55 protein-coding genes (1 of these 55 running past the window's edge) are annotated in these 57671 nt (G+C 45.1%); 30 read left to right on the plus strand and 25 right to left on the minus strand.

From position 1 onward, the window contains the following. Positions 1 to 169 precede the first annotated feature (169 nt). From R8O10_RS19435 to tldD, 15 genes are all read left to right on the plus strand, one after another. A complete protein-coding gene (locus R8O10_RS19435) occupies positions 170 to 637 on the plus strand; it encodes a type II secretion system protein (RefSeq protein ID WP_318191659.1) in 468 nt (155 codons plus the stop codon). Between the two features lie 71 nt (positions 638 to 708). Then, positions 709 to 942: a type II secretion system protein gene (locus R8O10_RS19440; RefSeq protein ID WP_318191660.1), complete on the plus strand. Its 234-nt coding sequence runs from the start codon at positions 709 to 711 to the stop codon at positions 940 to 942. 115 nt (positions 943 to 1057) lie between these two features. Further along, entirely contained in the window at positions 1058 to 1606 is a 549-nt protein-coding gene (locus R8O10_RS19445) for a type II secretion system protein (RefSeq protein ID WP_258654915.1), read from the plus strand. After that, positions 1603 to 2184, plus strand: a complete 582-nt coding sequence (locus R8O10_RS19450; RefSeq protein ID WP_025767603.1) for a type II secretion system protein — start codon at positions 1603 to 1605, stop codon at positions 2182 to 2184. Before R8O10_RS19445 ends, R8O10_RS19450 begins: the two co-directional genes overlap by 4 nt. Next, positions 2184 to 2897 carry a PilW family protein gene (locus tag R8O10_RS19455; RefSeq protein ID WP_154205003.1) on the plus strand — a complete coding sequence of 238 codons (714 nt, stop codon included), beginning with the start codon at positions 2184 to 2186 and terminating at the stop codon, positions 2895 to 2897. Before R8O10_RS19450 ends, R8O10_RS19455 begins: the two co-directional genes overlap by 1 nt. Continuing rightward, positions 2887 to 3321 carry a hypothetical protein gene (locus R8O10_RS19460; RefSeq protein ID WP_025767605.1) on the plus strand — a complete coding sequence of 145 codons (435 nt, stop codon included), beginning with the start codon at positions 2887 to 2889 and terminating at the stop codon, positions 3319 to 3321. The genes R8O10_RS19455 and R8O10_RS19460 overlap by 11 nt, the downstream gene beginning before the upstream one ends. Positions 3322 to 3325: 4 nt before the next feature. Next, positions 3326 to 7468 (plus strand): DUF6701 domain-containing protein, encoded by a 4143-nt coding sequence (locus tag R8O10_RS19465; RefSeq protein ID WP_199266799.1) that lies wholly within the window; start codon positions 3326 to 3328, stop codon positions 7466 to 7468. A 151-nt stretch (positions 7469 to 7619) separates the two neighbouring features. Then, positions 7620 to 8663 (plus strand): rod shape-determining protein, encoded by a 1044-nt coding sequence (locus R8O10_RS19470; protein ID WP_005381144.1) that lies wholly within the window; start codon positions 7620 to 7622, stop codon positions 8661 to 8663. A 150-nt stretch (positions 8664 to 8813) separates the two neighbouring features. After that, positions 8814 to 9710 carry a rod shape-determining protein MreC gene (gene mreC, locus R8O10_RS19475; RefSeq protein WP_005381142.1) on the plus strand — a complete coding sequence of 299 codons (897 nt, stop codon included), beginning with the start codon at positions 8814 to 8816 and terminating at the stop codon, positions 9708 to 9710. Continuing rightward, the gene (mreD, locus tag R8O10_RS19480) at positions 9700 to 10188 is read left to right on the plus strand and encodes a rod shape-determining protein MreD (RefSeq protein ID WP_005381141.1); all 489 of its coding nucleotides are present in this window, start codon (positions 9700 to 9702) and stop codon (positions 10186 to 10188) included. The genes mreC and mreD overlap by 11 nt, the downstream gene beginning before the upstream one ends. A 4-nt stretch (positions 10189 to 10192) precedes the next feature. Next, entirely contained in the window at positions 10193 to 10762 is a 570-nt protein-coding gene (locus tag R8O10_RS19485) for a Maf family protein (RefSeq protein ID WP_005381139.1), read from the plus strand. An 18-nt stretch (positions 10763 to 10780) separates the two neighbouring features. After that, positions 10781 to 12250 carry a ribonuclease G gene (rng, locus tag R8O10_RS19490; protein ID WP_005381138.1) on the plus strand — a complete coding sequence of 490 codons (1470 nt, stop codon included), beginning with the start codon at positions 10781 to 10783 and terminating at the stop codon, positions 12248 to 12250. Positions 12251 to 12262: 12 nt separating this feature from the next. Beyond that, the gene (locus tag R8O10_RS19495) at positions 12263 to 16144 is read left to right on the plus strand and encodes a YhdP family protein (RefSeq protein ID WP_154205006.1); all 3882 of its coding nucleotides are present in this window, start codon (positions 12263 to 12265) and stop codon (positions 16142 to 16144) included. Positions 16145 to 16177: 33 nt separating this feature from the next. Further along, positions 16178 to 16999: a carbon-nitrogen hydrolase family protein gene (locus R8O10_RS19500; RefSeq protein WP_158156919.1), complete on the plus strand. Its 822-nt coding sequence runs from the start codon at positions 16178 to 16180 to the stop codon at positions 16997 to 16999. Between the two features lie 11 nt (positions 17000 to 17010). Beyond that, complete coding sequence (tldD, locus tag R8O10_RS19505; RefSeq protein WP_151514346.1) at positions 17011 to 18456, plus strand: metalloprotease TldD; 1446 nt, start codon at positions 17011 to 17013, stop codon at positions 18454 to 18456. 66 nt (positions 18457 to 18522) lie between these two features. Here the strand turns inward: tldD and R8O10_RS19510 are convergent, their stop codons facing one another. Further along, complete coding sequence (locus R8O10_RS19510; protein WP_005381133.1) at positions 18523 to 19899, minus strand: PhoH family protein; 1377 nt, start codon at positions 19897 to 19899, stop codon at positions 18523 to 18525. A 561-nt stretch (positions 19900 to 20460) separates the two neighbouring features. Between R8O10_RS19510 and rapA the strand changes: the two genes are divergently transcribed. After that, a complete protein-coding gene (gene rapA / locus R8O10_RS19515) occupies positions 20461 to 23370 on the plus strand; it encodes an RNA polymerase-associated protein RapA (RefSeq protein WP_005381132.1) in 2910 nt (969 codons plus the stop codon). Positions 23371 to 23478: 108 nt separating this feature from the next. Here rapA and R8O10_RS19520 read toward each other — a convergent pair whose 3' ends face one another. Further along, complete coding sequence (locus R8O10_RS19520; protein WP_318191661.1) at positions 23479 to 24744, minus strand: divalent metal cation transporter; 1266 nt, start codon at positions 24742 to 24744, stop codon at positions 23479 to 23481. A 341-nt stretch (positions 24745 to 25085) separates the two neighbouring features. On the opposite strand from R8O10_RS19520, the gene R8O10_RS19525 reads away from it, so the two are divergent. After that, entirely contained in the window at positions 25086 to 25838 is a 753-nt protein-coding gene (locus R8O10_RS19525) for a pseudouridine synthase (RefSeq protein WP_005388428.1), read from the plus strand. A gap of 103 nt (positions 25839 to 25941) precedes the next feature. Then, positions 25942 to 26904 carry a D-2-hydroxyacid dehydrogenase gene (locus R8O10_RS19530; RefSeq protein WP_149191737.1) on the plus strand — a complete coding sequence of 321 codons (963 nt, stop codon included), beginning with the start codon at positions 25942 to 25944 and terminating at the stop codon, positions 26902 to 26904. Between the two features lie 89 nt (positions 26905 to 26993). Here the strand turns inward: R8O10_RS19530 and yjgA are convergent, their stop codons facing one another. Next, the gene (yjgA, locus tag R8O10_RS19535) at positions 26994 to 27521 is read right to left on the minus strand and encodes a ribosome biogenesis factor YjgA (protein WP_005381124.1); all 528 of its coding nucleotides are present in this window, start codon (positions 27519 to 27521) and stop codon (positions 26994 to 26996) included. A 110-nt stretch (positions 27522 to 27631) separates the two neighbouring features. Between yjgA and pmbA the strand changes: the two genes are divergently transcribed. Continuing rightward, the gene (pmbA, locus tag R8O10_RS19540; protein ID WP_017821304.1) at positions 27632 to 28975 is read left to right on the plus strand and encodes a metalloprotease PmbA; all 1344 of its coding nucleotides are present in this window, start codon (positions 27632 to 27634) and stop codon (positions 28973 to 28975) included. 64 nt (positions 28976 to 29039) lie between these two features. Here pmbA and mgtE read toward each other — a convergent pair whose 3' ends face one another. From mgtE to R8O10_RS19595, 11 genes are all read right to left on the minus strand, one after another. Beyond that, positions 29040 to 30398 carry a magnesium transporter gene (gene mgtE / locus R8O10_RS19545; RefSeq protein ID WP_318191662.1) on the minus strand — a complete coding sequence of 453 codons (1359 nt, stop codon included), beginning with the start codon at positions 30396 to 30398 and terminating at the stop codon, positions 29040 to 29042. Positions 30399 to 30547: 149 nt separating this feature from the next. Then, entirely contained in the window at positions 30548 to 30823 is a 276-nt protein-coding gene (locus R8O10_RS19550) for an HPr family phosphocarrier protein (RefSeq protein ID WP_005381120.1), read from the minus strand. 2 nt (positions 30824 to 30825) lie between these two features. Then, the gene (gene rapZ / locus R8O10_RS19555; RefSeq protein WP_054577138.1) at positions 30826 to 31689 is read right to left on the minus strand and encodes an RNase adapter RapZ; all 864 of its coding nucleotides are present in this window, start codon (positions 31687 to 31689) and stop codon (positions 30826 to 30828) included. 14 nt (positions 31690 to 31703) lie between these two features. Further along, on the minus strand, positions 31704 to 32150 hold the full coding sequence (gene ptsN, locus R8O10_RS19560; protein ID WP_005381116.1) for a PTS IIA-like nitrogen regulatory protein PtsN: 447 nt from the start codon (positions 32148 to 32150) through the stop codon (positions 31704 to 31706). 2 nt (positions 32151 to 32152) lie between these two features. Beyond that, positions 32153 to 32440 carry a ribosome hibernation promoting factor gene (hpf, locus tag R8O10_RS19565; RefSeq protein ID WP_005381114.1) on the minus strand — a complete coding sequence of 96 codons (288 nt, stop codon included), beginning with the start codon at positions 32438 to 32440 and terminating at the stop codon, positions 32153 to 32155. Positions 32441 to 32464: 24 nt separating this feature from the next. Then, a complete protein-coding gene (locus tag R8O10_RS19570) occupies positions 32465 to 33934 on the minus strand; it encodes an RNA polymerase factor sigma-54 (RefSeq protein WP_005381112.1) in 1470 nt (489 codons plus the stop codon). Positions 33935 to 33984: 50 nt separating this feature from the next. Next, the gene (lptB, locus tag R8O10_RS19575; RefSeq protein WP_005381111.1) at positions 33985 to 34710 is read right to left on the minus strand and encodes an LPS export ABC transporter ATP-binding protein; all 726 of its coding nucleotides are present in this window, start codon (positions 34708 to 34710) and stop codon (positions 33985 to 33987) included. Between the two features lies 1 nt (position 34711). After that, positions 34712 to 35206: a lipopolysaccharide transport periplasmic protein LptA gene (gene lptA / locus R8O10_RS19580; protein ID WP_005381109.1), complete on the minus strand. Its 495-nt coding sequence runs from the start codon at positions 35204 to 35206 to the stop codon at positions 34712 to 34714. Beyond that, complete coding sequence (lptC, locus tag R8O10_RS19585) at positions 35187 to 35750, minus strand: LPS export ABC transporter periplasmic protein LptC (RefSeq protein WP_005381106.1); 564 nt, start codon at positions 35748 to 35750, stop codon at positions 35187 to 35189. The genes lptA and lptC overlap by 20 nt, the downstream gene beginning before the upstream one ends. Positions 35751 to 35836: 86 nt before the next feature. Further along, on the minus strand, positions 35837 to 36808 hold the full coding sequence (gene kdsD, locus R8O10_RS19590) for an arabinose-5-phosphate isomerase KdsD (RefSeq protein WP_005381104.1): 972 nt from the start codon (positions 36806 to 36808) through the stop codon (positions 35837 to 35839). A gap of 29 nt (positions 36809 to 36837) precedes the next feature. Next, a complete protein-coding gene (locus R8O10_RS19595) occupies positions 36838 to 37803 on the minus strand; it encodes a calcium/sodium antiporter (RefSeq protein WP_005381102.1) in 966 nt (321 codons plus the stop codon). Positions 37804 to 38177: 374 nt separating this feature from the next. Here R8O10_RS19595 and mlaF point away from each other — a divergent pair, with 374 nt between their 5' ends. From mlaF to R8O10_RS19635, 8 genes are all read left to right on the plus strand, one after another. Further along, the gene (gene mlaF / locus R8O10_RS19600) at positions 38178 to 38981 is read left to right on the plus strand and encodes a phospholipid ABC transporter ATP-binding protein MlaF (RefSeq protein WP_005388422.1); all 804 of its coding nucleotides are present in this window, start codon (positions 38178 to 38180) and stop codon (positions 38979 to 38981) included. Then, a complete protein-coding gene (mlaE, locus tag R8O10_RS19605) occupies positions 38971 to 39762 on the plus strand; it encodes a lipid asymmetry maintenance ABC transporter permease subunit MlaE (RefSeq protein WP_005381100.1) in 792 nt (263 codons plus the stop codon). The genes mlaF and mlaE overlap by 11 nt, the downstream gene beginning before the upstream one ends. A gap of 2 nt (positions 39763 to 39764) precedes the next feature. Next, positions 39765 to 40253 (plus strand): outer membrane lipid asymmetry maintenance protein MlaD, encoded by a 489-nt coding sequence (gene mlaD, locus R8O10_RS19610; RefSeq protein ID WP_005381099.1) that lies wholly within the window; start codon positions 39765 to 39767, stop codon positions 40251 to 40253. A gap of 2 nt (positions 40254 to 40255) precedes the next feature. Continuing rightward, positions 40256 to 40894 carry a phospholipid-binding protein MlaC gene (gene mlaC / locus R8O10_RS19615; protein ID WP_017821301.1) on the plus strand — a complete coding sequence of 213 codons (639 nt, stop codon included), beginning with the start codon at positions 40256 to 40258 and terminating at the stop codon, positions 40892 to 40894. Then, positions 40894 to 41214: a lipid asymmetry maintenance protein MlaB gene (locus tag R8O10_RS19620; protein ID WP_005381093.1), complete on the plus strand. Its 321-nt coding sequence runs from the start codon at positions 40894 to 40896 to the stop codon at positions 41212 to 41214. Before mlaC ends, R8O10_RS19620 begins: the two co-directional genes overlap by 1 nt. A 3-nt stretch (positions 41215 to 41217) precedes the next feature. Continuing rightward, on the plus strand, positions 41218 to 41472 hold the full coding sequence (ibaG, locus tag R8O10_RS19625) for a BolA family iron metabolism protein IbaG (protein WP_005381092.1): 255 nt from the start codon (positions 41218 to 41220) through the stop codon (positions 41470 to 41472). Between the two features lie 9 nt (positions 41473 to 41481). Then, the gene (gene murA, locus R8O10_RS19630) at positions 41482 to 42738 is read left to right on the plus strand and encodes a UDP-N-acetylglucosamine 1-carboxyvinyltransferase (RefSeq protein ID WP_005388419.1); all 1257 of its coding nucleotides are present in this window, start codon (positions 41482 to 41484) and stop codon (positions 42736 to 42738) included. Positions 42739 to 42893: 155 nt separating this feature from the next. Next, on the plus strand, positions 42894 to 43619 hold the full coding sequence (locus tag R8O10_RS19635; RefSeq protein WP_005381088.1) for a 1-acylglycerol-3-phosphate O-acyltransferase: 726 nt from the start codon (positions 42894 to 42896) through the stop codon (positions 43617 to 43619). Positions 43620 to 43704: 85 nt separating this feature from the next. On the opposite strand, the gene R8O10_RS19640 is transcribed toward R8O10_RS19635, so the two are convergent. From R8O10_RS19640 to arcA, 6 genes are all read right to left on the minus strand, one after another. Then, on the minus strand, positions 43705 to 44094 hold the full coding sequence (locus R8O10_RS19640) for a RidA family protein (protein ID WP_005381087.1): 390 nt from the start codon (positions 44092 to 44094) through the stop codon (positions 43705 to 43707). A gap of 130 nt (positions 44095 to 44224) precedes the next feature. After that, positions 44225 to 44686, minus strand: coding sequence for an aspartate carbamoyltransferase regulatory subunit (gene pyrI, locus R8O10_RS19645; protein ID WP_005381086.1), 462 nt, complete (start codon positions 44684 to 44686; stop codon positions 44225 to 44227). A 15-nt stretch (positions 44687 to 44701) separates the two neighbouring features. Next, entirely contained in the window at positions 44702 to 45631 is a 930-nt protein-coding gene (gene pyrB / locus R8O10_RS19650; RefSeq protein WP_318191670.1) for an aspartate carbamoyltransferase, read from the minus strand. A gap of 86 nt (positions 45632 to 45717) precedes the next feature. Next, complete coding sequence (locus R8O10_RS19655) at positions 45718 to 45813, minus strand: hypothetical protein (RefSeq protein ID WP_005381084.1); 96 nt, start codon at positions 45811 to 45813, stop codon at positions 45718 to 45720. A 99-nt stretch (positions 45814 to 45912) separates the two neighbouring features. Next, positions 45913 to 46917, minus strand: a complete 1005-nt coding sequence (locus R8O10_RS19660) for an ornithine carbamoyltransferase (RefSeq protein ID WP_318191663.1) — start codon at positions 46915 to 46917, stop codon at positions 45913 to 45915. 156 nt (positions 46918 to 47073) lie between these two features. Continuing rightward, positions 47074 to 48294 (minus strand): arginine deiminase, encoded by a 1221-nt coding sequence (gene arcA, locus R8O10_RS19665; protein WP_005381082.1) that lies wholly within the window; start codon positions 48292 to 48294, stop codon positions 47074 to 47076. Between the two features lie 583 nt (positions 48295 to 48877). Between arcA and rraB the strand changes: the two genes are divergently transcribed. Further along, complete coding sequence (rraB, locus tag R8O10_RS19670; RefSeq protein WP_005381081.1) at positions 48878 to 49291, plus strand: ribonuclease E inhibitor RraB; 414 nt, start codon at positions 48878 to 48880, stop codon at positions 49289 to 49291. A 154-nt stretch (positions 49292 to 49445) separates the two neighbouring features. Beyond that, positions 49446 to 50246: a glycosyl hydrolase 2 galactose-binding domain-containing protein gene (locus R8O10_RS19675; RefSeq protein ID WP_033906208.1), complete on the plus strand. Its 801-nt coding sequence runs from the start codon at positions 49446 to 49448 to the stop codon at positions 50244 to 50246. 19 nt (positions 50247 to 50265) lie between these two features. On the opposite strand, the gene R8O10_RS19680 is transcribed toward R8O10_RS19675, so the two are convergent. From R8O10_RS19680 to pepA, 5 genes are all read right to left on the minus strand, one after another. Then, a complete protein-coding gene (locus tag R8O10_RS19680; protein ID WP_318191664.1) occupies positions 50266 to 51171 on the minus strand; it encodes a bifunctional helix-turn-helix transcriptional regulator/GNAT family N-acetyltransferase in 906 nt (301 codons plus the stop codon). 115 nt (positions 51172 to 51286) lie between these two features. Then, positions 51287 to 51691, minus strand: a complete 405-nt coding sequence (locus tag R8O10_RS19685; RefSeq protein ID WP_005381078.1) for a DUF2061 domain-containing protein — start codon at positions 51689 to 51691, stop codon at positions 51287 to 51289. 203 nt (positions 51692 to 51894) lie between these two features. Then, positions 51895 to 54753, minus strand: a complete 2859-nt coding sequence (locus tag R8O10_RS19690) for a valine--tRNA ligase (protein WP_186584637.1) — start codon at positions 54751 to 54753, stop codon at positions 51895 to 51897. A 96-nt stretch (positions 54754 to 54849) separates the two neighbouring features. Beyond that, a complete protein-coding gene (locus R8O10_RS19695) occupies positions 54850 to 55299 on the minus strand; it encodes a DNA polymerase III subunit chi (protein WP_031777270.1) in 450 nt (149 codons plus the stop codon). 115 nt (positions 55300 to 55414) lie between these two features. Beyond that, positions 55415 to 56923 carry a leucyl aminopeptidase gene (pepA, locus tag R8O10_RS19700; RefSeq protein ID WP_005381073.1) on the minus strand — a complete coding sequence of 503 codons (1509 nt, stop codon included), beginning with the start codon at positions 56921 to 56923 and terminating at the stop codon, positions 55415 to 55417. A gap of 200 nt (positions 56924 to 57123) precedes the next feature. Between pepA and lptF the strand changes: the two genes are divergently transcribed. After that, positions 57124 to 57671: the 5' portion of an LPS export ABC transporter permease LptF gene (gene lptF, locus R8O10_RS19705; RefSeq protein WP_318191665.1), read on the plus strand. It continues 553 nt past the right edge of the window; 548 of the gene's 1101 nt are visible here — the first part of the coding sequence; the start codon lies at positions 57124 to 57126; its stop codon lies beyond the right edge, outside the window.

A 57671-nucleotide genomic window follows, 5' to 3' on the forward strand; every position in this document is an offset into this window, starting at 1 on the left:
CTCCTAGGTTCATCTGGTGATACAGATGGTTCACTCGTTAAGCGGTGAACAGCGCTTCATACGACTTCACGTCGCACGCCCCAAACCGTTTTGACAATATCCAAAATGGTCGCGTGACCTAAACAAAACTTTGCAGTTGTACTGCATGCTTACATAGAGAGAGTAAACAATGAAAAGACAAGGTGGTTTCACCCTTATCGAATTGGTAGTGGTAATTGTAATCCTAGGTATTCTAGCGGTCACTGCAGCACCACGTTTCCTTAACCTGCAAGATGATGCTCGTGATTCAGCTCTTGATGGTTTGAAAGGTGCTATGACTGGTGCTGCTGGCATTACTTACGGTAAAGCAGCAATTGAAGGTCAAGAGGCAACAGCTGACGGTGCAATCAGTATCGGTACTTCAACTTTAAACCTAGAGTTTGGTTACCCAGAAGCAACTTCGGCAGCGCTATCTCTAGTTGTTGATGGTCTATCGGAAGATTGGGTTGTTAAGAAAGTAGATACTAATGCTGACCCTAAATACATTGCATACGGTTTCGATAACTACGACACGAAATGTGTTAAATACACTCAAGCTAAAGACAAAGATACTCCAGCAACAGTCGCTGTTACTAAAACTGCGAATGAGTGTAAGTAATAAATATTACTCAAAAGGCCAGCTAGTCTGGCCTTTATCTCTTTATTTTGATTAATTTCGGAATAGTTCATATGCGTAAATCATCGGGTCTTAGTGCAATAGAGTTTGTCGTTGTGCTGATTATCTTAGGTATGATCGGTTATGTGGTATTACCAAGATTTATCAGCTTTGAACCAGAAACTTACGAAGCGAAGTGGGAGCAAACCAAGCAGACCGCTGAGCACGTTTCTGAGATGCTAAGCAACAAAGAAACTTACGATCGAATTGAAGAAGAGATTAGTCGTTCAAAAGGGCAAAATAACTAGATATTGGTTATTTGTTCGTCTGTTCACACTTCGAATCGAAAAATTATAAACCTATCATTAATCTCATAATTTCATCGTATACTTATCTCGCTTGTTCTAAGCCTAAGGTTGGGTTATGAAAATTCGCAGCTCTGCATTAGGGTTCACGTTAATGGAGTTAATCCTCGTGATTGTTCTCCTCTCTATCCTTTCACTTTTTGCAGCCAGCCGTTTTATGGGCTCTGGCAGTTTCTCTGCATATGCATTACAAGAACGTGTGATTTCTGTGATTCGCCAAGTGCAGGTGAATCGTATGCAGTCGAATATCAGCATCCCAAATAAGTCTTATCCTGAAAGGTGCCTACCTAGTAGCTATAAAGCTGGAGAGGACTCTAGCTACACTAACTTTTGTTTGTCGATTACAAGCTCTTGCATAGGGTCTAGTGCTGCATGCGGCCTGGCTAGTAAGGAAAGAGACACTCGTAGTGACATGGTTGTTGATAAATCCGCAAAGTTTTCACTGACCAATGCTGCAACTAATCCAATCGAGTTTGATTTATTGGGTAATCCAATAAACTCCGCGAGTGGTGGGGTTTCAATCCTGATTGAAGATAAGCATGGTCGAAGCCGCTGCCAAGTTGAAATTAATACTCAAGGTTATGTTTCAAAAGGCACATGCTCATGAAGAAATCTAGTGGCATGACGTTAATAGAAATGATCATCGCGATTGTTTTAATGGGCATTGCGATGGTGGCGTTTACTTCTTTTCTTGTCCCTCAAATTCGAGATTCCGCCATCCCTCATTATCAAACCCGCGCGGCCGCATTAGGCCAAGGTTTCATGTCTCAGATATTGGCGCGAGGCTTCGATGAAAACAGCGACTTTGATGGTGGCACCGTTCGGTGTGGTGAGAATGGAGTGAGCTGCACTGACGTAAATAAATTAGGTGCGGATAAAAAACTAGACGGTTCCTTGGAAACAACGCCTAGTGATTTCAATGATGTCGATGACTATATCGGGTGTTGGAGCACATCTACAACGGCTTCTCAGTGTGATGGTATCCCTAGAGGGAATATTAGTGATGTACTTGGTGCGGACAGTACTGAGCAGTACAAAAACTTTAGATTAGAAATTAGCGTTGCCTATGATGATCTGACGGATAAAGCTCCCGATGAAATAACCGAATACAAAAAAGTAACATTACGGATTTTTGCGGGGAACACGCAGCCCCTTACTTTAACCGCTATTAAAGGGAACTACTGATGAAAGCTCGTGGTTTCACCTTAATGGAAATGATAGTTACGATTGTGATCGGCAGCTTCATCATGTTGGGTATAGCTGGGTATGTCCAGTTAGGAATGAAAGGGTACGCTGATACTATCGACCGCCAACGAATACAAACACAAGCTCAGTTTGTTTTAGAAAAGATGACGCGTGAAATCCGCCATGCTGTACCTAATAGTTTTCATGTGCCAAAAGGAACAACTAATTGTCTAGAGTTTGTGCCGATTGAATATTCTGGTTTTTACACGTTTAAGAATAATGACTTAGAGTTTTTGCTAGGTAATGACTCAACGCTTAATCCTATTCCTACGAATCGCAGGATGGTGATAAATCCGAGCCGATATGAAGATTTACAATCAACTTCTTCGCGAAATATAGCCATTGGTGGTTTAGCTAAAACAGGTAAGGTTTTTGTTGTTAGTGGGGGGGCAAGTACGATTACGGGATCCTCTGTTTCTAGCCGTCTTTATATTTATCAAGAGAAGTCGGAGGTTCGCTACTGTTTTGATACCAAGCGAGTTACGCGAAATGGTATTACAGTTGCGGATAGTGTCGATACGTCCGTAAGTGGTATGCGTTATCTAGAGTCTACTCTGCAACGAGGTGGTTTAGTTCATATTAATCTAGAGTTTGAGCAGGATGGTGAACGTAGTGTGTATCAACAAGATGTGCAGGTGCTCAATGTCCCGTAAAAGAAACTCCAGCGGAAATGTACTAATCATCGTGTTATTCGTCATTATTGTAATGGGATATTTGGCTTCCTCTTTAATGAAAGTTACATGGTCGAATCAAAGCGGATTAACAAGAGAGTTTTTGGGAACAAAAGCTTGGTTTGTTGCTCAGTCCGCCAATGAGTGGGCACTGACCAAGATGTATCCGTTAGATACAAGTACAACAGATATCGAGACCGTATGCAGTGGGGAGGTTAGCGGTGCCGTTCCGCCGGTAGCTGTGGGAAGTGGGTGCAAGGTTAATGCGATGGCATGTACAAATATAGGTACTTTCAATGAGGGTACCCCTGACGCTGAATCTCTTTTTAAGGTGCAGGCCACGGCAACGTGTGGTTCTGGGGTTATACAGGTACAGCGTCAGCAAGAAGTTTGGGTTAGGGATTAGGATAATGAAAAGAATAATAATTACTGCTTTATTCGTCAGTTTGTTTTCTTCTGAAAGTTTTTCTGCTGTTCCAAATGATATGACTCCATATTGGTCGATTAGTCAGGGGAAAATGAAAGCCAGAGGGAGCTTCTGTGGTGGGTATTATTATGATTTTGGCAACTATATTTGTCCCAATGGTCTTACAATGAATGTAGGCCAGTCAGTCAACGCTTACCGTGATATCAACATTCATGTTTATGGTGGTGTTGAACTTAAAGGAAAAAATACTTTAGGAAGCAGTGAACATTCGATCAATATCCTATCCAAGAACAGCGATTTCAAAGGTAAAAATGACATTGAAATTTTTGGGCGTGTGGAGTCTTTCGGTGCAGTTGAACTCAAGAACGATATTAAGGTTCACGGTTTAATCTACGTATCCCACGGAAAGGTGCTTCTTGAAGATGCAGAAGTACAAGGCAATGTTACCAGTTACTCTGATGGTATTGAGATAAAAGGTAAAAGGAATGTCATTAATGGCAGTGTTGAGGGGGCTAAAGACGTAACTCTCTCGAAAGTAACAGTGAATGGCAATGTTACGAGTACGGGTGGACAAATTAAAACGGAGAGCAATGGTAACAGGATTCATGGTGATGTTATAGCGCATGGTGATATAACGTTGAAGAAGACGGTTGTCGAGGGGAAAGTTACAAGTCAAGGCGGTGAAGTAAAGACAGAATCAAATGAAAATGAAATTCAAGGTGATGTTTGGGCACGAAGCAAAGTTACTTTAAAACAAACGAAAGTTACTGGGGATGTAACTAGTGAAGGTCACGAGGTGATCCTAGAGAGCCATAACCAAGTACACGGAAATATTCTCGCTCTACATAAAGTCGATATTAAAAACTCATTGGTTTGTGGCCGGGTAGAATCAACAGGTAGCGAAGTATCGTTGACTAACTCTAAACTCGATCAAAATCGAGGTGTTTATACTCTTAGTGAAGCGATTCAGTCCCACGGGAAAGCCACAGTAAAAAGCTCGACCGTCTGTGGTTCTGTTAACTCAAAATCACATTCTTACGAGTACAATGATAGTGACATTTATTGTGGTGTAGATGATCCCAACTGTCAGCCCCCCCAGACCGGAGAGTGCCCAATAGAGGCTGTAGCCTCACTTTGTCCTGAATTAGTTCCTGTTATTCCTCCAACACAGCAATGTTCACTATTACCAGAAGAAAACTTCAATTCAGGTTCATTGTCAAACTGGTCGGTGATGGGCTTTGGTACCAGTGACGAGCCCCATATCTCTGATGGACGTTTCATCTTAAACTCAAATAAACCAGAGCAGGCAACAGCCTCTGCATATAACTATATTTTTCCGTCAGATCAGAACTATTTAGAGATTGAGTTTGATCACAATGCATATGGTGGGAATGGTGCTGACGGTGTTGCGCTGGTGATTTCTGATGCGAGTGTCCCTCCTCAAACCGGGGCATTTGGTGGTCCGCTTGGTTACGGGATGAAGCTTCTAAAGAATCACTACCCTGAAGTCTCCAAAGATGTAGAAGGCTTTGCTGGTGGCTGGCTAGGTATTGGTATTGATGAGTTTGGTAACTACATTCGTGAAGGGAGCGAGAAAATCGTTTCAAATAGTGTTGCTGATAATGTTGGGGTGCGTGGACAGGGCGTCCAAGATGCGAATGGTAAGTGGTTGAAAGGTTATCCGTATATCACTGGCAAAAAATACAGCAGCTCGTTGGATAATCGAAAAGGTAAAGAGAAACTGCATCGTTATAAAGTAGTTTTAAATTCGCGTAACACCGATACGATAACGCTGGCTGTATTTCGAAAAGTCGGAAAAAATGGCGGATGGGATCCTGTTATCGAAGAGTTTAACGTTTTGAAAAAAGGTGGTTTTAACTATATTCCAGATAACTTCCGTCTGTCGGTAACGGCATCCACAGGTATGCTTACCAATACGCATGATATTGATAACTTCCGAGTCTGTGCGGACAAGTACTCGCGATTAACAGATGGTATTCATCATTTCGAGTTTGACTACTCAGGCTCAGGCAGTACGTGTCAGGCTTCTGATGTGACACTTAGAGCTTGTATGAATGAAAGTTGTTCTGAGCAATATCCTAGAGATGCATACGATGATGGCAGCTTAACGCCTCTCTCTGTCACTTTACTTCCATCTACTGGCAATAATGTTGCCAACTGGGTTGGTGGTACAAATGTACAGTTTGAGAATGAAACTCAGCTTGAGCTGCAAGGTTCAAGAGCTGGCGATATTACTTTGGGTATCGATCAAAGTTCCGTACCACAGTTTGGCTTTGAAGGGGCACGATGTCGAATTAATGGCGGGCCACTATCTGCTAACAACTGTAATGTAACCTTCGCTTCAAATGTGCTTGCGGTGAATGTTAATGATGTAGTTGCTAGTCGCGAATCTACGGGGGAGGACTACCTATCGTTTTGTTCAACTCGAACTGAAGACGGCGGTGAATCTCGCGGTGTTAATATGTCGATTGATTATGAAGTGGCACCGATCGATAGCTCTCAACCTGTCGTGATTTCTTACAAGAAAAAAGTGAAAGATCAGGCTGTAGAATGGAGTTCAAATGTCGAGCTAACCAGAGCTAATAAATACCTGCCTAATGTTTATTTTGATGATGAAGGCAAGGCATTCTTTAAGTTGAGATACTCTGAAGCTGGAAAGGTCAAACTTAAAGCCAGTGTTGAAGGTGTTGATGACTCGGATGGATTCGGCAGCTTCGTTAGTTTTCCTTCAAAACTGAAAGTTACTGCAAAGAGTGGTGATAAGAGCGGAGAGTGCACCAACAGTAAAAATGGCTGCTCTTCGGGGTTTGTTGCTGCTGGTGAAGTTTTTGAGTTAACCATCTCGGCATTGCAAGATGATGATACGGTTGCTGAGAACTATCAAGAGAAGACTATTACGGTTAGTAATAAAGTGAAGTACCCGTCTAATGGTTCATTAGCCAAACTTCTAAATGAGAAGCTACCAGAATCAAGTAAATGGTCTCGTGGCAGTGTGACGTTTGATCAATCGGTTTCAGAAGTCGGTGTTTTCGAGCTTATTGCTGAGGCACCAGTTGCTAAAGATGAAAATGGCGATGATATTGGCACATCTCTATATCTTGGTAGTAATGCATTTAAAATAGCCGATGGTAAGTCAACCATTGGGCGCTTCTATCCGGATTACTTTAAAGTCACCGGGACAGAGTGGACCTACCCTGATAATCAGAATCAATCTGTATATATGGGACAGAATTTTGAATCGGTTAAGTTTGAAGTCACAGCATATAACGCTAACGGTTACACAACTCAAAATTATGGTGGTTTTGCCAATTCTTTAAAAGCAGATTTGTATTTGGCTGGTGGTTACTCAGATAGACTTAGCATTTTGGATTCCGATTTGACTAGTGATAACTGGTCGGGAGCTGTGTGGAGCAAAACTTGGGATAACTCAGTTTATTGGCGTAAAGATTTATCTTTGCCGAGTCCCGATGGTCCATTTAATTCAAAACTACCGGCAGACAAGGATAGTTCCATCGAAACGTCTATTTCGCTTTCACTTAATAATAATGGAACTAAAGTATCTGGCTATGTTGATCCTACGATGTTCTTAAAAGAAGGGCAAAATAGCACTGAAGATAGAATGGTTTCGCAACAGCTACTATCGCAACCTGATGTCAGGTTTGGTCGCATAGCTCTGGATGATGTGGGAGTGAATCAGGGTAAATCTGTTAATATCCCCCTTAGAGTGGAGTATTGGAGAGATACCCGATTCGTTTTAAACAGTAAGGATAACGGGACAACAGTGTCCCCAACTCTAAAAAGCCAGGAGCCAGTTTGGCCTGATGATGGCTCCGACTGCGACATTTTACTTGAAGGCGTCAGAACGACGGTTAACGATGGTGCCATGCGTGAACTTATTGCTAAGCAAGAGCGCGCAGACTGTGGACGTCAACAAGCTGAAGTTTGGCTTAATCTCGACCCTAGTGGTAACAACCTCCCTTGGCTCAAATATGATTGGGACAATGATGGCTCCGAAGAAAACCCATCCTCCGTCGTCACCTTTGGTATTCATCGAGGTAACGATCGCGTGATTTACCGTGGTGAGCCAGGGTTAACCGGACAGTAACAACTTAGGTTTTTGCCCTTAAGTTAGGAAACTGCAAGAAATTGAGGCTTTCTGCTCATGTTTGTGTACCAATACCTTGCTGTGACAGCGAGGCATTGGTACATTTAGAGCAATTTTTGTCTTCTATATTTTTGCAGGATGAGCGAAGAGTATGTTTAAGAAACTTCGTGGCATGTTTTCTAACGATCTATCTATCGATTTAGGTACAGCCAACACTCTAATTTACGTAAAAGGGCAAGGAATTGTCCTTGATGAACCTTCTGTAGTTGCTATTCGTCAAGATCGTGTAGGTTCTGCAAAAAGCGTTGCTGCAGTCGGTCACGCAGCAAAACAGATGCTTGGTCGTACACCTGGCAACATTTCCGCTATTCGCCCAATGAAAGACGGCGTAATCGCTGACTTCTACGTAACCGAAAAAATGCTTCAGCACTTTATCAAGCAAGTGCACGATAACAGCATCCTAAAGCCAAGCCCACGTGTTCTTGTTTGTGTTCCTTGTGGTTCTACCCAAGTTGAGCGTCGCGCAATTCGTGAATCAGCACTTGGTGCTGGTGCGCGTGAAGTTTACCTAATCGACGAGCCAATGGCGGCGGCAATTGGTGCTGGTTTACGCGTATCTGAGCCGACAGGTTCAATGGTGGTCGATATCGGTGGCGGTACAACTGAAGTTGCCGTTATCTCTCTAAACGGTGTGGTTTACTCATCGTCTGTACGTATCGGTGGTGACCGCTTTGATGAAGCTGTGATCAACTACGTACGTCGTAACTACGGCAGCTTGATTGGTGAAGCAACGGCTGAAAAGATCAAACACGAAATCGGTTCTGCTTACCCAGGTGATGAAGTTCAAGAGATTGAAGTTCGCGGTCGTAACCTTGCAGAGGGTGTGCCACGCAGCTTTAGCTTGAACTCAAACGAGATCCTAGAAGCGCTTCAAGAGCCGCTATCTGGCATCGTATCAGCAGTCATGGTTGCACTAGAACAGTGTCCACCAGAGCTTGCTTCAGACATTTCTGAAAACGGTATGGTACTAACCGGTGGTGGTGCACTACTTAAAGACCTAGACCGTCTACTAATGGAAGAAACTGGTATTCCTGTGGTTATCGCGGAAGATCCACTAACGTGTGTTGCGCGTGGTGGCGGTAAAGCACTAGAAATGATCGACATGCACGGTGGCGATCTGTTCTCTGAAGAATAAAGGTTTAGGTGAAGCTCATGTCGGGCTTCACCTTCATTTCTGCTCTCTCTGTAATTCAAACATGCTCCATACCTAAAAGTATTTAGTTAAGTATTTTTAGGTTGCCAAGTAAGGCTCAATAATCATGGAAGCAATCAGGTCAAAAACAAGATGAAACCGATTTTCGGCAGAGGTCCGTCTCTGCAATTACGTCTGTTTTTTGCTGTCATCGTGTCGGCGAGCTTAATGCTGGCCGATAGTCGTCTAGATACGTTTTCCAACGTTCGATACCTACTAAACAGTATGGTTGCACCGATTCAGTACGCAGCGAATTTACCTCGTAGTATGTTCGATGGCGTATTTGAACGTTTTAATTCTCATCAGGCATTGGTTGAAGGCAATCGCAGCTTAAAGCGAGAAGTGCTACGCCTGAAAAGCGAGCTTATCTTGCTCGACCAGTATAAAGAAGAAAACCAACGCTTACGTAAGTTGTTAGGATCTTCATTTGTCCGTGATGAAAAGAAAGTCGTGACAGAAGTAATGGCGGTTGATACTTCACCTTATCGTCATCAAGTGGTGATCGATAAAGGCCGTATTGATGGTGTTTACGTTGGTCAGCCTGTTATCAATGAGAAAGGCATCGTTGGTCAGGTCACGTTTGTCGCAGCGCACAACGCACGTGTTCTGCTGCTAACGGACGCGAAAAATGCAATTCCTGTCCAGGTGATCCGCAATGATATCCGAGTGATCGCATCGGGCAATGGTGAAATGGATGAAATCCAACTGGAGCACATTCCAACCAGCACAGATATTCAGGTTGGTGATTTATTGGTGACATCCGGTTTAGGTGGTATTTACCCTGAAGGATATCCAGTCGCGACGGTTACCAATGTGGATCACGATACGCGTCAAGAGTTCGCCTCAATCAAGGCTGAGCCGGTTGTGGAATTTGATCGCTTACGCTACCTACTGCTGATTTGGCCGAATGAAGACCGTCAACACAAAGTACTGCGGTCCAATGTAGATGAAGGGTTAGAGCAAGAACAAGAGGTAACCGATGGCCAATAATGTATTGAGTAGCCGAATGGTGATTGGCGTCAGTTTCTTCGTTGCGCTGGTACTGCAAACCATTCCATGGCCAGGTGTGTTAGATGTGTTACGTCCGTCATGGTTGTTCCTTGTCACGTGTTATTGGGTGTTGGCACTACCGCACCGAGTGAACGTCGGAACTGCGCTAGTGTTGGGCTTATTGTGGGATATCTTGATCGGCTCAACGCTTGGAATTCGTGGCATGATGATGTCGATCGTTATCTACCTTGTGGCGCTGAATTTCCTGTTGATTCGCAACATGGCATTGTGGCAACAGTCGATTTTAATTGCCTTTTTTACTGCGTTATTGGAAGTTTTGATATTCTGTGGGGAATATTTGAACCAGGACGTAGTATTTAATCCATTATCTCTGTGGACGGCGGCAATAAACTGTATACTTTGGCCATGGATGTTTTTATTAATGCGACGAGTTCGTCGTGCATGGCACGTAAGGTAAAGCGGTGAAGAAAAGCTTATCTCTCGTTCTCGCATCGGGTTCTCCGAGAAGAAAAGAGCTGCTTGCTCAACTGGGTTATGATTTTGAGATCGTATTGCCTGATATTGAGGAAGCCAAACAGGCTCATGAGCAAGCACGAGATTACGTGTTGCGTCTTTCTTTGGAAAAAGCTCAGGCAGGCTTAGCGTTGGCTAAGCCTGATTCCGTTGTATTGGGCTCTGATACGGTCGTAGTATGCGATGACCGTGTGCTAGAAAAACCAAAAAGTTTTGAAGATTCAAAGCGTATGCTTACTGACTTATCGGGTCGTCGTCATCAAGTGATGACTGCGGTGAGCGTTGTATCATCGGAACAACAACATTCAGTGGTCGTTACCACTGACGTGTGGTTCAAACCACTGACTCACGAAGAAATCGAACAATATTGGCAGTCAGGAGAGCCATGCGATAAAGCTGGAAGTTATGGTATTCAGGGACTCGGAGGGCGATTTGTCACCCGAATCGAAGGCAGTTATCACGCTGTAGTAGGCTTACCTTTGTTCGAAACCGATCAGCTAATTCAAGAATTTTTATAATTGTTTTGAGGTGTGCACATGAGTGCAGAATTGCTGCTTAACGTGACCCCGAGTGAAACTCGTGTGGCCATGATTGAAGGTGGAGTACTACAAGAAATACATATCGAGCGCGAATCGCGTCGCGGTATTGTGGGCAATATATACAAAGGCAAAGTAAGCCGAGTGTTACCAGGTATGCAGGCGGCTTTCGTCGACATTGGTTTAGATAAAGCGGCGTTTTTACATGCGTCAGATATTGTTCCTCATACCGAATGTGTGGCAGAAAACGAAAAACAGCAGTTTCAAGTCCGTGATATCTCTGAACTGGTACGCCAGGGACAAGACATTGTTGTGCAAGTGGTCAAAGATCCGCTCGGCACGAAAGGTGCGCGTTTAACGACGGATATCACCTTACCTTCGCGTTATCTTGTTTTTATGCCGGGGGCCAGCCATGTCGGTGTTTCGCAGCGTATTGAAAGTGAGAAAGAGCGTGAGCGTTTGAAAAAGGTGGTGAACCATTACTGCGATGAGCACGGTGGTTTTATCATTCGTACCGCGGCAGAAGGCGCTGATGAAAAAGAGCTATCTCAAGATGCGGCATTTCTAAAGCGTTTGTGGCTAAAAGTCATGGAGCGTCGCTCAAAATACAAAACGCGTTCAACACTTTACGGTGAACTCGGCTTAGCTCAACGCATTCTGCGTGACTTTGTTGGCACAGAGCTCGATAAGATCATGGTCGACTCCCGCCTTGAATACGAGAACCTGAAAGAATTCACTTCTGAGTATGTACCGGAGTTAACAGATAAGCTTGAGCTTTACGAAGGTGACAAGCCAATCTTTGACATGTACGACACCGAAAACGAAATTCAGCGTTCTTTAGAGCGCAAGGTCGAGCTAAAATCGGGCGGCTATTTGATCATCGATCAAACCGAAGCCATGACCACCATCGATATCAACACGGGTGCATTTGTTGGTCGTCGTAATCTCGAAGAGACTATCTTCAATACCAATATAGAGGCAACGCAAGCTATTGCGCGTCAGCTACGTTTACGTAACCTCGGCGGTATCATCATTATTGATTTTATCGATATGGCATCCGAAGAGCATCGTCAGCGAGTACTTACCTCACTGGAAACGGCGCTGGCGAAAGACCGAGTAAAAACCAACATCAACGGCTTTACCCAGCTTGGCTTAGTTGAAATGACGCGCAAGCGCACACGAGAAAGTATTGAACATATCTTGTGTTCTGGCTGTCCTACTTGTGAAGGCCGTGGCAGCGTGAAAACGGTCGAAACCGTATGCTTTGAGATATTACGCGAGATTACTCGTGTGAACCGTGCTTACGACGCCGATAATTTTGTCGTGTACGCATCGCCGTTTGTTGCTGAAGCGCTATTGGGCGATGAGTCTCATGCGTTGGCAGAGCTCGAAGTATTTATTGGCAAGCAAGTGCGAGTTCAGGCTGAACCCCTGTACATTCAGGAACAGTTTGACGTCGTAATGATGTAATTTGGAACATTTGTGAATTCTGGTGTTAACCGTTTTGGGCGTTTTTGTGCGTGGAGTTTAGTTACTGTATTGGTGTTATTAGCCATATTAGTGACCACGCTGCGCGTCACATTGCCGCAACTTAACCATTTCCAAGATGAGATCAAAACCTGGGTCAAGCAAGGCACAGGTTTTGACGTTTCTATTGCCAATGTCGCAGGGACGTGGCGCAATAATCATCCCTCAATCGCGTTACTGGGTTTAGAGGCAAATCTACCAAACGTGCAAGATGCACGCTTCGCTGTTGAAGAAGTCCAAATTGAGTTCGACCTTATTCAATCTCTTTTTCAACTTAAACCTGTAGTTGCAGACCTTACCATTCATAACCTCGCTTTAGACATTCACACGGTAGACATTCTGCCGACTTCTCATCGTCAAGATCCGAAGCCTGAAGTGGATAAGAGCGAAGTGAAACTCATTGACCAACTCGACTCACTTCTTTTACGTCAGTTCGAAGACTTCACTATTAGCGATTCACGGATTTGGTATAAGTCTGTGTCAGGTGAAACTCGCCGTTTAGATATTGAGCAGCTTCGTTGGAGTAATCAAGGGAAGCGTCACGTAGCCGAGGGCACGGTTAGCATTGCCGATGTTCGCCTGAACTCATTGTTAGTAAGCGCTAACTTTAAAGATCATGGCTCGTTGCGCGATGTATCTGGTGAGTTTTACGTGAGTGCTCAAGATGTCTCGGTCACACCTTGGCTGACCACTTACATGCAAGAAGAGTCAGGAGCAGAGTCGGGTAAAGTCAGCTTAAATACTTGGCTAACGCTCAAACATAGCCAACCGCATGATGCTTATGTTGAATTACTGCCTTCCGAGTTGGTGTGGAATGAAGATGGACATCATGAGCTGTTTATTGAGTCTGGAATTTTCAATCTTCGACCAGATAGACAAGGCTGGAAAGTAAATGGCCACTCACTTCAGATCAGAACCGACAACACCCCTTGGCCAGAGCTAGACGTCGCGTTTGATTGGCAACCAAACGGCTGGATGCTCAATCTCTCTCAAATCGACATCGAAGCACTCATTCCGCTCATCAAGTTGGCTCCAGAGTCAGAGTCGACCAGTGACCTTATTAACAAACTAGCACCGAAAGGTCGGGTCGAAGATGTCCGATTGTCAATGAACGGCGGTTTAGACACCTTACGCTACTCGGCTGAACTGGATGAACTCGCGATGACACAATGGGAGCTCCTACCCGGGTTTCATCACGTACAGGGCAGCGTATCGGGGGATGTGAATCAAGCTAAAGCAAAAGTCACCGTCATTGATGATGTATTTCCGTACGGCGATGTATTCCAAGCTCCGCTGAATATCAAACAAGGTGAAGTCGATATTATCTGGCAGCAAGATGAGAGCGGCTGGCGCTTGTGGTCGGACAAAGTGACGGCAGCAACGCCTGATCTTCAAGTCCTGGGGGCATTCCGTCTTGATTTTCCAAAAGAACAAAGCCCATTTTTATCGTTCTATGCCGAAGCGGATCTCTACAACGCGGGTGAGACATGGCGCTATCTACCGACTCTGGCACTTGGACAAGACTTGACCGACTATCTTTCGACCGCGATTCAGGGCGGTAAAGTGAACACAGCGAAATTGTTGTGGTATGGCGAGTTAGGTGATTTTCCTTACAAAGAACATAATGGCATGTTCCAAGCTTGGGTTGGATTAAAAGACGCGAAATTTAGCTTTGATACGGCATGGCCAACCATCACGGATTTGCAGCTAGACTTGCTGTTTGAAAATGATGCCATGTATTTGGATTCAAAATCAGCCACACTAAATGGCGTTCATGCCAAGCGTATCACTGGGCGAATCCCTGAGTTGGCAGAAGGTGGACACATCGAGATTGAAGCGAAAGCAAGCGCGCCGGGTAATGAAGTCCGTGACTACATGATGGCGACGCCATTAGTGGATTCAGTCGGTGCCGCATTGACAGCGCTGCAAGTGAGTGGGCCCGTTTACTCTGAGTTTCAACTCAACATACCGTTTGATTTTGAAAAAGAGTCTCGCGCTTGGGGTTATGCCGATTTAACAGAAAATCGTGTTGATATTGAAGCGCCGCCAATGACGCTTGAAAACGCCACAGGACGTATCACCTTCGACAATGATGTGGTTACCACATCGGGTTTGTCGGCCGAATTATTACAACAGCCTATCTCTCTTGATTTCCATGGAGAGAGTGCGGAGCAAGGCTACAACGTGACAATTAATACACTAGGAGATTGGGATGTCGAGCCGCTCAAACCCTATGTCGGTGAGCGTTGGTTAAACCTTGTTTCTGGCCATGCGCCGTGGCAAATGGATATTGACTTGCAACTCAATGATGTTGGTTTCACTTATCAGCTTGAAGTGCTGGCGCAGCTAAATCGTCTGGCTAGTCAATATCCTTATCCTTTAGCGAAAAAAATTGGTGAGTCTGGGCAAGCGAAACTGCAAGCATCCGGCAACCAAGAGAGTATTTCTGCACGACTACAGATCCCAAATGTGAAGTATCAAACTGAGATAGATATCGCTGGCGATGTCCCGGTTCTGACTGCGACTCATTTAATGGTTGGCAAAGGTGGCTTCCGGATTAGTCCTATTGTCGGGCACGATGCTTCGGTGCGTGTCGAAGAACTGAATTTAGACCAATGGGCGGAGCTTGCGCAGGTCTCTGAGAGCAAGCCTTCATCGTCTGTTTTGGCAAGCATGAAAACGCCGACCATTCCATTGCCGACACGCATTGAAGTTGAAACGCCAAACTTACAGCTCGGTGGGATTGAGTTTCATGATGTGGATTTTTCAGCAAGCAAGAAAAATTTGAGTTGGCAACTCGAGGTGGACAGTCAAGAGGTTAAAGGGAAAGCTAACTATCTGAAACCCTATGATCTATCGGTCTCTCTAGAGCACTTGCATCTGTACATCCCAGGGTTTGAAGAGATGACCAAAGAGCGCAGTTCAATCTTTGCGAGTGAAGATCAAAACGCACCTTTGATTACCAATTTTGACCGCAAGTTTCACGCAGAGATGCCAAACTTAACTTTGAACATCGATGATTTTTGGCTGCAAGGTTACAAAGTGGGCAAAGTTAATGTTGATTTGCAGCGTCGCGAGAACCGCTTGGAGTGGAAAAATATCACCTTTAGTAGCGGCAAAAACCGCATTGATATGAGTGGTTGGTGGGACCTGACGAAAGAGAGTAGTCATTCCAACTTAACCATGAAAATGAAAGGTGATAACAACACCGATCTTATGGAGCGCTTTGGTATTACATCAGGCATTCAACAAGCACCATTTGAGATCAATGCCAATATGGAATGGGACGGCGCACCTTGGTCAATGAAGACACAAACCTTGCAAGGAAACGTCTCAACGGAATTTGGTAAAGGCGTGATCAGTGAAGTTAGTGGTGCGGCACGCTTGTTAGGCTTGTTTAGCTTGGATTCTATCATCCGTAAGATGCAGCTCGACTTTACCGACGTATTCGATAAAGGCATGGCATTCAACTCGATCACGGGAACGGGCAAAATCCAAGACGGTGTGTTTATCACCAATGATATCGTAATGGATGCGTTAGCAGGGGAAATGCAAATCCGCGGCATCGCTAATATGAACAGCAGAATGGTTGATGCGGAAGTGAAATTCACACCAGACATCACATCAGGCCTACCAATGCTGACCGCGTTTGCCGTTGCGCCTCAAACTGCTTTGTATGTCTTGGCCATCTCTACGGTGATATCTCCGGTGGTAGAGGTCTTCACTCAAGTCAATTATGAAGTGAAAGGCCCACTAGATTCACCAACGGTGAAAGAAATTTCGCGAAGTAAAGGTGAATATAAGCTACCAGAAAAACTGCGTGAACAGGCCAAATAACTCACCGAATATAATGGAATAGGGAGGAAACACATGGAACGTGTTGGCATTATTCAAATGACTTCGGGTCCGGATATTAACGTGAATTTGGACTTCATTGAAAAACAGTGTGCTTTAGCGAGCAAGCAAGGTGCCAAACTTGTTCTTACTCCTGAAAATACAGTGCTATTTGCCAGTCGCGAAGCTTATCATCAACATGCAGAGCCACTTGGTAGTGGCATGATTCAACAGCGGCTCTGTGAAATCGCAAAAAAGAACCAGTTAACACTGATTGTCGGAAGCATGCCCATTCAAACCGCAAAAGGTGTCACGACCACAACACTGGTATTACCGCCGCACGGTAAATGCATTGCTCACTATGACAAACTGCACATGTTTGATGTCGACGTAGCCGATGGTTATGGTAGTTATCGTGAGTCGGATACGTTTATGGCGGGTAATCAAATAGTCGTTGCGGAAACTGATATCGGCAGTGTTGGATTGAGCATTTGTTATGATTTACGTTTCCCAGAACTTTATAAAGTATTACGTCAAGAAGGGGCGGATATCATTGTGGTGCCCGCTGCGTTTACCGCTGTGACGGGGCAAGCTCACTGGGAAATACTATTGCGAGCTAGAGCGATTGAGACACAATGTTGGATTTTGGCAAGCGGACAAACTGGAACGCATCCATGTGGACGAAAAACATGGGGACACTCAATGGTCGTTGACCCTTGGGGACGTATCCATAAACAGCTTCAGGATGAAGTAGGCTTATTGGTGACAGAGATAGATTTGTCACAAAGCCAACAAGTAAGGCAGAATATGCCGCTGACTCAACACAGTCGCTTTCAAAATGAATTGAGACGGAAATAAAAGAGCTAACTATGAGCACAAACCAAATAGAACAGGCACTCCTTGCCCCAAATGGTCTGACAGAACAAGACATTGCTGACACGCTTGCCAGCATTGCGACGCGCCAGATCGATTATGCGGACATTTACTTTCAGTCCAGCTGGCATGAGTCTCTGGTTCTAGAAGACAGCATCATCAAAGATGGCTCTTTTAACATTGATTGTGGTGTTGGTGTCCGTGCAGTAACTGGCGAGAAAACCGGCTTTGCCTACTCTGATCAAATCCAGCCTGAAGGCCTGAAGCAGAGTGCAATGGCGGCGCGCGGTATTGCTCAGCAAGGGCAGAATGGTAAAGTCCAAGCGTTTAAACGCACCGAAAACCAAGCGTACTACGCCGCTGTGAATCCACTAGCTGAATGGGAAAAGCAGCAAAAAACAGAATTGCTCAAATCTCTAGATGCTTACATCCGCACTAAAGAACCATTGATTAAAGAAGTCTCGATCAGCATCAGCGGTGTGCATGAGCAGATGCTTGTTGCGGCAACAGACGGTACTTATGCAGGCGATATTCGTCCTTTGGTGCGTTTGTCTATTAGTGTGCTTGCACAAAAAGGTGAACGACGTGAACGCGGTAGCGCTGGTGGCGGCGGCCGTTTCGGTTACGATTTCTTTTTAACGGAAAGCAATGGTGTGAAACAAGCTTTTCATTACGCAGACGAAGCGATTCGCATGGCGTTAATCAACCTTGAAGCAGAAGCAGCACCAGCTGGCATGATGCCAGTGGTATTGGGTTCTGGCTGGCCTGGCGTGTTGCTACACGAAGCGGTAGGTCATGGCCTAGAAGGTGATTTTAACCGGAAGGAATCTTCGGTTTTCTCTGGCAAAATGGGTCAACAAGTGACGTCTTCGCTGTGTACCATCGTCGATGATGGCACGTTAAAAGACCTTCGTGGTTCACTGAATGTGGATGATGAAGGGGTAAACGGCCAGTACAACACGCTTATCGAAAATGGTGTGCTGAAAGGTTACATGCAAGACAAGCTAAACGCGCGGTTAATGGATGTGAACCCAACAGGTAACGGTCGTCGTGAGTCTTATGCACATTTACCAATGCCGCGTATGACCAACACCTACATGCTACCAGGTGAACATACGCCAGAAGAAATAATCTCGACGGTCGAGAAAGGGTTGTATGCGCCAAACTTTGGTGGCGGCCAGGTGGACATTACTTCGGGTAAGTTTGTGTTCTCTGCATCCGAAGCATACTTGATTGAAAACGGTAAAATTACGCGCCCTGTTAAAGGTGCGACGTTGATTGGCTCAGGTATCGAAGCAATGCAGCAAGTCTCTATGGTCGGTAACGACCTAAGTATCGACAAGGGCGTTGGCGTATGTGGTAAAGCAGGTCAAAGTGTGCCAGTTGGTGTTGGTCAGCCGACCTTGAAACTGGACTCACTGACAGTGGGTGGCACTGAGTAACTCAGTTGAATCGTTATAAAAAGAGCGCTCATTAGAGCGCTCTTTTGCTTTGTGAGTCGGTGTCAATTACAGGTTTTCTTCAGCAAATTCCGCCAAGCGGCTACGAACCACGCCGTTAAGGTGAATATTCGCGCTGCCTTCAAAGTTCTTGAAGCGTTCAACCATGTAGGTCAAACCAGAGGTCACTGGGGTGAGGTAATGGGAGTCAATCTGCGCCAAGTTACCGGAGCAGACGATTTTGGTTCCTTCACCACAGCGGGTGATGATGGTTTTGATTTGTGATGCAGTGAGGTTTTGACACTCATCAAGCAGTACAAACGCATTTTGAATCGAACGGCCACGCATAAAGTTGATCGATTTAAATTGAATGTTGGCTTTATCGCAGATGTACTTCAATGAGCCTTCAGTGCAGTGATCGTGTTTATGTAGCGCTTCCAAGGTATCGGTCACCGCCGCTAACCACGGCATCATTTTCTCCTCTTCGGAGCCGGGTAAGAAGCCGATGGATTCACCGATATCTGGCGTGTTACGTGTTACGATAATTTTATCGAACATGCTTTTTTCAATGGTTTGCTCCAATGCTGCTGCCATTGCCAGTAATGTCTTACCACTACCCGCCGCACCCGTTAGAATCACCAAGTCAATTTCTGGATCGAGTAAGGCATCTAACGCCATTCCCTGGTAGATATTTTTAGGTGTGATGTCCCAAGCCTTACGATGCATTAGACGTTCGCGGCTCAGGTCGAGAAGCGTTAGCTTGTCTTCATTGATGGTTTCTACGCGACCAGCAAAGTCACTGTCTTCATCAATAACGTATTGGTTGATAAAGGTTGGGTCGAAGGGTTCGCGACTGAGTTTGTGGTAAGTTTTTCCGCCCAGTGCATAGCTTTCTACTTCCTCAATACCGCTCCAGAAATCACCTTCACGCAATTGAAAGCCTTTGGTTAGGTATTGAATGTCGTCAATCAGTTGGTCGGTTCTATAGTCCTCAACAAAGCGTACACCAGCCCCTTTGGCTCGCAGACGCATGTTGATGTCTTTCGTGATCAGTACCACTTCACGTGGTGCACGTTTATTTTGCAGATAAAGCACCGCGTTGAGAATACGGTTGTCACCGGCTTTGTCGGCGAAGGCTTTGACGGTTTCCTGCAGTTCAAAATCCGCCAAAATGGAAATGGTACCTTGGTCGGGGTTGTCTTTAGAAACAGGAATGCCTTCAGAGATTTCATCTGGCGTTGCTTCTTTAAACAAATCTTCCAAGGTGCGAATAGCCACGCGCGCATCTCTTGCAACGTCGCGCTTACTGTCTTTGATTCGGTCGAGTTCTTCCAACACGGTCATGGGGATAACGACATCGTGTTCTTGGAAAGAGAAGATGGCAAAGGGTTCATGAAGAAGAATGTTGGTATCGAGTACAAACAGTTTCCGATCGGTATCGCCCATAGCGTCTCCTTGCCGTAGTACGGCTCTGCATGCGAGTTGTTAGGTCGTTTCCAAATAGGTGTGAAGTGACCTAACTCTGATTGCTTGCAATAGAGGTTGTCGGGCTGATGTCGGCTAGTGTGCAACCGAGTAGCAAGACAACTTACTGCAAACCCGTGTTGATCCTAATCGTGTACTAACGCGCTTAAATCATATGCAATGGTTTTAAACGCCCCTCATTAGAAGTATACGTAATATTTACGTTCTACAACTTAATAATTGGCATGAGTATTTTACAATTTGATTGCATTTAGAGTTTGGGAAAAAAAGTTTCTGCTTGGTGCGGTTTCGGCGTGACCTAAATCACAGCTTCAAGTAAGATTAGCGACCTTTTTCTGCGTATAGGCTACGTCCGATTTATCATGTTGAGCTGGCTTAAAAAATACTCAGTTCATACTGAAATGACGAATGCTATCGGCATAGCAGAAGCCAGAATCAGATCTAAACTATTATCCATGCCCACGGGCATGAGTAGACCAACAAGAAATACGAATCAAGAACTAATAACGAGGTAGTCAATTCATGACATTTGCTTTGGGGCAGCGCTGGATTAGCGATACGGAAAGCGATTTAGGTTTAGGTACCGTTGTAGCAATGGATGCTCGTACTGTGACATTGATGTTTGCAGCGTCAGAGGAAAACCGAGTTTACGCACGTAACGATGCACCTGTTACCCGAGTCACCTTTAATGTTGGGGATGTCATCGATTGCCAAGAAGGTTGGTCTCTAAAAGTAGAAGAAGTACTGGAAGATGAAGGTCTTTACACCTATTTCGGTACTCGTGAAGACACGCAAGAAACCGCTGTTGTTCTGCGTGAGATTTTCCTTAGCAACCAAATTCGTTTTAACAAACCTCAAGATAAGTTGTACGCCGGTCAAATCGACCGTATGGACAACTTTGTTCTGCGTTACCGTGCGCTAACCAACCAGTTTGAGCAGCATAAGAGCCCAATGCGTGGCCTATGTGGTATGCGTGCAGGTTTGATCCCTCATCAGCTTTACATCGCGCACGAAGTTGGCCGTCGTCACGCGCCACGCGTCTTGTTGGCGGATGAGGTAGGTTTGGGTAAAACCATCGAAGCGGGCATGATCATCCACCAACAAGTTCTGTCTGGTCGTGCCGAACGCATTTTGATTGTGGTGCCTGAAACACTGCAGCATCAATGGCTGGTTGAGATGATGCGTCGTTTCAATCTGCATTTCTCTATCTTTGACGAAGAGCGCTGTATCGAAGCTTTTGCGGATGCAGAAAACCCATTTGATACTCAGCAATATGTGCTGTGTTCTTTGGATTTCCTACGCAAGAGCCGCAAGCGTTTTGAACAAGCACTGGAAGGTGAATGGGACCTACTGGTTGTCGATGAAGCGCATCACCTTGAATGGAGCCAAGATAAACCGAGCCGTGAATACCAAGTGGTAGAAGGCTTGGCTGAACGTACTCCAGGTGTGTTGCTACTGACTGCAACGCCAGAGCAGCTTGGTCGTGAGAGTCACTTTGCTCGTCTGCGTTTATTGGACCCAGACCGCTTCTATGATTACGAAGCATTCGTTGAGGAAGAAGAGCAATACGCGCCCGTAGCAGATGCGATTACTTCACTCTTTTCCGGTGAAAAGCTACCTAATGAAGCAAAAAACCAGATCACTGAGTTATTGTCTGAACAAGACGTAGAACCACTTTTCCGCATTATCGAAAGTGAAGCGGACGAAGAAGCTAAAGCGTCGGCACGCCAAGAGCTGATCGATAACTTGATGGATCGTCATGGTACAGGGCGTGTTCTGTTCCGTAACACGCGCGCGGCCATCAAAGGCTTCCCTAAGCGTAACGTGCATCTGATGCCAATGGATATTCCACCGCAATACACTACATCAATGCGTGTTGCTGGGATGATTGGCGGTAAGATGAGTTCTGAAGCACGTGCGATGAAGAACCTTTACCCGGAAGAAATTTTCCAAGAATTTGAAGGCGATGACGCGAGCTGGTGGCAGTTTGACTCGCGTGTGAATTGGTTGCTTGAAAAAGTAAAAGAGAAGCGCAGCGAGAAAATCCTCGTGATTGCTTCTCGTGCGAGTACCGCACTGCAATTGGAACAAGCACTGCGTGAGCGTGAAGGTATCCGCGCCACCGTTTTCCACGAAGGTATGTCGATTCTTGAACGTGACAAAGCGGCGGCTTACTTTGCGCAAGAAGAAGGTGGAGCACAAGTTCTTATCTGTAGCGAAATCGGCTCTGAAGGTCGTAACTTCCAGTTTGCCAACCAACTTGTCATGTTCGACTTGCCATTCAACCCAGACTTGCTTGAGCAACGTATTGGTCGTTTGGACCGTATCGGTCAAAATCGCGATATCGACATTCATGTTCCTTACCTGAAAGGCACATCGCAAGCGATCCTAGCACGTTGGTTCGATGAAGGCCTGAACGCTTTTGCGGAAACCTGCCCAACAGGCCGTGCTGTTTACGATAAGTACTCCGATGATCTGATTGAAATTCTTGCCTCTGGTGATACCAGCACGCTAGATGAGATCATTGAAGCGTCAGCAAAAATGAATAAAGAGCTGAAATCCCAATTGGAGCAAGGCCGTGATCGCCTATTAGAAATGCATTCAAATGGCGGGGAAAAAGCACAACAAATCGTTGAGAAAATTGAATCAACCGACGGCGATACCAATCTGGTCACCTTCGCACTTTCTCTTTTTGACACGATTGGCTTGAATCAAGACGATAAAGGTGAAAACGCCCTGATTGTGACCCCATCTGAGCACATGATGGTGCCAAGCTATCCAGGTCTGCCATACGAAGGAGCGACGATCACGTTTGATCGTGATACGGCTTTATCTCGTGAAGATATGCACTTTATCAGTTGGGAACACCCAATGATCCAGGGTGGTATCGATCTTCTTATGAGTGAAGGGGTGGGGACGTCTGCGGTATCTCTATTGAAAAACAAAGCGTTACCAGTCGGGACTATTCTTCTTGAGTTGATTTACGCGGTAGATGCGCAAGCGCCAAAACGCAGTGGTATCGCGCGCTTCTTACCGAAAACGCCAATCCGTTTAATGATGGACTCGCGTGGTAATGATTTGTCTGCTCAAGTGGAGTTTGAAAGCTTTAACCGCCAGCTCAGCCCTGTAAACCGTCACTTAGGTAGCAAGTTGGTTACGTCGGTACAGAAAGACGTACACCGCTTAATTGAAGCCGGTGATGTTCTTATTGAAGAGAAGGTCGAAGAAGTACGCAAACAAGCTCATCAAGATATGCAGCACAGTTTGAATGCAGAGCTTGAGCGTTTGCAAGCACTGAAAGCGGTGAACCCAAATATTCGTGACGAAGAAATTGAAGCTATCGACGCACAAATTAAAGAGCTCACTGGTTACATCAACCAAGCTCAGGTTCAGCTCGACTCGCTGCGTTTGATTGTGGTGAGCCACAACTAAGTAAGTATTTATTGCTCATTAAAAAAGGTCTTCAGTTGAAGACCTTTTTCTTTATTTACGGTTTAGTTTCTTTAAGCGGAATGCATTAATCACTGATAGCTATCTCATTTACATCAACCACTTCCACCAGATAAATACAGCCAAGAAGCCAAACAAGTAAATCAGGCCTGCAATCGACAACCACTTTAGTTTAGGTCCAACAGCCAAAGGCTCAGGTAACTCAGTTTTGCGCACTAATGTGTAATTTAGCAGAGCAAAGAATGGCGTGGTCATAAAGGCGAGGATCATCGCAAAGTTCAGCATAGGCAATAACGCAGAAGCCCAGAAAACCACAATACCCAATGCAAGTAAGGAGACTACCAGCATGATCGCTGAAGTGGTTTTAGGGTTAGTGTCTGGTTGCGAGCGCAGTAAGCGTTGAGAATCCGAAATAACGCGCGAATAGCCATCAATAACGGTAATCGTGCTGCCAAAGATACAGAAAAACGCAATTACCGCGATCAAGTAACGAGACCATTCGCCAATCGTTGCCGCATATAAGCCAACCAATTGGTGGGAGAAGCCAACGCCAGAGCTTTCAAGCGCAACGCCAGAACCATAAAGCATCAAAGAGCCTAGCGATACAAAGATAATGGCAAGAAACGCCGTGCCAATATAACCGACATTAAAGTCAAATAGAGCAGAGCGGTATGTTACTTCTTGCTGGCTTGATTGGCGTTTTAGCCACGCTGAGGTTAAACAGGAGATCTCTATCGGTGCAGGCATCCACCCCATTGTCACGACGATAAAACCAATAGCCGCAATAGACCAAGGTGACGGCGGCTCGAAGTTGGCTACTTGCTCAACAGGGTTACCAAAGGCGATAGAAACAGCGAGTAAAGTCGCGATGGTTAACACCGACATGATCACCTTAGATAGCGTATCGAGCGCTTTGTAATGGCCAGCAAATAATATGATCAGGCAGGTGACAATCACAATGATGTTGAGTGATGCCATTGATAGTGAAAACGGAATGAAGTAGCCCAGCAAGCTAGCGCTAAACATCAACAAAGCGGCGGTATTGATGACGGCCGATACCACGCTAAGAAATAGAAATAGCCATAGATAAGGCCGACCTAATTTCGCGTAGCCCTCAACCAAAGTGAGCCCTGTCCCCATGGTGTACTGTACGCCCGCTCGGAAAAAAGGGTATTTAAACAGGTTTACGAGCAGAATCAGTGCAGCCAATTGCCAACCATAAATCGCACCAGCCTTGGTTGATGCCACGAGGTGAGAGCCACCGACCGCAGCAGATGCCATTAATATGCCGGGGCCTAGCGAACGAAAAAATAAGGAAAGTTTGGATTGGGGTTTATCTATAACGGCGGAGTCCATTGCTTATTGTCCTTTTTATCTTATGTATCTTTCTAAAGAGATACATACCGCAGTACATGACAGGCTGAGCGCTCGCCCTATACTGCGCAACGGTAATGTCTTTTAAATGCTGTATTTGATGTATTTATTTTAAGTATTCTTTGCGAATATCATGCTGTGTGCATCTAGCACTCTATTCAGTTATGCGTCTTGTTGTCAAACTAAATTTACAACGTGCTATTTTTAGTTTTTATGCTAAAGGATTGACTTTACTTTATTGGTTTTAACTTTTCTTCCGAACCCTGCATCTGGATGCTATTTGGGTATATAATCGCGGCGTTTTTATTTTGTAGAGATCTCCCATGGCAATGCTTGAATATACCCCTCCCACCGACCCTTGGGTTGATATCGTTTTTGAGGATGACGACATTCTGGCAGTGAATAAACCATCAGGGCTGCTGTCTGTCCCTGGTCGCCTTGCAGAGCATTACGACAGCATGTGGAGCCGCCTCAAAGAGTTGCATCCAGAAATTCAAGTTGTGCATCGCTTGGATATGTCGACATCAGGGTTGATGTTGCTGGCGAAAAACAAACCAGCGGAGCGAGCATTAAAAAAGCAGTTCCAATATCGCCTCACTCACAAGGTGTATTACGCACGTGTTTGGGGGCATGTTGAGCCGCAAGAAGGGAATATTGATCTTCCATTAATTTGTGATTGGCCAAATCGTCCACGACAAAAAGTATGTTTCGACGACGGCAAACCATCTCAAACTTTATTCCAAGTGGTGAAGCGTGAAGTACACCCTGATGGCACCCATACGACCGTTGTGCGACTACTGCCCATTACTGGTCGATCGCATCAGTTACGCGTGCATTTGATGGCGATTGGTCATGCGATTATTGGTGATGAGTTTTATGCAACTGAAGAGGCGTATCAGTTTTCAGAGCGTTTAGAGTTGCACGCTGCGGAGCTAAGTTTTTATCACCCAGCTACGGATCAGTTGAGAAGTATTTTTGTACCCTGTGACTTTTATCCTGAAGCCGAGGCGATGATCTTTAACTATTTTTCGCCAGAGCGTACATTGCCTGATTATAAAACGTTGCCACACCCTTAATGCCAATTGCACTCAACAGCGGTTCTTTCTAGTTCGCTATTTTTGGCTATTTCGTTACTGTGGTTGATGTATCCTGTCTTTCAGCCGTGAACAAGGAGTTGTTATGTCTTTGCCAAGCATCGTATTTTTAGACCGAGCGACCATCCCAGAACATATTGAGATCCCACGACCTAGCTTTCCGCACCACTGGCGTGAGTACGACCTAACTGCGCCTGGGCAGGTAATAGAAAGGTTAGCAGATGCCGATATCGTGATTAGCAATAAAGTCCTGCTTGACCAACATGTATTAGAGCAACTACCAAAATTACGAATGATCGCGGTTGCCGCAACTGGTTTTAACAACGTCGATGTGAACTACTGTGCTAATCATGATATTGCGGTTGCTAATGTACGTGGTTATGCGACGCGTTCGGTGCCCGAGCACGTGATGGCAATGTTATTCGCTTTAAGACGGAATTTATTTGGGTACCACCAAGATATTGCCGCAGGTGAGTGGCAGCGTAACCAGCAGTTTTGTTTTTTTACTCACCCAATCGGGGATATTGGTGGTAGCACGTTAGGTGTTGTTGGTAGTGGGGCACTAGGGCAAGCGACGGCGAATCTGGCTCAAGCGTTAGGAATGACCGTGTTGTTTTCTGAGCGTAAAGGGGCGGCAGAATGTAGACCAGGTTATGTGTCGTTTGAGGAAGTATTAAAACGCTCCGATGCGCTGACTTTGCATTGCCCGCTCAACGATCATACTCAGAATTTAATTGGTCAAGCAGAGTTGAAACAAATGAAGTCCAACGCCATTTTGATTAATACAGGGCGTGGAGGTTTGGTGGATGAGAGCGCACTGGTGGATGCCTTAAAACAGCAAGAAATTGCAGCGGCTGGTTTTGATGTTTTTACACAAGAACCGGCTGATGAGAGCAATCCGCTGATTGCCAATATGAGTTTACCTAATTTGTTACTGACACCGCATGTTGCATGGGGCAGCGACTCATCTATCCAACGTTTAGCGGAAATCTTGATTGAGAACATTAACGCTTTCGAGCGCGGAGACCGCGTTAATCGCTTAGTGTAACGCTGACTGTAAAACCAAAGATAAAAAAAGCAGACATTGACGTCTGCTTTTTGCGTTTAAATCGAATGCTCATTGCTTGAGCCCTCGAATTAAAACTCTTCTTCGTTTAGACCTTTAAGGATCTGAAAGATTTCGCGGTACGCTTTTGCTGGTTTCCCAGCTTTTTTCTCTTTCGCTGCTTGGCGAGCAAGTTGGCGTAGACGCTGACGATCCGCTTCTGGGTACATTTCCATTACGTCATCAATGGCTTTGTCACCTTCTTCCACTACGCGATCACGCAACGCTTCAAGTTTGTGGAATACCGCCGTTAATTGAGAGTGCTTATTACGAATTTTATCCAGTGCGGCTTGGATTGGCTCTGGATCTTCGTAACGCATCAATTTACCGATACGTTGTAATTGGCGACGACGCGCTTCATTTTTAAAGCGTTGCGCGTCAGCAATTGCTTCTCGCAAATCTTCGCTCAATGGAAACTTTTCTAGAACTGAAGGTTTGAGGCCGACAAGCTCCTCACCTAGCTTTTGCAGTTCTTCCATGTCTCGCTTCATCTCGGATTTACTTACCCAGATGATCTCTTCTTCTGGTTCCCATGGCGCTTTTTGATTCTTACGTGCCATTTCAGTTGCCTGTGTTTTGATTAATATTATGACTATTTTAACAAGAATCATGGGGAGAAAGCGAAATTCTTGTTATCCTATTGTTCATCAAAGACAAGATGTGAAAGACAATGGATATTAAACAGCAGGTTGCTGAGCAACGTACCGAGCTAGAGCAAGCCGTAGCAAGAGCTTTAAAGCTTGCATCGGCAAAATCTGACGCCGCCGAAGTCGCAATTACTAAAAGCACTGGTTTAAGTGTTTCAACTCGTATGGGTGAAGTAGAAAATGTCGAGTTCAACAGCGATGGTGCGCTGGGCATTACCGTTTACCGAGGTCAACGCAAAGGCAGTGCTTCCACGTCTGATTTAAGTGAAGCTGCAATCGAGCAAACCGTTATAGCGGCGCTAGATATTGCACATTACACATCTGAAGACCCATTTGCAGGCCCTGCAGCGAAAGAATACATGGTGCAAGAGATCCCTGAGCTTGATCTTTTCCACCCTGACGCACCCGATCCAGACTATGCTGCCAATGTGGCGATTGCAGCAGAAAAAGAGGCGCTAAATTATAATAGTGCAATCAAACAAAGTGATGGCGCGAGTTATGATAGTCATTACGGCGTGAAAGTGTATGGCAATAGCCATGGCTTATTAGCTAGTTATGCGTCTAGCCGACATAGTACTAGCTGTTGTGTAATTGGCGTTGGTCAAAACGGCGAGATGGAACGTGATTACAGCTACACCGTGGCACGTCATCGTGATGACTTATGGACCCCAGAAACGGTGGGTCGTAAGGCGGCAGAGAATACGGTTAACCGCCTAGATGCGCAGCGTCTAAAAACAGGTCAATACCCAATCATGTTTGCGGCTGATGTTGCGACAGGCTTGATTGGCCATCTCGTTATGGCGATCAGCGGTGGTAACCTGTACCGAAAATCTTCTTTCTTACTTGACCATCTAGGCAAACAAGTGCTTCCTGAATGGTTCAATATCTCAGAACGTCCGCATGTATTGCGTGGTTTGGCATCAAGTCCATTCGATAGTGAAGGTGTGTACACTCAAGACCGTGAGATCATTACCGACGGTGTGCTAGCAACTTATCTGTTAACCAGTTATGCCGCACGTAAAATGAAGATGACGCCGACAGGTCACGCTGGTGGGATTCATAACTGGTACGTGAAGTCGACAGGCCAAAACTTCGAACAAATGCTTAAAGAGCTCGGTACTGGTCTTCTAGTGACAGAAGTCATGGGACAAGGTGTGAACGTGGTAACGGGGGATTACTCTCGCGGTGCCGCAGGCTTCTGGGTTGAGAATGGCGAAATCCAATACCCAGTATCAGAAATTACCATCGCAGGTAATCTAAAAGACATGTTCACCAAGATTGTGGCGGTTGGTAGTGATATTGAAACGCGCTCACAAATCCAAACGGGCTCTATCCTACTGGATACCATGAAAGTGGCGGGTGAATAAGCTTTTCTAGCAATTCAGAATCAAAAAAGCCTGATGTGTTCATCAGGCTTTTTCGTTTTTTCTGTTAGGTAATCAGTATTGTGGCAAGCCCTAAGAAGACAGATAAACCAATCACATCCGTCACCGTTGTTAATGCCATACCACCAGCTAAAGCAGGATCGATGTTCATTTTTTTCAATAGGATTGGAATCGTTACTCCTGCAATACCTGCGACCAATAAGTTGGTCAGCATGGCGGCGGAAATGATTCCTCCGAGCATCCAGTTACCTTTCCAAGCAACAACAATACCACCAATAATCAGCGCCCACATGATACCGTTGAGTAAGCCGATCGAAGCTTCTTTCATTAACAGTTCGCGTTTGTTTGAGTCACCGATATGACCAAGAGCAAGACCACGAATCACTAGTGCGACGGTTTGGTTACCAGCGACACCACCCATGGACGGAACAATCGTCATCAATACTGCAATGGCCGCCATTTGATCTAATGTGGCCTCAAACATATTAGAAACGGAAGCAGCAGCAAGGGCGGCTAATACGTTAGCGCCAAGCCAGATACTGCGTTTGCGAGCTGATTTTACAACAGGCGCGAAAGTATCTTCGTCATCGTCCATACCCGCCATACTCATCATCGAGTGTTCCGCGTCTTCACGAATAACGTCAACCACGTCATCGATGGTGATACGACCGACCAAATGCAAGTTTTCATCAACAACAGGTGCAGATACCCAATTACGGCGTTCGAACAGACTCGCAACATCTGAGTCGCTAGTATCGACGGTGATGGCCTCGTCCGCGTCTTCCATTACATCAACGATTTTTACGTCTGGCTGAGTGGTAATAAGCGTCGTGATCGGCAGTTCACCGATGAGCTTACTCTCTTCATCGATCACATACAGGGCATCCGTAGCTTCTGGAAGCTCGCCTTTCATACGTAGATAACGCAAAACTACGTCCACATCGACGTCACCACGAATTGTGATGACGTCGGTGTTCATCAGTCCACCCGCAGTGTCTTCTGGGTAGGATAGGGCGGTTTCGACCCGTAGACGGTCAGAGGAGTCCATTTGCGACAGGACTTCGCGTGACAGGTTGTCAGGCAAGCTACGCAGTACGTAAGCCACGTCATCGGTATCCATGCCTTCTGTCGCTTCTGCAAGCGCTTCTGGTGCCATTTTGGATACGAGGCTGTCTTTGACGTCTTCGTTCAGCTCGTCAAGGATTTCACCATAATCTTCAGGGTCGGTGAGTTGCCAAAGAACTTCACGGCTCTTACGTGGGGAGGCTTCTAAAAGGTGAGCGATATCCTCAGGTTCCATGTCCTGTAATTGACGACGAACATGGACGAAGCGGCCATTTTCTAGCGCTTCTGTGACTTCTTGGAGGGCTTGGTGAGCTTGGTCGAATTCAATTTGCTCTGCCATTCATTCCTCCCAATTCCTGATATTTACAATGCGTTGAATAATAACTTAATTCTAGGCGCCTTTTAATAACAACTTATGATACTAAGCAAATTTATTTATTAGGTCAGGGAAGAGAAAGATAATGGGAGGTAAGAAAAAAAGCGAGTAAACTACTCGCCTTCATCAAATTTATCTTCGATCAAGTGGCAAACGGCATCCAGTGCTTCTTCCGCTTGCCCACCCGTTGCGTGGATCGTGACGTATTGTCCTTGAGCGGACTCTAGCATTAACAGGCCCATTACGCTGTCTGCTGTGGCGGTTTTGTCTTCTTCATTGTCGATGGTGATGACCGCTTCAAAGCTCTGTGCCAGTTCGACCAGTTTGACTGCTGCACGAGCATGTAAGCCAAGGCGGTTTTGAATCAATACTTTACGACTTAACTCCACGGCTACTCCTTAGCGTTTTTCTCTAGTGAGGTATGGCGAATTTGTACTTGGTGTCCTTTGTTGGAGAAGTATTCACCGATTTGCTGAGTTAAGTACACCGAGCGGTGCTTACCACCAGTACAACCGATTGCAACGGTCAGGTAGCTGCGGTTGTTTTTCTCAAGCAGAGGTAACCAATTCTCTATAAAGCTTTCAATTTGATATTTCAAACTTAACACCGATTGGTGTTGCTCTAAAAATGCGGCGATAGGAGCATCCAGACCTGTAAGCGGGCGTAGTGCTGGTTCCCAATGTGGGTTAGGTAAGAAGCGAACGTCGAATACGTAATCGGCATCGGAAGGCAGGCCGTATTTAAAACCAAAAGACTCAAATACCATAACGAGCCCTTTGCGATCTCTGCCTTCAACGCGCATACGCACGGTTTCACTCAATTCATGCAAAGACTGCCCACTACTATTTAGGACCAGATCTGCATGCGCTTTGAGTGGCGTCAAAATTTGCTTCTCACGCTCGATGGCTTGATCGAGCGAGAGGGAGGTGCCACCTAAAGATAACGGGTGAATTCGGCGTGTTTCGCTGTAGCGTTTGAGTAGCGTTTCTTTATTAGCGTCCAAGAAAAGCACGGTCACATCAAGCTCAGTTTTTAACTGTTCTAGTGTACTCGTCAGTTCTTTTAGCTTTTTAGGAATATTACGAATATCAATGCTGACTGCAACATTCTGTTTGCTGTCAGCAACAGAATGAACAAATGCGTCCAGCAAGTTAACTGGCAGGTTATCAACACAGTAGTAACCTAAGTCTTCCAGTACACGAAGCGCAATACTTTTACCGGCACCTGAGTGCCCGCTAACAACGATTAGTCGCATGGAGTTAGTCCTGCTTATTGGTGAATCATGATGTCGTAAAGTTCTTCATCACTCTGAGCATTACGCAGTAGTTTTAATACTTGCTTATCGCTCAGACGTTCTGCCATAGAGGATAGAGTCTTGAGGTGCTCTTTGCACTGTTCTTCTGGTACAAGGAGCGCAAAAAGAAGATCGACAGGTCGATTGTCAATCGCATCAAATTCGATTGCTTCATCACATTGCAGTAAGACAGCAATGGCCTTGTCGCTTGATTGCATTCTCGCGTGAGGGATCGCAATACCGTTTCCGATACCGGTACTGCCCATTTTTTCTCTATTGAGCATGCATTCGAACAGCTCGGTAGAATCTTGGCCCGTTTGATCAGCCACGATACGGCTGATCATTTCAAGGGCGCGTTTTTTACTCGTGCAGTGGACCGCACTTTTGGTGCAGTCCAATGACAGTATTTCGCTCAGTTGCATGATTAATGACTGTTTAGTTTTTCTTTGTGCTTATTAAGTTGGCGAACCAATTTATCTACCAGCGAATCGATCGCGGCATACATATTTTCGTCATCGGCTGATGCGTGGATTTCGCCTTGATTTATGTGAAGCGTAGCTTCCGCGATTTGAGTAATTTTTTCAACTTTTAGTACAACATGCACTTGATTGATATGGTCGAAGAACCTTTCGAGCTTCTGAAACTTAGAATTTACATAGTCTTGCATTGAATCGGTAAGATCAACGTGATGGCCTTGAATATTGATTTGCATAGACTTTCCTTTTCAGTTAGTGCCTTATAATAGGCGTTTACGCTGACTTGAAGGGGCAATTCCCAAGGATTCGCGATATTTGGCTATCGTACGTCTTGCGACCTGAATCCCTTGGTCAGCCAGAAGAGCAGCAATCTTGCTATCACTCAGTGGTTTGGCAGTATTCTCTGCTGCGACCAGTTTTTTAATGAGTGCACGAATTGCTGTTGACGAACATTCTCCGCCGTTGTCAGTACTAACATGGCTAGAGAAGAAGTACTTCAATTCAAAAATACCACGTGGTGTATGCATAAATTTTTGCGTTGTTACACGAGAAATCGTGGATTCATGCATGTCCACAGCCAAAGCGACATCATTGAGTACCATTGGCTTCATGGCTTCCTCACCATACTCGAAGAAATCTTGTTGATGTTCAACAATACATCTTGCAACTTTGAGTAGCGTCTCGTTTCTACTCTCTAAGCTCTTAATTAACCATTTTGCCTCTTGCAAATTGCTGCGGATGTACTGGCTATCCGCGCTATTACCTTTGCCTAATTGAGCATATTGTTGATTTACTTTTAATTTTGGCACGCTATCCGGGTTTATAGAAACGGTCCATTTGCCATTGTCTTTAAAAACGGATACGTCTGGAATTACGTACTCGGTATCATCAGGAGTGATGCGACTACCTGGACGAGGATCTAACTGTTGGATAAGCTTTAAGACTTCACGCAGATCGGCTTCTTTCAGCTTAGTCTCTTTGATGACGAGCTTGTAGTCACGGTTGCCTAGGTGATCAATATGATCCGCAAGTATCATTTTGGCTTCAGCAAGCCATGGCGTGTCTTCTGGGAAGGTCGTCAGTTGCAGTAACAAACATTCTTGTAAGTTACGCGATGCAACGCCAAGAGGATCGAATTGTTGAATGCGTTTACGAACGGCTTCTACTTCGTCTAACTCTATCTCTTCATTATCGAAGCTCTCATGAATCTCTTCAGGCGACAAAGTTAAATAGCCGTAGTCGTCAACAGCGTCAATAATCGCTAATGCAATCGTGCGGTCGGTTTCACTGAATGGTGTTAGGTCAAGCTGCCACATGAGGTAATCATGTAATGATTCAGTGGTTTCGCCTTGGTAGACGGGCATATCATCATCAAGAGCTAAGCCAGTGCTACCAGTATTCGCGCTGTAGACGTCATCCCAAGTCGTGTCGATTTCAAGTTCAGAGCTAATTTCTGATTTCTCTATCACATCGGAGCTATCTGGAACGTCAATTTCTGTTGGTTCGCTAGCACTGTTGCTATCAGCAGCCTCGACCGCTGACTTATCTTCACCGTTTGCTAGAGGCTCGTCTTGGCCTTCTTCAACTTCCAATAATGGGTTTGAGTCCAACGCTTCTTGGATTTCTTGTTGAAGATCGAGTGTCGACAATTGCAATAAGCGAATCGCTTGCTGCAACTGTGGCGTCATGGCTAACTGCTGACCTAGCTTGAGTTGTAATGAAGGTTTCATTCAGTGTTACTTACCTTGTAATGCTCAGAATCTTACCGTTCCTAATATAATCATAGACGGAATTGTTCGCCGAGATAAACTTGTTTCACCTGTTCATTATTGAGAACTTCTGCCGGAGTTCCCGATGCAATTAGGTGCCCTTGGCTCACGATATAGGCTTTTTCACATACGTCCAGTGTTTCACGTACATTATGGTCAGTGATTAACACTCCGAGACCACGATCGCGCAGATGCTCAATGATTTTCTTGATGTCATTAACCGAAATTGGGTCAACACCAGCGAAAGGTTCATCCAATAAAATGAACTGAGGGTTGGCCGCTAAAGCTCGAGCGATTTCCACCCTGCGTCGCTCACCCCCTGATAGTGCCATACCAGCACTGGTTCTGATGTGCTGGATGTGGAATTCTTCCAACAAATCTTCCAGTTTATCTTGGCGCTCTTCCCTCGTCATTTCTTGACGAGTTTCAAGTACGGCCATGATGTTATCTTCTACTGAAAGCTTACGGAAAATCGACGCTTCTTGCGGAAGATAGCCAATGCCAAGTCGTGAACGGCTATGCATCGGCAAAATACTGATGTCATTGTCGTCAATGGTAATGGTGCCTTCATCGCGAGGTACTAAGCCGACAATCATGTAAAACGAGGTGGTTTTACCCGCACCGTTTGGACCGAGCAGCCCAACAATCTGACCAGATTCAACTTCTAAGCTAACATCAGTGACGACTTTGCGTTTTTTGTAGCTTTTCGCCAAGTTTTTCGCACTCAGTACTGCCATATTAGTTCTCTATCTGATTGGGTTGCAAAATGGTCGTAACGCGCTCTTCCTTAGAGCTATCTGCGACTAGCTTTTGTTTACCAATTTGGTAACGAATCGAAGAACCTTTGATGGTGTTGTTGTCTTGCGCCAGCTGCGCTTGACCTTTCATGGTCAGTTCGTCTGTAGAAATACGGTAATCCAACTCCGTAGCTTGACCACTAAGTGTTTTACCATCGTCCATCAGCTGAGAAAACTTCGCAGGTTTACCAAATGCTTGAATCTGTTTAATTGCTTCGGTTTTAGGATCGCGAGTTACCACGATTCTATCAGCATCGATATTGATGCTCCCTTGCTTAAGAGATACATCGCCTTCAAAAACAACCTGGTTACTCTTCATATCCACCTGTTGGGTGTCAGAGTTTATGTAAACCGGCTGTTGAGTATCCGACTTGAGTGCCAGCGCTTGAGGCGCCGCCAATACCAGTGCCAGTAGGCTAAGGTGTAACGGTTTCATATCGACCTTGAACTTCATCTGTCAGAGTCGCAGTATGCTGTTTTAAGTTGCCTTGCATTGCGCCTCCAGTAGTTTCAAATTGTGGTCCAACCAACATCACTTGTTGGTCAGCTTTAAAATCACGATTGGTTAGATTAATGACCAATTTGTCTGTTGCCATGGTATCAAAACTCGCACCAGGCAGAAGATTTTGCATTAAGACTTTGTCATATAAAGTCAAAACTTGGTCTTCATCTAACACTGCTCTTGTGGCAGTCACCTTCCATTCAATGACGCTACCTTCACGGTAAACCATCAAAGTCGGGTTATTAAAAATAGTATCTCCACTCTTAGCATAATGGTCTAAGTTAGTGGAGCGAATGATGTAACTGCGGACACCATCTTCACCGTAGGTGATGTTTTCTAATCCAGAACCACTGAACATGGGCAGTTCAGAATCTGGTGCTACTTGAATTGCGTCGTTGCCTTTAGGGGTTAGTAGGTAATAACCGCACCACGCTACAACGAAGATCAAGAGCAAATAAATAAGGCGAGTAAAACTCATATAATGAAGGCCTATCGTTTAGCTCAGTACTTCCCTGACCATTGCCTTTATTCGTCTAATAAATGATTTAAATGTTTGTGCTGATATTACATCACGCCAGCTTTTAGTAAATCGTGCATGTTCAGTGCACCCACAATTTTTTCGTCTTTACATAAAATCAGAGCGTTAATGTTTTTATTCTGCATCAAGTTCAAACCTTCAACCGCCAGCATATCAGGGTGTGCTGTGGTTGGGTTTGTCGTCATGACCTCGCCAATTGCCGTCGTATGAATATCGATACGCTTGTCTAAGGTACGACGTAAATCACCATCGGTGAATATACCAAGCATAGCATCGTGCTCATCGACGATGGCTGTCATGCCTAACCCCTTTTCTGAAATTTCAAGCAGGGCATCGCGAATTAATGCGTCAGGAGAAACTTTAGGTAACGCTTCTCCAAAGTGCATAATATCAGACAACTTAAGTAGCAGTTTTCTCCCCAGTGCACCACCTGGGTGAGATAGGGCAAAATCTTCGGCAGAAAAACCACGAGCTTGAAGCAGAGCTACGGCTAATGCATCTCCCATCACTAATGTGGCAGTCGTACTGCTAGTTGGCGCCAGGCCTAACGGACAAGCTTCTTGAGGTACCGTAATTTGCAGGTGTAAGTCAGACAGCTTGGCCATATTTGATTCTGGCTTACCTGTCATGCTGATGATCTTAATATTCAGGCGCTTTAATACTGGAAATAGAGACAGAATTTCGTTTGATTCACCAGAGTTAGAAATTGCCAGCACAATGTCACCAGGGCTAATCATACCCAAGTCACCATGTGCGGCTTCGCCTGGATGAACGAAAAACGCCGAAGTCCCAGTGCTTGCCAGAGTGGCGGCAATCTTGTTACCAATATGGCCTGACTTGCCAATACCCATAACGACAACTTTGCCGTTGTTGGAAAGGATAAGTTCACACGCTTTTTCAAATTGATCATCAAAGTAGGTATCTAGCTCTTGCAGAGCAGCAACTTCGATATCAAGAACTTGTTTAGCAGCAGCGCGAAAATCAAATTGATTGGACATATCAGATCTCTACTTATTGATCGTGGTAATTAAGCGGTCATGTTTGCGAATAAGTACACTTGGTAACCTAAGAAGCACACAAACAAGATGGCACCTTCAATACGGTTAATACTGCGTGATTTACCCAAACACATCGCGACAAGTAACAATGAAACGCCTAACATGACCCAGAAGTCACGTCCCATCGCGTACTCACTGAGCACCGATGGATTAATGATGCCAGGAATCCCCATTACCGCCAGAATGTTAAACACATTCGAACCGATAATGTTACCGACAGCCATGTCGTCTTCACCCTTTAAAACTCCCGCAAGTGATGCGGCTAGTTCTGGCAGGCTAGTGCCAATGGCGATAATAGTTAGACCGATAACAAGGTCGCTCATACCAAAGTGTTTAGCAATAATTACCGCGTTATCAACCAGCATGCTGGCTGCCAAAGGAAGCAGTATCAAGCCAATAACCACCCACATGATTGCTTTAGGGTTACTGACGCCTTCTGGGATCTCTGACTCTTGGTCATCAAGAAAAACATCACCTGATTTTTGCTCTTTGCGGCTGATTTGCAACATAGCAAATAAAAATGCCCCAAAGAGTACAAACAATAAGACACCCTCATAAAAACCGAGATGGCTATTCCAAAGCAGAATACCAGCGAGTACGGTTACGGCTATCATGAGTGGAAGTTCTCGGCGGATGACGGCGGAGCTAATCGACAAAGGCTTGATCAGCGCTGTAATACCTAGGATTAACGCAATGTTCGCTATGTTTGAGCCTAATACGTTACCCACCGCTGTATCTGTTTTGCCATCCCAAGCAGCGGTTGCAGATACCATCATCTCAGGGGCAGATGAGCCCATCGCAAGGATTGTCATGCCGATGACAAGCGGGGAAATACCGACGTTGCGGGCTATCGCTGCAGAGCCAAAAACAAGTTTATCTGCACTCCAAACAAGCAAAACAAGACCGACTATAAGCAACGCAACGGCTTCGAGCATGAGAATTCCTAAGTATTAAATAAGTAAAATGAATAACCGCTAATTTTGACCTTTTGCGGCCTAAAATGGAAGATAAACGAAGAATAAATTAAAGGTTAGTAACGAAAATGTATGTAAATCTCACTCATTTAAATGAGCAATTCTGGTCTAGGATTTAAACACTTCGTGCTAATTAGGTCATAAACCATGAGAAATTGCAGGGATATAGTCGACTTTATTTAATTGAACAGTGCTTTAAATTCAACGCCAATGTGCTTATGATTGCAGCCTAATAAATGTACCGACGTTACTTTATTAAACGTAGAATTCAACTCCGATGAGTATCTGCTTGATGATTCCGTGAGTTGCAACGCTCCTACAGTAGAAGAGATGATATGTCGAACAACGATTTAGTCACCGTGAACAACCTCACTTTTTCACGGGGAGAACGCATGATCTTTGATGATATTGATCTGCATGTTCCTGAGGGCAAAGTGACGGCCATTATGGGACCATCGGGAATTGGTAAAACAACACTGCTGCGTTTGATTGGTGGTCAGTTGTATCCCGAGCAAGGAGAGATCTGGTTTGATGGAGACAATATTCCCTCTCTCTCGCGTAAAAAACTCTACCATGCTCGAAAGAAAATGAGCATGTTGTTCCAGTCAGGGGCTTTATTCACTGATTTGAATGTTTTTGATAATGTCGCCTTTCCATTGAGAGAGCATACCGATTTATCGGAAGATTTGATTCGCACCATGGTGTTACTCAAGCTCGAAGCTGTCGGTCTACGCGGCGCGGCGCAATTAATGCCGAGTGAGCTTTCAGGTGGTATGGCAAGACGCGCTGCTTTGGCTCGTGCAATCGCACTTGACCCTGACCTGATCATGTACGATGAGCCGTTTGTGGGGCAAGACCCAATCACTATGGGCGTTTTGGTTGAGCTAATTAGCAATCTAAACCAAGCGTTAGGTTTGACCTCTATTGTGGTTTCTCACGACGTACCTGAAGTCATGAGTATTGCTGACTGGGTATACCTGATGGCCGATGGAAAAATCATCGCCTATGGTACGCCAGAAGAGCTGACTCAAAACTCTGATCCTCGTGTCCAGCAGTTCTTACAAGGTGATGCCGACGGTCCTGTACCGTTTCGTTTCCCTTCTCAAAGTATCGAAAAGGACTTATTTGATGGTCGATAACTTCATTCACTTTGTCGCCTCGCTGGGTCGACGCACGCTTTCTATTTGCGGAGCATTTGGTCGTGCGACTTTCATGTTGATTGGGGCGCTATTTTCTAAGCCACAACCGATCAGAAGCTTTCCTCTGCTTGTTAAGCAACTTTATTCTGTTGGTGTTCAGTCGCTGGCGATCATCGTCGTATCTGGTCTGTTCATTGGAATGGTTTTGAGTCTACAAGGCTATGTTGTGTTGGTGGATTACGGCGCAGAAGGCAGTTTGGGGCAAATGGTAGCGCTTTCGTTACTCCGTGAATTAGGACCCGTTGTTACTGCACTTTTGTTTGCTGGTCGTGCCGGTTCTGCGTTAACCGCAGAGATAGGTCTAATGAAAGCAACGGAACAACTGTCTAGCCTTGAAATGATGGCGGTAGACCCATTGAAACGAGTGATTGCACCACGGTTTTGGGCTGGGGTTATCTCAATGCCTTTACTGGCTATGATTTTCATGGCTGTGGGAATTTGGGGCGCTCAGCTTGTTGGTGTTGACTGGAAAGGCGTTGATCACGGCAGTTTTTGGTCAGCGATGCAGTCCTCTGTTGAGCTAGGGCAAGACATTGGTAACAGTATGATCAAATGTTTTGCGTTTGCAATTACGGTTACTTGGGTCGCTCTATTTAACGGTTATGATGCTATTCCAACATCGGAAGGGATCAGCCGAGCAACTACGCGCACTGTTGTGCATTCTTCTTTAGCAGTACTAGGATTAGACTTTGTACTGACCGCATTGATGTTTGGGAATTAATCATGCAACAAACACGTAAAACTGAATTATGGGTTGGCAGCTTTGTATTAGCGGGAATTTGCGCGATTCTTGTGATGATTTTTCAAGTTGCTGACGTAAAAAGCATTGGCTCTGGTGATACTTATACCCTCAAAGCCGAGTTCGATAATATTGGCAGTTTAAAAGTTCGTTCTCCCGTAAAAGTGGGGGGCGTTGTGATTGGTCGAGTAAGTAGTATTTCGCTTAACCCAGACAACTTATTGCCAGTTGTAACACTATCTATCAATAGCAAATACAATCAGTTCCCAGAAACGTCGAGCGTACAAATTTTGACATCTGGCCTGATTGGTGAGCAATACATTGGTTTAGTACCTGGCTTCGTTTTTGATGATGAAGTCATGCTAGTGGATGGTGATACCATCGAAGACACCAAATCGGCGCTTGTGCTTGAAGACTTAATTGGTCAAGTACTATACAGCGTAGGTGGTTCAGACGACTCAAGTAAGGAATAACTATGTTAGCGAGATTACTACTTTCAGTTTGTGCTGTGTTTAGCGTCTTTGGAGCAACAGCAGCAGAGGTGGATAAAACTGAACCTTATAAGATGATGAAGCAGGTAGCTGAAGTCACGTTCGAAAGATTGAAAGCCGAACAGCCGAAAATCAAACAAGATCCAAATTTACTTAAAGTGATCGTTGAAGAAGAGCTAATGCCTTACGTCAACTACCGCTATGCAGGGTTAAAACTTCTTGGTCCAAACTTAAAAGGTGCTAAGCGTGAAGATGTACTTGAGTTTATCGATGCATTTCGTGCGTACCTGATTGCGTCTTATGCACAAGTGTTGACGCAATACTCTGACCAAAAAATTGAGTTTGGTCCTGAGCCTAGCATTGATGACTCTAAGCGTATTACAAGCATTAAAGTTGATATCATCGATACTCCGCGTCCAAACATCAAACTTGAGTTTAAACTGCGTAAAGACAACCACTCTGGTGAGTGGGAAGCATTCGATATGATTGCAGAGGGCATTAGTTTGCTTTCTAGTAAACAATCCGAATGGAACAGTAAAATTCGTCAAGAAGGTATTCTATCTGTTGCTAAAGACCTAGAAAAATTGGCCGCAGAACCGATCCGCTTCGAGGCTAAGAAATAATGGCCCAGACTCCCGCTCAGTGGCAATTGGATCAAAACATTCTTAAGCTAACAGGGGCACTTGATAGAGATACAGTGCCTTCATTGTGGGCGTATGCACAGCAATGGCAACCTGCTCAATCGGAGCTGGAATGCTCGCTAAAAGAGATAGAGCGCGTCGACTCTGCAGGAATGGTGATGTTAATCCACTTATTAGAGCATGCAAAAAAGCAAAACTGTCATATAATGCTCAGTTTCGTGCCGGCGCAACTGCGCACTTTGTTTCAACTGAGCAATGTTGAATCTTTAGTGGCCAAACACATACAGAATTATCAGGGGTAAATTGTGGATAGCGCAAAAGTACAACAGTTATTAGAAGAAGCACTAAACCTTCAAGAAGTGCATGTGAAAGGTGAAGGTAGCCACTATGAAGTGGTTGCTGTTGATGCTTGTTTCGATGGAATGAGCCGCGTTAAGAAGCAGCAGCTAATTTATGCTCCTCTGATGGAATACATCCAGCGTAACGACATTCACGCATTATCAATCAAAGCGTTCACACCAGAAGAGTGGGCTCGTGATAAGAAATTGATGTCGCTTTAAGGTTTATTGATGGAAAAGTTTCGAGTTATTGGGTCAGATAAACCACTAGTTGGTGAAGTGACCATTTCAGGTGCAAAAAACGCAGCACTGCCGATTTTATTTGCGTCTATCTTGGCGGAAGAGCCAGTAGAAGTGGCAAACGTACCACACCTTCGTGATATCGATACAACCATGGAATTGCTTAAGCGTTTAGGCGCGAAAGTAAGCCGCAATGGCTCTGTTCATGTTGATCCAAGCAGTATTACAGAATACTGTGCGCCTTATGACTTGGTGAAAACCATGCGTGCTTCTATTTGGGCTTTGGGTCCTTTGGTGGCGCGCTTTGGTCAAGGTCAGGTTTCTTTACCAGGCGGTTGTGCTATTGGCGCTCGTCCTGTGGATCTACATATTTCTGGTTTAGAGCAGCTTGGCGCAACCATTACATTAGAAGATGGTTATGTGAAAGCAGAAGTGGATGGTCGTCTAAAAGGCGCGCACATCGTGATGGATAAAGTCAGCGTAGGCGCGACGATCACCATCATGTGTGCCGCAGCGCTGGCGGAAGGCACAACAACACTAGATAACGCTGCGCGTGAGCCTGAAATCGTCGATACCGCTGATTTCCTAAATAAGCTTGGCGCAAAAATCTCTGGCGCTGGCACAGATACCATTACGATTGAAGGTGTTGAGCGCCTAGGCGGTTGTAAACACAACGTGGTTGCTGACCGTATTGAGACGGGAACATTCCTTGTCGCAGCAGCAGTATCTGGCGGTAAAGTGGTATGTCGCAACACTAATGCTCATTTGCTTGAAGCGGTTCTCGCCAAGCTGGAAGAAGCTGGCGCGCTTGTCGAAACGGGTGAAGATTGGATCTCCGTTGATATGACCGACCGCGAGCTAAAAGCGGTAAGTGTACGTACTGCGCCACATCCTGGTTTCCCGACGGATATGCAAGCTCAATTTACGCTTCTGAACATGATGGCGAAAGGTGGCGGCGTGATCACAGAGACTATCTTTGAAAACCGCTTTATGCACGTACCAGAACTCATGCGTATGGGCGCTAAAGCTGAGATCGAAGGCAATACGGTTATCTGTGGTGATGTTGAGTCACTCAGCGGTGCGCAAGTCATGGCAACCGATCTACGAGCTTCGGCTAGTTTGGTTATTGCAGGTTGCATTGCTAAAGGCGAAACCGTCGTTGATCGTATTTACCATATCGACCGTGGTTACGACAAAATCGAAAATAAACTGGCTGCACTTGGCGCAAATATTGAGCGAGTGAGCTAGTCAAGTTAAACTGCACCGCAGGTAACTTGGATATCAAGAGAGCCGAAACCTGAGTTTCGGCTTTTTTATATCACTCTCATGACCATATTTTCCCTTTATGGAAAGAGAGATATTAATAGCTGTATCTGGCAAAAGCCGGTTCCTGGAGAACAAGAATGATTGCACTGTTACGTGTATTTGCTGTCGCTATCTTTGCGATTGTTATGTTTATTGGTGGTTGTGGTTACTGCCTATTAAGCCCTAGAAACCCTAAGCACGTTTTCACTTTTGGCCGTTTGTTTGCCAAGATGTCTCGTGTGTTTGGGATTAAGTTAGAGTTGCGTATCCCTGAAGATGCGTATTCACGCGGCCAACATGTTTACATTGCTAACCACCAGAACAACTGGGACATGTTTACTGTTTCTGCGGCTGTGACTCCGAAAGTTGTGACAGTAGGTAAAAAGAGCTTGGCTTGGATGCCACTGTTTGGTCAGCTTTACTGGCTTACGGGTAACATTCTGATTGACCGAGCGAATCGTTCTAAAGCAAAAGGTACTATCGATCAGGTCGTGAGCAGTATGAAAGAAAGTGATGTTTCTGTGTGGATGTTCCCAGAAGGCACGCGTTCTCGTGGGCGTGGTTTGCTTCCATTCAAAACAGGTGCTTTTCATGCGGCAATTGGTGCAGGTGTGCCAATCATTCCTATCGTATGTAGCTCGACGAATAAAATTAAGCTGAACCGTTGGAACAATGGTCATGTGATTGTTGAAATGCTACCTCCAATCAGCACTGAAGGCTATGGTAAAGAGGGCATTCGCGAGTTAGCGAATATCTGTCGTGAACAGATGAAAGAGAAGCTTGAATCGTTAGATGAAGAAGTCAAACAGCGCAACGCTGCTTAAGTTTTACTGCGATATCATCACGAAAAGACAATAAAAAACGGGTAGCCTGAGCTACCCGTTTTTTTATGTTTGTCAGCAAGTGCAATTATTTGCGAACAGCGATTGCTTCAATCTCGATGCCAACATCTTTTGGTAGGCGAGCTACTTCTACACAAGAGCGTGCAGGGTAGTTTGCTACGCCGTGCTCATCAAAGAACTTGCCGTAAACTTCGTTCACTGTGCCAAAGTCATTTAGGTCTTTAACAAAAACCGTTAGCTTTACAATATCAGATACTTTAAGACCTGAAGATTCAACTACAGCCTTTACGTTTTCTAGAGACTGACGAGCTTGTTCTGCGATATCAGCAGACACTTCACCTGTCGCTGGGTTTACTGGGATTTGGCCTGAAGTAAGAACCATGTTACCTAGATCTACGCCTTGAACGTAAGGACCGATTGCTGCTGGTGCAGACTCAGTGTGAAGTACTTTCGTCATTTGATTTTTTCCATCAGTTGTAGGGAATAAAGATTCTCAGTTTGCCTCTAAACCCTCGGTAGGTAAAGAGCAAAATACCCTGACATTGCAGGGTATTTTAAACGTATCACAGCCTAGTCGTGCGGCGTGTTTATCGCTCGGTTACGATCTCGCGTGAGAACACTTTCTCGCAGTATTTACACTTTAGGCGGATTTCTTGTTTTTTCTCGAACACGCTAAAGCTGCTTTCTACTGGTTCATTATGAGAAATACAGTTTGAATTCGGGCATTCAAATACATCATTGATGCGCTCAGGAAGCTCTAACGCGAGCTTTTTCACCACTTCATAATTCTCGATTTGATTCACGGTCGCGTGAGGAGCATACAACGCTAGCTTGCTCGCTTGCTCTTCATTGATAAACACATTTTCGATTTTGAGTAGATCTTTATGACCGAGTGCTGATGATGGCAAGTTCAGTCCAATCGTTACTCGTTGTGATGAATTGTGCATATCGAACAGTCTTAATACTTTGATGCCGATTTGCGCAGGGATGTGGTCGATGACCGTACCATTTTTGATTGCTTCTACCTGCAATTGAGTTTCTTTAGCCATGATTTTTCCCCTCGATTACAGTATTTCGTTTAGAACAAGCGCCAGCAGTGCTTGGCGAGCATACACGCCATTTTGAGCTTGCTGGAAGAAGTAGGCATGAGGCGTTTTATCAACATCAGTTGTAATTTCATCCACACGTGGTAGTGGGTGCAGTACTTTCAAGTTCTCACGCGCGCCTTCTAGTAGTGCCGCCGTTAGGATGTAAGCCGACTTAATATGTGCGTATTCCGATTCGTCAAAACGTTCTTTCTGTACGCGTGTCATGTACAGAATATCCAGTTCAGGAATCACACTTTCCATGTCTGTGTGTAGGCTATATTGAATGCCAGCTTCGTCTAGTTCTTCGCAGATGTAATCTGGCATTGCCAGCGCATCTGGTGCAACAAAGAAGAAGCGGATGTTGTTAAACTTTGCTAAGGCTTGAGTCAGTGAGTGCACTGTGCGGCCATATTTTAGGTCACCTACGAATGCGATGTTCAGGTTGTCTAGACGCCCTTGTGTTTCCGCGATGGTGTATAGGTCGAGTAGCGTTTGAGTTGGGTGTTGGTTTGCACCGTCGCCCGCGTTGATCACTGGCACGCCATTTGAAAATTCAGAGGCCAAGCGAGCGGCGCCTTCTTGTGGATGACGCATCACAAAGGCATCGACGTAAGAAGAGATGACTTGTACTGAATCTGCGAGTGTTTCGCCTTTTTTCGCCAGAGAGGTATTACCATCATTATCAAAGCCAATCACGTCACCACCAATGCGCTGAATCGCTGTTTCAAACGATAAACGTGTACGTGTTGATGGTTCAAAGAAACAACTTGCAACGACTTTGTTTTTAATCAGTTCTGGTCGAGGTGCTTTTTTAAGGCTACCTGCTGTTTCTACGATAAGTTCCAGTTCTTCGCGTGAAAGCTCTGGAATAGAGATGATGTGCTTCTGGTAAAGCGAGTTCGCCATGATCTTCTTCCCTATAACATTGATGACTACATCCAAATAACCGAAAGGAATTTTGGACATAAAAAAACCTCCCCAATGGGGAGGTTTTAAAATTCAATAGAATTAACGAAAATAACACCACGTAAGCGTAGTCGCTTAGCGAGAGCAAATCGCGTTTTTACGTCAGCAATCAGCGTGGTCATTTCTTAATCCTCAGACAAATTGCCGAGCATTATACGCTTAACTTTCGTGAGCGCAAGCGATTACATCATGGTTTTTATCGGCTGTTTTTGCGCGCTGGTTTAGCTTCCTAGCGTCGCAACCATCACGGCTTTGATGGTATGCATACGGTTTTCAGCTTCGTCGAATACGATGGAGTATTCCGATTCAAATACCTCTTCTGTTACTTCAAGGCCTTTCATACCGTATTTTTCAGCGACTTCTTTGCCGACGGTGGTTTCATCATTGTGGAAAGCTGGAAGGCAGTGCATGAATTTCACATGTGGATTACCCGTTTGCTCAATCACGTCCATATTGATTTGATAAGGTGTCATTAACGCTACACGCTCATCCCATGCCTCGGCAGACTCACCCATAGACACCCAAACGTCGGTGTATAGGAAGTCACAACCTTTCACACCTTCCTCAACGCTTTCTGTTAACGTGATTTTTGCACCGGTTTGTTGCGCGATAGTTTGACAAGTTGCCACGAGCTCTTCTTCAGGCCAGAACGCTTTTGGCGCGACAAGGCGAATATCCATGCCCATTTTCGCTGCGCCCACCATAAGTGAGTTACCCATGTTGTTGCGCGCATCACCTAGGTAAGCGAAGGTTACTTCATGTAGCTGTTTACCACGGCCGTGCTCTTGCATGGTCAGGAAGTCAGCAAGGATCTGGGTCGGGTGGAACTCATCCGTTAAACCATTCCAAACTGGAACACCAGCATAAGTACCAAGCTCTTCAACAATGGATTGGTCAAAGCCTCGGTATTCAATCCCGTCGTACATACGACCAAGAACACGAGCGGTGTCTTTCATCGATTCCTTATGACCGATCTGCGAGCCAGAAGGGCCGATGTAAGAGACTTGAGCACCTTGGTCAAAGGCAGCGACTTCAAACGCACATCGGGTACGAGTCGAAGATTTCTCAAAGATTAGTGCGATGTTTTTACCTTGAAGTTTCTTCTGCTCTGTTCCTGCATATTTAGCTTTTTTCAGCTCTGCAGACAGTTCGAGCAAAAACTGGATTTCTTTGGTTGAGAAGTCCAATAGCTTCAAAAAGTTGCGGTTACGTAAATTGAAAGCCATAGCTCGTCCCTTAGTACATGTGATTAGATTAATAGAATTCATTAAAACATATAAATGCTTTTATTGTGAATAATTATTTTTAAATAAAGCTAAAAAAGGTTGATGTATTCACATCAACCTTAGTTTTGATTCACCTAATGTAAAGAGACGAGTAAGTTATATATCGTCTCGTTCTATTGGACAGCTCATACAGCGAGCGCCACCGCGACCACGACCAAGCTCGTTACCAGGTACTGTCAGTACTTTGATGCCAGCTTTATCGTATTTTTCGTTGGTGTATACGTTGCGTTCGTAACCAATTACTACGCCCGGTTTTACAGTTAGAACGTTATTGGCGTCATTCCATTGTTCGCGTTCCGCTTCATAGCTGTCGCCACCAGTGGTGATGATTTTCAGCTGATCTAAGCCAAGAGCGGACTCAATCGCGTGCAGATAGTTATGTGAGGCTTCAACATGCATTTCACCGTTGCCTTTTGGTGTTAAGCGCCATGTGTCGAGATCTTTGCGCATGATCTCAGGGTAGACAGAGAAAGTATCTACATCCATATGGGTCATCACTGTGTCTAAATGCATACATGAGCGGTGTTTAGGCAGATCAATTGCAATCACTTCGGTCGCTTGGCCTGCTTTAAATAGGCTCGCTGCAAGGTTCTCTACGCCTTGCGCGGTCGTACGCTCAGACATACCGATCAGAACTGCACCTTTACCAATAACCAACACATCACCGCCTTCGACATTAGCATTATCATAATGCAGATCATCGTCACCGAAGTATTTGATAAAATCTTGGCCAGCAAAAATTGGGTGCCAACGATAAATCGCACGTAGGTGGTTTGTTTCACGTTGACGTGCAGGCATCATCATCGGGTTAAGAGAAACGCCGCCATAAACCCAACATGAGGTATCACGAGTAAAGAGGTGATTAGGCAGTGGCTCAATAACAAAGTCGAGAGGACGCTTCATTTTTGGCAGCATAGAAGATGAGGAGATTGGTAGCTCTGAGTAAGCTAAGCCACCTAAAAAGATGCAGGCAAGATGTTCATCATCCATTTCTGAAAAGTATTGGCGTAGGTCTCGCGCAAATGTTGGCCCGTAGCGAAAGTCAGAAATCTGAGTGTTCAGCAGCCATTGTTTTGCTTCTGGAACGGCGAGGGTTTCGACCAGTAAATCGTGGAGGAGAAGCACTTCAACGTCTTGCTCGCGCAGCGTACGTGCGAATGCATCGTGCTCTTCACCTGCCGCTTCTACAGCAAGAACGTCATCAAATAGCAACTCATGACAGTTTGACGGAGTTAAGTGGGTTAGGGCGCGTTCAGGGCGATTTAATAGAACTCGTCGAAGTTGACCAACTTCTGATCCAACGTACAGCTTGCTCATTTTGTATCCTTACAAATTTTCCAGCCATTAGTTATGACAAGCTTCCTAGAAAGATGCAAGTTATCAAGCTTTGCTTATATTCTGGTGTTTCTGGTTTTGTGAGTTTTTTATTTTTATTTTGATTCTTATGAAATTTGTTATTAGATATAAATGCTATTTTACTAAAATTAGAGTGCGTGCGTTTTTATTCTAATTTTCCCGTTGAGAAAGAATACATGCACAGTGCATAAAACGTGCATTTTTATTCTAAATTATGCATTATTAAAGTGAATTTATTCGTTATGCTTCTTCGTTTTACACGTGAGTGTATTCAAGAAAGCATCATAAACACGCATAGAAAGAGAAAATAACCACATTAAGTGTCAATTAGGATGTTCTGAATATTAAAAAATGCCATTCTTTGTTAATTTTTTGTTTCTTTGTGTGGTCGGTTTAATATTTAGATTCAAATAACCGATAAGAATCGCAGTGGTATGATGTTTGTTTGTGGCTTTTCATCGCAATCCATGCCATATTTCACCGGATCAGCATACTCAGTATCGGGTATTGTGTTTCCATCAAGTAACTAATCTGGAGCCAAAACATGTCTCACGAAGATGAATATCTATCAGTAGAAGAATTAATTGAGATTCAAAAGGAAGAGACTCGCGATATCATTGCAGCATTGCTAGAAGATGGCAGCGATCCAGATTCGCTATACGAAATTGAGCACCACCTGTTTGCCGAAGATTTTGACACGCTAGAAAAAGCGGTAGTTGAAGCATTCAAGATGGGCTTTGAAGTTCTTGAAGCAGAAGAAACTGAAGATGAAGATGGTAACAAGTTGCTTTGCTGTGATGCGACTATGGAGTCCGCACTAGACGCAGAAGCGATTGATGCGCAAGTTGAAAAATTGATTCACTTGGCAGAAAAATACGACATCATCTATGACGGTTGGGGTACGTACTACGAAGGCGAAGATGCGCTTTACCCTGAAGAAGATGAAGACGACGAGTAATCAAAGCTCACTACTTTTGGAAAAACCAGCGTTTAACGCTGGTTTTTTTATTCCTTGAAAAACTGACGAATGTGGAGGCGATAAATAATTCACATTGAGTTTATAGGGGATTTCTCCCTATAATGCGTGAAAATTGATCTAGCTCAAGGTGTATATGCAACTCTCACTCGCCGGTTTATGGCAAGTCTCTCCACTGACGGACCTTTCTATCCCACAGGATGACATTACTTTCCCTGCTCCTTTGAGTCAGGTATTGCCAGCTGAACTGACAGAAGAAGCAATTCGTCAGCAAGAGTGGCACCTGATGCATGACATTGAAGTGGACGAATCCATGATGGCATTCCCAGCGGTAGAAATGGTGTTGGGTGGTGTGGATTACCATGCAGAAGTGCGTTTGAACGGAGTAGCATTGTTCGACTGTGACGGTTCTCAAAATGTCTACAAGAAAGACATTCGTCCGTTCATGCAAATGGGGCGTAACCGCTTTGAAATCTTGTTCTTAGAGGAAGAAGAGGATCTTCTGTTTGATGAAGATAAACCTGAGCTGTGCTCTCTGTCCGATCATGAATATAAAAAAAGTGATGAGCGCTTAGGGGTATGGCAAGAACCGTATCTGCAGTTCATTCGCAATGTACGTTTAGACCGCGTGGCAACCGAGCAGATTTGGCACCACGGTGGTGGTTGCGAGTTTAAAGTAGACTTGTACTATCAAACTTTTGCGCCGGGTTTAGTATCGGCATCGGTTAAGTTCAATGGCATGACTTACCATATTCCTATTGATGTCCGAGCGGAGCATGCGAGCGCTTTATTCCAGATCGAAGCGCCAAAGTATGCCGATCTTACTGATCCTGATCCAAGTGATCTCTACCAGTTGTCTGTTGAGTTGGATGGGCAGCACCAAAACTTCACTGTTGCCTTGAGCCAGGAGCTTTGTGTTACCCATGTTGTGCTTTAACGTCTAAAAATATTATCTATTACAGCATCTTAAGCATTACGACTTCACATGCATCATGCCCTGTTTGTCCAAGCGGGGCATCGAGATGCTCAAAGCCTAGCTTTTCATACAAGCTTACCGCTTCTCTCAGACATTCAGTTGTCTCTAAATAGCACTGCTGATACCCAAATTGTTTCGCCAATTGTAAGCTCAATGCGACGATGCGTTTGGCTAAACCGTGTCCTCGTGTTTGAGGTAAGAAGTACATCTTTTGTAGTTCACACACATTTGGCTCGCCAGCTAAAGGGGCAAAGCCACCGCCACCAACGATCTCTCCGCGATGTTCAATGACCCAATAGGCGGCCCCGAATTGATTGTAAACCGAATACATATCATCAAGCGTTGGATCGGCCACACCATAACCTTTGTCTGCGGTTAAGCCGTATTCTGCAGAGACTTTACGAATCACATCTGCGACTTGCGGGTTGTCTGCTTTAGTAAGAGGTCGAAGAACGTATTCCTCAGACTGACACACTTTTGTTAGCCCTTTTAGGTAATTCTCTAGACCAAGTTTGAGTTGCTCTTGCTCGCTGTCATCGAGTTGGGTAAGCAGTTGTTCAAAGAAGTGGTTTTGCTGTTGGTCCAGTTCTGATAACGCCTGTTGGCCTTGCTCTGTAATCGCTACGAGTTGACTACGTTTGTCTTTTGGGTTTTCGATGCTCTCGACCAAACCTAATTTAATCAAACCAGTAACGGTTCGGCTCGCGTTGGACTTGTCGACATTAAGCTGCTGTGCCAGCTGATTGATGGTCAATGGCTGCAATTGGATTTCACCCAATGCGTGCGCTTGCACTGGAGTGAGAGCGACATCGCCGCATTGTTTATCAAGCATACCAAGCAATCGGACGGCTTGACGGGAGTAGTGTCGAAGTTGACGAGCGTTCATTATCACTTACCTCTAAAAATAAGGTTGCGCACCGCAATTAAATTAATTGCGGTGCGCAACCTTGTCAATGGTAAATGTCATTTTTCTCGTTAGGAGACGTAGTGAGCCTCCATGTTTAAGCGTGGTGATGTAAACAAAACTGCGGTGCTGGAGCTTTTTCTGATGATTTACGCATCCATACTTTCTCGTGGAAGTAGTAAGCCACCGTGTTCAAACTCGGCTCTAGCATCGCCATTACGCCGCCGACAAATGCATCACCTGTTAGTAAGTAAACCACGGTAAAAGCGACGCTGAAGTGCACGGTCGCAAAGCTTGCGGTTTTTAATTTGGTCATCCACTGACGAGCTTTAAGTGCTGGGACTTTTGCCCATGCCTTTTCATGAAAGTAGAAGGCTACGGTGTTCACTGAAGGCTCAATCATGGCAATTAAACTACCAATTAGAATGTCGCCTGTGAGTACGTAAGCGACACTAAATGCGATAGTAAAATGCAGTGCTGCGAAAGTTAGTGTCTTTTTCATGATAATTACTCAATCGTGTTTGTTTCGATGAGCTTATTATCGATAATAATTCTCATTAATGCTAATGGGTAATGAGTATTGTTGTGATAGGGGGAAGCTATTGATGATGGTTTTGGTGAAATGTATACAAAAAAGGTTGGCCATGATGACCAACCTTTTGAACCAAAAAGTGAGAAGTGTTAATTCTTCTCTTTCACTGAGGCTTAAAGCGCAGCGATCGTTGTCTTCTGCTCTTCTAGCTTAGCTAGTGTCTCTTTGTAGCCTTCAAGCTTCTCACGCTCTTTAGCAACAACAGCTTCAGGTGCTTTCGCTACAAAGCCTTCGTTGCCCAGTTTGCCTTCGATACGCTTGATTTCGCCGTGCGTCTTCTTGATTTCGCCATCTAGACGAGCAAGCTCAGCATCTTTGTCGATCAGACCTGCCATTGGGATCATTAGCTCAGACTTAGCAACCAATGCTGTTGCACACGCTGGCGTTTCTTCGTCAGCAGCAAGTACGCGTACAGATTCTAGTTTCGCTAGAGACATTAGTACTTGTTTGTTTGCTTCTAGACGCGCAGCGTCTTCTGCGTTTGCTGCTTTCAGCATAACGTCAAGCGGCTTACCTGGGTTGATGTCGTATTCAGCACGTAGGTTACGGATGCTGGTAATAAACGCTTTCACCCATTCAATATCGTCTAGCGCTTCTTGGTTGAAGTTTGCTTCGTCGAATTGAGGCAGTGCTTGAAGCATGATTGTCTCGCCTTCAACACCTTCAACTAGTGGCTTGATGCTTTGCCAGATAGTTTCAGTGATGTAAGGAATCACTGGGTGAGCTAGACGCAGAGTCTTCTCAAGAACCGTGATTAGCGTACGGCGAGTACCACGCTGTTGCGCTTCAGTACCTTTCCATAGAACGGGTTTAGTTAGCTCTAGGTACCAGTCACAGAATTGGTTCCAGATGAATTCGTAAAGCGTGTTAGACGCCATATCTAGACGGAAGTTGTCGATATGGTTGTTGAACGCTTTCGCTGCAAGTTCGAACTGAGACTCGATCCACTTGTCTGCTAGTGAGTATTCAATCTCACCACCGTTGAAGCCACAATCTTGCTCTTCTGTGTTCATCATTACGTAACGGCTTGCGTTCCATAGTTTGTTACAGAAGTTACGGTAACCCTCAAGACGCTTCATATCCCAGTTGATATCACGACCTGTTGATGCCATTGCTGCAAGAGTGAAACGCAGTGCGTCTGTACCGTATGCTTCGATACCGTTTTCAAACGTCTTACGAGTGTTCTTCTCGATCTTCTTCGCTAGTTGAGGCTGCATCATGTTGCCACAACGCTTCTCTACGAGAGACTCTAGGTCGATACCATCGATCATGTCGATTGGATCAAGGACGTTACCTTTCGACTTAGACATCTTGTCGCCGTTTTCGTCACGGATTAGACCAGTAACGTAAACCGTCTTAAATGGTACTTGTGGCTTGCCGTTTTCGTCTTTCACGAAGTGCATGGTCATCATGATCATGCGCGCAACCCAGAAGAAGATGATGTCGAAACCAGTTACTAGTACGTCTGAAGGGTGGAATACTTTCAGATCGTCAGTTTGCTCTGGCCAACCTTGAGTACCGAACGTCCATAGTGCAGAAGAGAACCACGTATCCAGTACGTCTTCGTCTTGGTGAAGTTCAATGACTGACTCTAGGTTGTTGTTCTTACGAACTTCTTCTTCAGTGCGACCTACGTAAACATTACCTTGGTTGTCGTACCAAGCTGGGATGCGGTGACCCCACCATAGCTGACGAGAGATACACCAGTCTTGAACGTCACGCATCCAAGAGAAGTACATGTTTTCGTATTGCTTAGGAACGAATTGGATGTCGCCGTTTTCTACTGCTTCAACTGCGGTTTTCGCTAGAGGCGCAGTACGCACGTACCATTGGTCAGTTAGCATTGGTTCGATAACCACGCCACCACGGTCGCCGTAAGGAACTTGTAGATCGTGATCTTTCACTTCTTCAAGTAGGCCTAGCTCGTCGAATTCAGCAACGATAGCTTTACGAGCGGCAAAACGCTCCATACCGTGGTATTTAGCTGGTAGCTCAGTGCTGTAAGCGTCGCTTGCTTCGCCGTTAGTGTTGAATACTTCTGCTGAGTCGCGGATGTTCGCGTCGAAAGTCAGAATGTTGATCATTGGTAGCTGGTGGCGCTTACCTACTTCGTAGTCGTTGAAGTCGTGCGCAGGTGTGATTTTCACACAGCCAGTACCTTTTTCCATATCTGCGTGCTCATCGCCCACGATTGGGATGCGACGATCAACGATAGGAAGGATGATTTCTTTACCGATAAGATCTTTGTAACGTGGATCTTCTGGGTTAACTGCAACACCTGTATCGCCTAGCACGGTCTCTGGACGAGTCGTTGCAACAACGATGTAGTCTTTGCCATCCGCTGTTTTTGCGCCATCTGCTAGTGGGTAGCGGAAGTGCCACATGTTGCCTTTAGTGTCTTTGTTCTCTACTTCTAGATCTGAAATCGCTGTGTGTAGCTTTGGATCCCAGTTAACTAGACGCTTACCGCGGTAGATTAGATCGTCTTCGTATAGACGTACGAACACTTCTTGAACGGCGTTAGATAGACCATCGTCCATCGTGAAGCGTTCACGATCCCAGTCTACAGATGCGCCAAGACGACGAAGCTGCTTAGTGATAGTGCCGCCAGATTCGCCTTTCCATTCCCAGATTTTGTCGATAAAAGCTTCACGACCGTAATCGTGTTTTGTTTTGCCTTCTTCTGCAGCGATCTTACGCTCAACAACCATCTGAGTTGCGATACCAGCGTGGTCAGTACCTACTTGCCAAAGGGTGTTTTTACCCTTCATACGTTCACAACGGATAAGCGTATCCATGATCGTATCTTGGAACGCGTGGCCCATGTGTAGGCTACCAGTGACGTTCGGTGGCGGGATCATGATGCTGTATGATTCTTTAGTAGTGTCACCGTGTGGCTTAAAGTAGCCTTTCTCTTCCCAAGTCTGATACAGAGCTTGTTCGATTGAAGTTGGGTTGTATGTCTTTTCCATAGCGCTCTTTTAATGGATACGTTGATGGTTGAATCTTAGTCAATCTTTATAAGTGAGGGATCTTAACAAGATCGCCTTAACTATAAGGATTGACCGTTAAGGATATTGAATTTCGATCGTTTGCAGCTGGTAACCTGCTTGACGGTAAATTTTATATCTTTCTCTTGCGAGTTGTTTAGCTTTTTCTTCGCAGGGCACGAAGTCTACCACTTGAGCAAACTTGTTCGCAAAGGTTGTCTCATTTTCCGCCAAATTAATTACCAGCTGACGGTTCCAATTAGGTTTTACACCTTCATGGCCGATTTCAATGTTGGTGGCGTATTTCGGTCCCTCGCCTACGAGGTTATGTGCCATGAACTTGTCTGCATCAACTTGCCAAAAGGCTTCAGCGAGCTGCTCGGCGTGTGGTTTGTCTTGGCAGTTTAAATACACTTTAGCGCCTTGGCGAGCAAAGTGCTGAGCCAAAAACACGATGTATTCTTCAAAGCCAGCCACCGTTGCTTGCGGGCTCTCTTCGTTAATGATGTAGAAGGTTGCAGTTTGCATCATTCTCTCACTTGCCTTGGGTCTCTTCCTAAGACCATCTTAAGTCCCACTTTCATTTTAGAAAATTAGGATAATAAAAAAGGGCCTTGCGGCCCTTTTAGATTCTGTTCAGAAATTACTCTTCTGTCTCTTGGCCGCTGCGGTTCAAAAGGAATTGGACAAGCATTGAGACAGGACGGCCCGTTGAGCCTTTCGCTGCGCCTGATTTCCACGCGGTACCTGCGATATCGACGTGTGCCCAGTTGTACTTCTTCGCGAACTTAGATAAGAAGCAACCCGCAGTAATTGTGCCACCAGGGCGACCACCAATGTTTGCCATATCCGCAAACGGGCTCTTCAACTGTTCGTGGTACTCGTCTGCCATTGGTAGACGCCATGCACGGTCACTCGCTTGCTCAGAAGCGTTTACTAGCTCATGAGAAAGAGGGTTGTGGTTAGAGATTACGCCGCTGATATGGTGGCCTAGTGCGATAACACAAGCACCAGTTAGCGTTGCAACGTCAACCACGCAGTCTGGTTCGAAACGCTCTACGTAAGTCAGTGCGTCACAAAGAACAAGACGGCCTTCAGCATCCGTGTTCAGAACTTCTACAGTTTGACCAGACATGGTCGTTAGGATGTCACCTGGACGGTAAGCGTTGCTGCCAGGCATGTTTTCACAGCCCGCTAGAACACCAATAACGTTGATTGGTAGGTTTAGCTTCGCTAGCGCTTTCATTGTACCGAATACCGATGCCGCACCACACATGTCGTACTTCATCTCATCCATACCTTCACCCGGCTTTAGAGAGATACCGCCTGAGTCGAAGGTTAGACCTTTACCTACGAGCACAATCGGTTTTGCATCTGAGTCAGGGTTACCTTTGTACTCGATGATAGACATCATAGATTCGTTTTTAGAACCACGGCCTACTGCTAGGTAAGAGGTCATACCCAGTTTTTCCATCTCTTGCTCACCAATAATTTTGGTGGTTACGGTTTCGTAATCGTCCGCTAGACGACGAGCTTGAGAAGCAAGGTAAGCTGGATTAGCTACGTTTGGCGGCATGTTGCCAAGGTCTTTTGAGGCTTTGACACCTGATGCGATAGCAAGACCATGAGTGATTGCTTTTTCACCCAAGTTCAATTCACGACGCGTTGGTACGTTGAAAACAAGCTTGCGCAGTGGGCGGCGAGTCTCAGGTTTCACGCTCTTGAATTGATTAAATGTGTATAGACCATCTTTAGTCGCTTCTACAGCCTGGCGCACTTTCCAGTATGTATCACGACCCTTAACATGCAGTTCAGTTAGGAAACATACCGCTTCCATTGAGCCTGTCTCGTTAAGTGTGCTGATCGTCTTTTGAATGATTTCCTTGTACTGGCGCTCGCCAAGTTCACGCTCTTTGCCGCAACCGACAAGTAAAACGCGCTCTGACAAAACACCTGGTACTTGATGCAGTAGCAGCATCTGACCAGGTTTACCCTCTAGATCACCACGGCGAAGTAGTGAACTGATGTAACCGTCACTGATTTTATCAAGTTGTTCGGCTACTGGAGAAAGGCGACGTGGTTCAAACACACCAACAACGATACATGCGCTACGTTGTTTCTCTGGACTGCCACTTTTTACACTGAACTCCATGCGTACTCCTACATCCTGAAGACAAATTGCTCTAAATGTTAGATAATGATCGCTTACTTGTTGAATTTTAGCTCCAGGCTTACATGCAGAGCTGATTAAGCGACTAACATCTAGTTTATAATTTTTAAAAAAATAAATGGTTCAACGGGAAACTATAGTGATTCGACCAAAAAAACAAGTTTTGTATAGGTAATTTCAGCGTGATTATTGTTAGATATTTGATCCGCGAAACACTCAAGAGCCAATTTGCGATTTTTTTCGTACTTTTTTTGGTGTTTGTAAGCCAGAAATTCATAAGTGTTCTTGCTGATGCTTCTGATGGGGATATTCCTGCTGGATTGATTTTCTCGATTGTTGGTTTGAACATGCCAGCAATGGGTCTGTTAATGCTGCCTTTAAGTCTGTATATCGGCATATTGATCACATTTGGTCGTCTGTATGCAGAGAGCGAAGTTGTCGTAATGAACGCGACAGGTATTGGTAATAAATTCTTGGTTCAAGCGGCCTTATACCTAGCGTTGATTACTTCAGCGGTGGCGGCTTTCAATGCGTTGTGGCTATCGCCGTGGTCTCAAGACCGCGTTGAGCAGCTTTATGAGCAGGTAGCGTCAGAAAACAGCGTTGACCTACTTAAAAAAGGTCAGTTCCAAGGTACACCAGACGGTTCATCGGTTGTGTTCATCGATGACATTAAAGACAATACCTTGAGCAACGTTTTTGTTGCGCAGATGCGCCCTCGAGATTCAGT

It is taken from the genome of Vibrio sp. 1727 (genome assembly GCF_033344415.1).
Classification (GTDB): Bacteria; Pseudomonadota; Gammaproteobacteria; order Enterobacterales; family Vibrionaceae; genus Vibrio; species Vibrio alginolyticus.

Excerpts from the sequence above, each read along its gene's own strand:
- mlaC (WP_017821301.1), top strand. The coding sequence starts at position 40,256 with ATGTTAGCGAGATTACTACTTTCAGTTTGTGCTGTGTTTAGCGTCTTT.
- mlaD (WP_005381099.1), top strand. The coding sequence starts at position 39,765 with ATGCAACAAACACGTAAAACTGAATTATGGGTTGGCAGCTTTGTATTA.
- R8O10_RS19690 (WP_186584637.1), bottom strand. The coding sequence starts at position 54,753 with ATGGAAAAGACATACAACCCAACTTCAATCGAACAAGCTCTGTATCAG.
- lptB (WP_005381111.1), bottom strand. The coding sequence starts at position 34,710 with ATGGCAGTACTGAGTGCGAAAAACTTGGCGAAAAGCTACAAAAAACGC.
- R8O10_RS19595 (WP_005381102.1), bottom strand. The coding sequence starts at position 37,803 with ATGCTCGAAGCCGTTGCGTTGCTTATAGTCGGTCTTGTTTTGCTTGTT.
- mreC (WP_005381142.1), top strand. The coding sequence starts at position 8,814 with ATGAAACCGATTTTCGGCAGAGGTCCGTCTCTGCAATTACGTCTGTTT.
- kdsD (WP_005381104.1), bottom strand. The coding sequence starts at position 36,808 with ATGTCCAATCAATTTGATTTTCGCGCTGCTGCTAAACAAGTTCTTGAT.
- R8O10_RS19450 (WP_025767603.1), top strand. The coding sequence starts at position 1,603 with ATGAAGAAATCTAGTGGCATGACGTTAATAGAAATGATCATCGCGATT.
- R8O10_RS19680 (WP_318191664.1), bottom strand. The coding sequence starts at position 51,171 with ATGAACGCTCGTCAACTTCGACACTACTCCCGTCAAGCCGTCCGATTG.
- R8O10_RS19635 (WP_005381088.1), top strand. The coding sequence starts at position 42,894 with ATGATTGCACTGTTACGTGTATTTGCTGTCGCTATCTTTGCGATTGTT.
- R8O10_RS19675 (WP_033906208.1), top strand. The coding sequence starts at position 49,446 with ATGCAACTCTCACTCGCCGGTTTATGGCAAGTCTCTCCACTGACGGAC.
- R8O10_RS19510 (WP_005381133.1), bottom strand. The coding sequence starts at position 19,899 with ATGGGCGATACCGATCGGAAACTGTTTGTACTCGATACCAACATTCTT.
- rng (WP_005381138.1), top strand. The coding sequence starts at position 10,781 with ATGAGTGCAGAATTGCTGCTTAACGTGACCCCGAGTGAAACTCGTGTG.
- mlaE (WP_005381100.1), top strand. The coding sequence starts at position 38,971 with ATGGTCGATAACTTCATTCACTTTGTCGCCTCGCTGGGTCGACGCACG.
- tldD (WP_151514346.1), top strand. The coding sequence starts at position 17,011 with ATGAGCACAAACCAAATAGAACAGGCACTCCTTGCCCCAAATGGTCTG.
- pmbA (WP_017821304.1), top strand. The coding sequence starts at position 27,632 with ATGGATATTAAACAGCAGGTTGCTGAGCAACGTACCGAGCTAGAGCAA.
- pyrI (WP_005381086.1), bottom strand. The coding sequence starts at position 44,686 with ATGGCTAAAGAAACTCAATTGCAGGTAGAAGCAATCAAAAATGGTACG.
- hpf (WP_005381114.1), bottom strand. The coding sequence starts at position 32,440 with ATGCAAATCAATATTCAAGGCCATCACGTTGATCTTACCGATTCAATG.
- rapZ (WP_054577138.1), bottom strand. The coding sequence starts at position 31,689 with ATGCGACTAATCGTTGTTAGCGGGCACTCAGGTGCCGGTAAAAGTATT.
- rraB (WP_005381081.1), top strand. The coding sequence starts at position 48,878 with ATGTCTCACGAAGATGAATATCTATCAGTAGAAGAATTAATTGAGATT.
- R8O10_RS19530 (WP_149191737.1), top strand. The coding sequence starts at position 25,942 with ATGTCTTTGCCAAGCATCGTATTTTTAGACCGAGCGACCATCCCAGAA.
- R8O10_RS19695 (WP_031777270.1), bottom strand. The coding sequence starts at position 55,299 with ATGCAAACTGCAACCTTCTACATCATTAACGAAGAGAGCCCGCAAGCA.
- pepA (WP_005381073.1), bottom strand. The coding sequence starts at position 56,923 with ATGGAGTTCAGTGTAAAAAGTGGCAGTCCAGAGAAACAACGTAGCGCA.
- R8O10_RS19685 (WP_005381078.1), bottom strand. The coding sequence starts at position 51,691 with ATGAAAAAGACACTAACTTTCGCAGCACTGCATTTTACTATCGCATTT.
- rapA (WP_005381132.1), top strand. The coding sequence starts at position 20,461 with ATGACATTTGCTTTGGGGCAGCGCTGGATTAGCGATACGGAAAGCGAT.
- R8O10_RS19660 (WP_318191663.1), bottom strand. The coding sequence starts at position 46,917 with ATGGCTTTCAATTTACGTAACCGCAACTTTTTGAAGCTATTGGACTTC.
- R8O10_RS19570 (WP_005381112.1), bottom strand. The coding sequence starts at position 33,934 with ATGAAACCTTCATTACAACTCAAGCTAGGTCAGCAGTTAGCCATGACG.
- R8O10_RS19465 (WP_199266799.1), top strand. The coding sequence starts at position 3,326 with ATGAAAAGAATAATAATTACTGCTTTATTCGTCAGTTTGTTTTCTTCT.
- R8O10_RS19470 (WP_005381144.1), top strand. The coding sequence starts at position 7,620 with ATGTTTAAGAAACTTCGTGGCATGTTTTCTAACGATCTATCTATCGAT.
- mgtE (WP_318191662.1), bottom strand. The coding sequence starts at position 30,398 with ATGGCAGAGCAAATTGAATTCGACCAAGCTCACCAAGCCCTCCAAGAA.
- mreD (WP_005381141.1), top strand. The coding sequence starts at position 9,700 with ATGGCCAATAATGTATTGAGTAGCCGAATGGTGATTGGCGTCAGTTTC.
- R8O10_RS19440 (WP_318191660.1), top strand. The coding sequence starts at position 709 with ATGCGTAAATCATCGGGTCTTAGTGCAATAGAGTTTGTCGTTGTGCTG.
- murA (WP_005388419.1), top strand. The coding sequence starts at position 41,482 with ATGGAAAAGTTTCGAGTTATTGGGTCAGATAAACCACTAGTTGGTGAA.
- R8O10_RS19445 (WP_258654915.1), top strand. The coding sequence starts at position 1,058 with ATGAAAATTCGCAGCTCTGCATTAGGGTTCACGTTAATGGAGTTAATC.
- R8O10_RS19655 (WP_005381084.1), bottom strand. The coding sequence starts at position 45,813 with ATGACCACGCTGATTGCTGACGTAAAAACGCGATTTGCTCTCGCTAAG.
- R8O10_RS19435 (WP_318191659.1), top strand. The coding sequence starts at position 170 with ATGAAAAGACAAGGTGGTTTCACCCTTATCGAATTGGTAGTGGTAATT.
- pyrB (WP_318191670.1), bottom strand. The coding sequence starts at position 45,631 with ATGGCGAACTCGCTTTACCAGAAGCACATCATCTCTATTCCAGAGCTT.
- R8O10_RS19620 (WP_005381093.1), top strand. The coding sequence starts at position 40,894 with ATGGCCCAGACTCCCGCTCAGTGGCAATTGGATCAAAACATTCTTAAG.
- R8O10_RS19460 (WP_025767605.1), top strand. The coding sequence starts at position 2,887 with ATGTCCCGTAAAAGAAACTCCAGCGGAAATGTACTAATCATCGTGTTA.
- arcA (WP_005381082.1), bottom strand. The coding sequence starts at position 48,294 with ATGAGCAAGCTGTACGTTGGATCAGAAGTTGGTCAACTTCGACGAGTT.
- mlaF (WP_005388422.1), top strand. The coding sequence starts at position 38,178 with ATGTCGAACAACGATTTAGTCACCGTGAACAACCTCACTTTTTCACGG.
- lptA (WP_005381109.1), bottom strand. The coding sequence starts at position 35,206 with ATGAAACCGTTACACCTTAGCCTACTGGCACTGGTATTGGCGGCGCCT.
- lptC (WP_005381106.1), bottom strand. The coding sequence starts at position 35,750 with ATGAGTTTTACTCGCCTTATTTATTTGCTCTTGATCTTCGTTGTAGCG.
- R8O10_RS19520 (WP_318191661.1), bottom strand. The coding sequence starts at position 24,744 with ATGGACTCCGCCGTTATAGATAAACCCCAATCCAAACTTTCCTTATTT.
- yjgA (WP_005381124.1), bottom strand. The coding sequence starts at position 27,521 with ATGGCACGTAAGAATCAAAAAGCGCCATGGGAACCAGAAGAAGAGATC.
- ptsN (WP_005381116.1), bottom strand. The coding sequence starts at position 32,150 with ATGCAACTGAGCGAAATACTGTCATTGGACTGCACCAAAAGTGCGGTC.
- R8O10_RS19525 (WP_005388428.1), top strand. The coding sequence starts at position 25,086 with ATGGCAATGCTTGAATATACCCCTCCCACCGACCCTTGGGTTGATATC.
- R8O10_RS19455 (WP_154205003.1), top strand. The coding sequence starts at position 2,184 with ATGAAAGCTCGTGGTTTCACCTTAATGGAAATGATAGTTACGATTGTG.
- R8O10_RS19640 (WP_005381087.1), bottom strand. The coding sequence starts at position 44,094 with ATGACGAAAGTACTTCACACTGAGTCTGCACCAGCAGCAATCGGTCCT.
- R8O10_RS19500 (WP_158156919.1), top strand. The coding sequence starts at position 16,178 with ATGGAACGTGTTGGCATTATTCAAATGACTTCGGGTCCGGATATTAAC.